Origin of the sequence: Hymenobacter metallilatus (genome assembly GCF_003944705.1) — a bacterium.
Lineage (GTDB): Bacteria > Bacteroidota > Bacteroidia > Cytophagales > Hymenobacteraceae > Hymenobacter > Hymenobacter metallilatus.
This window is the reverse complement of the sequence record NZ_RWIS01000005.1, coordinates 115011-172681: the sequence shown is the minus strand read 5'-3', so window position 1 is coordinate 172681 and position 57671 is coordinate 115011. Positions and strand designations below refer to the sequence as shown.

Genomic DNA, 57671 nt, shown 5'->3' with positions numbered 1-57671 from the left:
GGGCCGTTCAGCAGGGTTCATGTCATGCCAGCACCTGTATGAACCCAACTTATTCTTCCGATTCGCGGCGGCACTTCTTGCGGCAAACGGGCCTGGGCGTTGCCCTGGCCGCCGTGGCTGGTCCGGCCGCCGCACTACCTTTCACCGAAACCACTGCCGCTATGCAATACGACGACCAGAAGAAGCTGGGCTTTGCCATCGTGGGCCTCGGCAAATTTGCCCAGGAGCAGATGATGCCCGCCTTCAAAGACTGCAAATATGCCCGCATTACGGCTCTGGTGAGCGGCTCGCCCGATAAGGCCAAAAAGCTGGCCGCCGAGTACGGCGTGGACGCCAAAAACATCTATAACTACCGGAATTTCGACTCCATTAAGGACAATCCGGCTGTGGACGTGGTGTACATCGTGCTACCAGTGGGTCTGCACGCCGAGTACACCATCCGAGCGGCTAAGGCGGGCAAGCATGTGCTGTGCGAGAAGCCCATGGCCAACACCGAAAAAGATTGTCAGCAGATGATTGACGCCTGCCAGAAAGCCGGCAAAAAGCTGATGATTGCCTACCGGGCGCAGTACGAGCCCTTCAACCTAGAGGCCATTGCCCGCATCCGGAAGGGTGAGCTGGGCAAGGTGATGCAGATTACCGCCGACCACGGCCGCATTGTGGACCCCACCGGCGACCAGGCCGATACCTGGCGGGTGCAGAAGAAACTGGCCGGCGGCGGCTCCCTGATGGACTTGGGCATTTACTCGCTCAACGCCGCCCGCTACCTCACCGGCGAGGAGCCCGTGGAAGTAACCGCCCTGGAAATGAGCGACCAGGCCGACCCACGCTTTAAGGAAGTAGAGGACCGGATTCATTTCACGTTGCGTTTCCCGAGCGGCATTCTGGCTACTTGCACCAGCTCCTACAGCACCGAAGGCGTGAAGCGCTACCGCGTGTTCGGCCAGAAAGCCTGGCTCGACCTCGACCCCGCCACCGACTACTACGAGCACAAAATGGTCATCGGGGACAAGGACGGCCAGCAGCAGCCCAAGATCAAGGAAGGCAACCAGTTCGCCGCCGAGCTGGACCACATGGCCGAGTGCGTGCTCCAGAACAAGACGCCCAAAACGCCCGGCGAAGAAGGCCTCAAGGATATTCGCCTGATTATGGCCATCTACGAAGCCGCCCGCACCGGGAAAAAGGTGAAGGTGTGAGTTGAAATTGAAGAGAAAAGCTGTTTCGTCATTCTGAGCGCAGCGAAGAACCTTATCACGTCAGCACGAGTCGTTCCTACGACAATCGTTCTGCTATCATGAGGTCCTTCGCTCCGCTCAGGATGACGAAATAGCATTTACTTTTTCCTTTTCCCCTGCCGCAAGCTCAGCCCCGCGTACCAGTTGCGGGCCGGGGCGGGCTGGAAGTAACGGCCTCCGAAGGCGTTGAGGTCGTTGCCCAGGGAGTAGCGGCGGTCGGTAAGGTTTTCGCCGCCCCCGAACACGTCCACCAAGAAGCCGCCGATGCTGCGGCGCCAGCCGCAGCGCGTGCCGAAGGTCCAGTAGCCGGGCGCGGCCTCCGTGTTGGCGTCATTCACGAAGATGCGGGCCTGGTGGTTGATGGTGGGGCTCAGGTAAAAGCCCAGCGGGGCCACCACATCGAGACCAGCGGTGAGGGTGTGGGGGGCGGTGCCAGTGAGGCGGTTGCCGCTGAAATTCTGCCCGCCGCTTTCGTAGCTCCCGAAGCGGTAGTGGTTGTAAGCGTAGCTGACGAAGGCGCGGAGGCCCGTGGGCAACACGTCACCCTCAGCGCTAGCCGCTTGTGGCTGGAAGCTTGTAGCTTCCCCTCGCCACAGCCAGCCACTTAACGCCACCTCCACCCCGCGCTGGCGGGTGGTGCCGGCGTTGGCGAAGAGTTGGGTGCCTAGGTCGGTGGTGCGGGTGGTGATGGTCTGACGTTGGCGCTGGTCGTAGAGGGCCACGTCGTAGCGCAGGCGCTGCCGGAGTAGCGTGCCGCGCGCGCCCACTTCGTAGCTGGTGCCGCGCTCAGCCTGCAAGGCGCGGTTGATGGAGCCGTCGGAGGGCCGGATTTCTTCCTCGGTGGGTGGTGAGAAGCCGGTGCTTACGCTGCCGTATACCGCCAGGGCCGGGCCAAACTCGCGCAGCAACGCCACCCTCGGCGACACTTCCGGGCGGAAGTTTCGCTCCAGTGCGTAGCCGGTGGGGTTGGTGGCGGCATCGGAAAGGCGGCTGATGCGGTAGCGGAGGCGGTTGTAGCTGGCTCCGGCCGTGAGCAGCAGCCCGGCCGGCAGCTCGTAATCGGCCTGGGCGAAAGCAAAGCCGGTGAGCGTCCGGATTTCGTCGTCGTAGCGCAACGCGCCGGGCTGGCCGGCGCGGTTCTGGTAGTTGCGGGAGCTTTCGAAACCGGTCTGCCCCTCGGCCCCGACTTGCAGGCGCAGGATGCGGCCGGCCAGGGCGGTGCGGTAGCTGGCCACCGTGCGCCCGCCCCCACCCAGCAGCGTGTTACGCTCGAAGTCTATCAAATACGGTGTATTGATGCGGCTGCCGCTCAGGTAGAGCGTGGTACGCAGGCTGAACCGGTCAGTGAAGAGGGCCTCGTGGGTGGCCCCGAGCAGGGCGGTGCGGGAGGCGTAGTAGGTACGCTGCTGCACAGTGCCGGGCGCGGTAGCTGTGCCGGGGCGGGCCTGGCGGGGGTCAGCCAGAAACTGGGCGCGGGTGAGGCCGCCGGGCAGTTGGTAGTTGATATCTGAGTACAGCGCGTGCAGGCCCACAGTCTGCTTTTCCGTGGCCTGCCACTCCCCATCCAGGGCCAGCACGTCGCGGCGCAGGGCGCTTTGCTGGCGGTAGCCGTCGAGGCTCTGGCGGGCGTAGGTGGCGCGCAGGTAGCCCGTGGCCGAGCCAGTTTCAACGGATGCGGTGTAGCGCCGCAGTCCGAAGCTGCCCGCCGTGAAACCCACCTGGGCAGCGCTGGTACCGGGTTCCGGCCTGCGCCCCCGGAGTAGCACCGCCCCGCCGGTACCGGCCCCATACACGCTGGCGGCGGGACCCTTTACCACTTCCAGCCCACCCAGCAGCGCGGGGTCAAGCAGGTTGAGGGGAGTACTGCCGCTGGCTTCGGTAAACGGAATCCCCTGGTAGTACACTTTCGTGTTGCGCACCCCGAAAGGGGAACGGAGCGTGCTGCCCCGCACGCTAAGGCGGTAGCTGCCACTGGCCCGCTCCTCCAGCCGCACACCGGGCAGCGTGTTCACGGCCTGCGTGAGGGCCGTTTGCGGAAACCGCTCGAAGTCACGGGCCTGGAGTACGCCCACGGCGGCAGCGGTGCGGCGTAGCGGCAGCTGCTGCCCGTAGCCGGTTACAGTGGCTTCGGGCAGAGTTACGGCGCGGGTGGTATCGGGCGGGGCAATTTGGGCGAGGGCAGTAACGGGTAGCAGCAACAGCGGCGCGGCGTAGCGGTAGGGCATTGAGTAAGTAGGCGTGAGAAGTCAGCGCGAAAGGCCACGAAGCCTCGGCGGTTCAGACTTGCTAACCTGTAACTAGCGGCCAGGGTTGGGCACAGACGAATTTTCGGTGCAAAATCGTTTATCTTCCTACTCTATTCTTTACCCCTATTCAACCACTTATGCACTACCTCCCTTTTCCTCGTCGTCGGTATCGGGAACTGTTTTTCCCACCGGGCCTACTAGCGCTGGCGGGCCTGCTGTGGCTGGGGTGCGTGACGGTAGTTGATATAAAGAAATCAACTACCCAGTATAGTGTAGTGGAAAACGCTCAGATTAAATCTATTGACTGGTGTCAACAACCTATGGATAAATCACAGCCAATTATTCCACCCTGTCTTCCATCAGCGGTATTAGCACAGTTTAGACAATGGTATAGCTTCTCACTTATCGGCAACACTTTGCCCGATTATTTTACACTACAGCATATCCAGATAATTGTCCAGCAATTTCAACAAGAGCCCAACCTCGACAGGGGTATGCAGGTACATTTTGCAGCAGGTGCTAATTACGCCAACCTAGTGCACCTACTGGATCTGCTTGACCAAGCAAAAGCTCAAAAACATTGGCTTGACCTAAGCCATGAGCCAGCAATGTTATACTGCATTACCGAGAAGCCCAAACCCATAGACCCCAACCAACCTTTAGCTACCGACAATTTTATTTGCGGTACTAAGTCAGGTATTGTAATCCTTAACACGCCTACCCATCAAGTTGCTTTATTAGATAGGTTACAAGAGCAGCTTCGTTTCTTCCGCAGACTCCTCTTCTCTGAGTGGCGCAACACTGCACTTATATGGTTACTTATTACTGCCCTTTCCACTTGGAAGCTGCGGCAGCAGTGGCGCACCGCCAGTTAAGCCGTAACCTCGACCGGAAAAACGCAGTTAAGCCAGGCGCAACTATTCAACTGCGCGATGCTTCCGAAACTGACAATACCTCTGGCTGCCTCTTTACTGGCCGGCTTTACAACATTGGCCCAAAACGTGCCCCCGGCCGCCACACCGTTCCAGATGACAGGCAACATTTACCTGCCCAACAAGCTCCCGGCCACGCCTGAGCGGGTGGCCAGTCTGCAAGTACCCGCCGGCTTCACCATCAGCAAGTACGCCGAGGGTCTGGATATGCCCCGCATGCTGGCCGTGGCCCCCAACGGCGACGCTTACGTGAGCAACCGCGTAAAAGGAACCATCACGCTGCTCCGCGACGCCAATAAAGATGGCAAAGTGGAAACCATGCAGCAGGTGGCTCAGAAGCCGCACCTGCACGGACTGGCCCTCAAGGATGGGAAGCTGTACCTAGCCGCCATACGGGAGGTGTATGTGGCCGACGTGAAGGCCGATGGCACCCTGGGCGAGCTGAAAACTCTGTACAAAGACCTGCCCGACGCCGGCCAGCACGCCAACCGCACCCTGCAGTTCGGGCCCGATGGGATGCTCTACCTCTCGGTGGGCAGCACCTGCAACGCCTGCGACGAGGACAACCCCGAAAGCGCCACCCTGCTCCAACTGAAACCCGACGGCTCGGGCAGGCGCGTGTACGCCCAGGGCCTGCGCAATACCATCGGTTTCGATTGGCACCCGGTTACCAAACAGCTCTATGGCCTCGACCACGGCATCGACTGGCTGGGCGACGAGGACCAGATGGAGGAGTTCAACCAGATCAAGGACGGCGGCCACTACGGCTGGCCATCCATCATTGCCGACGGTAAGCCTTACCCCGCCAACAAACCCAAAACAGGGGAAAGCTACGCAGAGTTTGATGCCCGCACGGTACGGCCGCTGCTCACTTATAAAGCCCATTCCGCGCCGCTGGGCATGGTGTTCTACCGGGGCCAGCAGTTTCCGCAGCCCTTCCGCCAGGATGCCTTCGTGACCATGCACGGCTCCTGGAATCGGGCCCAACCCTCGGGCTACAAAATTGTGCGGGTGCACTTCAACGAGCAGGGTCAGCCCCAGCAGTTTGAGGACTTCATTACGGGCTGGTTGGTAGAAAACGACAAGTCGGAATTCGGCCGCCCCTGTAGCATCGTGGAAGCCCCGGATGGCTCCCTACTGGTTTCTGACGACGACAACGGTGTGGTGTACCGCGTAGCCTACGGCACGCCCGGTAAGGAAAGCAAGAAGACGAAGAAGCGTGGATAACAGTAGCGCGCAGCTCCGCTTCGCGCACGAGCCGGAGGCGAGTTCGCACGCGCCCGCAGCTTACGACTGGTACTCGCTTCGCTCGTGCGCGAAGCGGAGCTGCGCGCTACTGGCTTATCTTGCCGGTATATGCCAACATATTTTCGCAACCTTACCGTGCAGGTGCTCCTGGCCATTGGCCTGGGCGTGCTGGTGGGCAGCCGGTTTCCGGCGTTCGGGGCCAGCCTCAAGCCCATCGGCGACACGTTTATCGGGCTGATTAAGATGCTCATTGCCCCCATCATCTTCCTGACGGTGGTGCTGGGCATGGGCAGTATTGGGGACATGAAGAAAGTGGGGCGCCTGGGTGGCAAGGCCCTGCTCTACTTTGAAGTGGTAACCACCCTGGCCCTGGTAATTGGGGTGGCGGCTGCCAACCTTATCCGGCCCGGGGCCGGCGTGGATACCAGCCGTGTGGCTGCCGAAGCCGACAAAACCCGGCAATACACCGAGCAGGCCGCCCACATGGATTGGGTAGCTTTCTTCACCCACATTATCCCCGACAATTTTCTGGGAGCCTTTACGGGCGGCGACGTGCTGCAGGTGCTGTTGGTGGCGGTGCTGTTCGGGGCGGCGTTGTCGCGGGTACCGGCGGCCGTGAGCCAGCCGCTGCTAAGTACGCTGGAGCGGCTGAGCCACGTATTTTTCAGTATTCTGAGCTTGGTGATGAAGCTGGCTCCGTTGGGAGCCTTCGGGGGCATGGCCTTTACCATTGGCAAGTACGGGCTGGATACGCTGCGGCCGTTGGCGTTGCTGATGGGCTCGGTGTACCTGACCATGGCGTTATTCATTTTTGGGGTGCTGGGCGGCATTGCGCGCTGGTACGGCTTCAGCCTGTGGCGGCTGCTGGGCTTTATCCGGGAGGAACTGCTGCTTGTGCTGGGCACCTCGTCATCGGAGTCGGCGCTGCCGCGGCTGATGGACAAGCTCACGGCCTTCGGGTGCGCCCGACCGGTGGTGGGGCTGGTAGTGCCCACGGGCTACTCCTTCAACCTCGATGGCACCACCATTTACCTGAGCATGTGCAGTATTTTTCTGGCCCAGGCGTTCAATGTGCCGCTTACGCTGGGTCAGCAGCTCACCATTATTGGCATTCTGATGCTCACTAGCAAGGGCGCGGCCGGCGTTACGGGTTCGGGCTTTATTGTGCTGGCTTCCACGCTGGCCGCCACCAAGGTGATACCCGTGGAGGGTATGGCCCTGCTGCTGGGCGTGGATCGGTTTATGTCGGAAGCCCGGGCCATTACCAACATCATCGGCAACGCGGTGGCCACGGTGGTCATTGCCAAAAGTGAGGGCGCGTTTGACGAAGAGAAAAGCCAGGCTGCCCTGGCCGGGCTGGTGCAGCCGGAATCAGAAGCGGCCTGACGTTGTTACAGTTTCTATGCCTGCCCTCTCTCCTGACCTCCGCAAAGCGCTATTCAACCTTCCCGCCAAAGAAAAAGACCAGCTGCTGGCCCGCCTGGTGGCCCAGGACGCCACGCTGGTGGAGCAGCTCACGTTCCGGCTGCTGGAAGGCGACGAGGCCCTGGAAAACCGCCGCCACCGCCTGCGCCAGCAGGTAGACGACCCGGTGCGCGGCTTCCACCAAACCCCCAACGACCTGCTGCACATTACCCGGCAGTTGCAGCAGCGGCTGGCCTACCACGCCAAAGTAACCGGTGATACGCTGGGCGAAACCGAGCTGACGCTGCGCCTGCTCATCAACGTGCTGCGCCACCAGCCGGAAGCCACCGGTCGCCTGCACGGCCCCACCCAGCCCCTGCTCCAGCACCTGGCCCGCCGCACCCACGACGTCCTCAAGGCCATCGACAAGCTCCACGAAGACTACCGCGTGGAGTTTGCCCCAGCCGTGCAGGAGCTGCTGCCGCTGCTCTACGCTTCTGCCGCCGCTCCCCTGGCCCGGGAGTTGGGCGTGGCGCGAGACTTTAGGGTTTGAGGGTAAGAGTGTAGGAATTGGTTGAGGCATTTTAGGCTTACGGATGCGCTTCTCAGAACAGCTCCGCGCCCTCTGCGCTAAACTCTGCGCCCTCTGTGGGCTAAAGACGCTTGCACAACATCGGCCCCTTCATCCTCTCCTACCCCCACACCCGCTTACCCTCCTACCCTATTCCAAAGCCCGGAAGATGATTGGCAGCGTGTAGGACATCCAGACGGGTTGCCCACCTACCCGCCCGGGCGTCCACCAGGGCATAATGCGCACCAGGCGCAGCGCCTCCTCGTCGAGGCCACTGCCCAGGCCCTTTACCACTTCTGCGTCGCGGATGCGGCCTTCGTCGGTGATGACAAACCGGACAAATACCCGTCCCGATACGCCCCGCCGCAGCGCTTCGTCGGGGTAGCGCAGCTCCTTGCGCAGAAACTTCTGGAAGGCCTCGGAGCCACCGGGGAAAGCCGGCATTTCATCGGCAGTATGATAGAGCGTGGGTGAGGATGCCGCGGCCTGCGGGGCGGCCACGGCAGTGGAAGCCGTATTGTCGGCCAATGAAATGGCGCGGGTTTGGGCGAAGGCCGGCAGCAGGGGTAATACCAACAGCGGCAGTAACAGAAGTAGTTGTACGCGCATTGCTTTCCAGCTGAATACTTGATCCGGTACCGGCAAAGCTAGGGACCTGTTTTCTGGTTGGGATGAGCGGAGTGTTATGAGTATATTGTTGAATTGTTGGCTACCCGGGCCACATTTCATGCCGGCCCGGCCGGCACCCCTGCCTGGCCTCCGGCCCAACCGTTTGGCTACTTCTATCCTCCCACTTACATGGCTACCACTCCCACCCCCGACCACATGCGCGTTCCGGCTACCTTGTCCGCCGAAGCCCTGCGGCACGCCCTCACGGAACTGGACACCAAGATTCAGACCCTGCACAACCGGGCCAATGCCACTACTGCCGGCTCGCAGGCCACTTACCAGCAGCACGCCGAGGCACTGGAAGCCAAACGAGCCCGCCTGGTAGAGCGCCTGCACCAAACGCCTGCCCCGACTGCCTCCGATTCGGGCGCGCCGGAGCAGGGTACCTGGAGTGAAATCTGGCGGGGTATTGAAAACCTACGGCAAGATCTGCGCAACCTTATTTAGCCACCAATGCCGATGCATGTTGCGAATTTCAGGCACTGAGTACCTCTGATGAAGGGGGCGGGCTGATGAATAGAGGGCTGCCGGGTGGTGGTCCTCTTCTGTTTGGTAAGCTGATGAGCGGTGGAGGGCTGCCATTCGGGGGCAGCCCAGCGCAGTTCGGGCGGCAGAATTACCGTTCCCGGGAAAGTAGTTTCGGATGGTGGAGGCGGAGGGTAGGTTTACTGCATCAACCACCACTTCCCTAACCACTTTCCGCTATGAACCTGACCGCCTCCCTCCGCCCTGTTTGCGCCGCCTTGCTGCTGGCGGGTGCTGCCTTACTCCCCGCTGCGGCCGGCGCCAACCCAGTCCCAGCCTTGGTTACAGCCTCCGATACCCCCGCTCGGCACCCCAACTTTACGGTGCGGGTGGTGGGCAAAGGCCGGCCCGTGCTGCTGATTCCGGGCCTGACCTGCCCCGGCGCGGTGTGGGACGAAACCGTGGCCCATTACCGGAAGCAGTACCAGTGCCACATCATCAGCCTGGCTGGGTTTGGGGGTGTAGCGGCGCCGGCCAGCAACGACAAGCTGCTCCAGCAAGTGCGCGACCAGCTCCTGACGTACATCCGCACCGAAAAGCTGGCGAAACCGGCCGTTATCGGCCATAGCCTGGGTGGTTTTCTGGCGCTGTGGATGAGCAGCACCCAGCCCGAAGCAGTTGGCCCACTGGTTATTGTGGATTCGTTGCCGTTTATGGGGGCCATCCAGAACCCAGCTACCACGGTAGAGCAGCTGCGCCCCATGGCCGAAAACCTGCGTCGGCAGATGAGCCAGGGTAGTGCAAACCCCGCCCAGCAGCGCCAGATGACGGCCTCCATGGTAACCGATACGGCCCGCATTACGCAGGTAACGCGCTGGGCCCTGGCCTCGGCCCCAGCCACGGTGGCCCAGGCCATGTATGATATGTACACCACCGACCTGCGCCCGGAGGTAGCCCGCATTCAGCAGCCGGTGCTGGTGCTGGGTGCCTGGGCTGCTTACAAGCCTTTCGGGGCTACCAAGGAAAGCACCCAGGCCATTTTCGACCGGCAGTATGCCCAGCTGCCCCACTACCGCCTGGAAATGTCGGAAGCTGGTAAACACTTCCTGATGTACGATGATACGCAGTGGTTTTTTCAGCTTTCCGATGCTTTTTTGAAGCAGCATACGGTAGCCGTTAAATAACCCGCCGGATAGCCTGTATTTTGCCCCGATTCCCGGTACCCGCTGCCCAAAACAGTTACCTCTCCCTATACTCCCATTACCCTCATGGTTTCCGCCCAACAGTTTGATCTGCTTCGCCTGGAGCTTGCCACCAAAGCCAAAAACGGCCTCGATTTTATAGCCGCTGCCAGCCTGGTCTGGGCGGGCATTACGCTGGTGTGGCTGTCGGCGCTGCCGGTGCCAACCAAGGGCTTCATTACCTTTTTCGTGGGGGCACTTACGCTGCCTCTGGCCTGGCTGCTCTCCAAGGTGTTTCGCACCACCTGGACCCTGCCCCACAATCCGCTGCAACCCCTGGGGCTCCTGCTAAACCTGGCCCAGCTGTTTTATTTCCCTTTTCTGATATTCATGTTCATGCGCTACCCCCAGCACTTCGTTATGACGTATGGCATCATTACCGGGGCACATTTCTTTCCCTATGCCTGGCTGTACCGCGCCACTCCTTATGCCGTAGCAGCCGGCCTGATTAGTGCAGGCTGCCTAGTGCTGGGCCTGCGCCTGGCCCCGGAGCAACTGTACCTCGTTCCGGCTTTCATAACGGGCTGTTTGCTCTTACTGGCCGGCTCGCTGCTGGCGGTGTACCGTCGGCATGTACATACCTATGAGCATGAGCACCCCTATGCTACCGCTCCCAGCCGCTAACTCGGAGTTGCTCCCAGCCAGTAAGGCGGGCCCGGTGTTGGGGCAGGTACCCGCCCCCAGCCGCCTGTACTGGTACTGCCAGCTGGTAGGCTGGCTATTGTATGCAGCGTTCAACCTGCTGGTTTTTACGGTTTTCGGCAATGCGTCCGTCGACTCCTACCTGATTACGGCTGCCATTGTATGTACCCTGCTGGTCCTTTCCCACGGCCTGCGGTACTACATCCGGGCCAACCGCTGGGAGCAGTTGCCACCCCTACCCCTGCTGGGCCGGCTCCTGTTTACCAACCTGCTGCTGTCGGTGCTGAGCCAGTTCATTATCTGGGCCATTATCATCGGCCTGATCCGGCCGGCCAGCACTGGCAGCCCGTACGGGCTGGCGCAGTTTATCGGTTACTCGTTCAACGTCAACTTTGTGCTGTGGCTATGGGCCGGCTTTTACTTCGGCTGGCACTACCTGCGCCGCTCCCGCGAGGCCGAGGTGAATACCTGGAAACTGGCGGCCGCCGTTCGGGAAGCCGAGATGCGCACCCTCAAAGCCCAGATCAACCCGCACTTCATGTTCAATGGGCTCAACAACATTCGGGCGCTGGTGATGGAAGACCCCGCCCGGGCCCGCGACATGATTACGCACCTCTCCGATTTGCTGCGCTATTCTATTCAGCTGAACTCGGCCGAGCAGGTGCCCTTGCACCGGGAGCTGGAAATTGTGGAGCACTACCTGGAGCTGGAGGCAATGCAGCTGGAAGAGCGCCTGCGCTATACGCTGGACGTAGACCCGGCGGCCCTGCACGTACCTATTCCGCCCATGACGCTGCAGCTGCTGGTGGAAAATGCCATTAAGCACGGGCTGGCGCCGCGCCCCGTCGGGGGCTTTATTCACCTGGCCGCGCAGCTGAACGATGGAGGCGCCTTGCACATAACCGTGCGCAACACCGGCCGCTACGAGCCCCGGCCCGGCCACCACGGCGTGGGGGTGCAAAACGCCCGGGAGCGGCTGGCGCTGCTGTTCGGCTCGGCCGCGCATCTGCACCTGGCCAACGACCCGCACGCCCCCGATACCGTGGTAGCCCACCTACAGTTGCCGGTGCGGTAGCGCATGTACTCCGGAGCATGCACCCCGGCTGTCGTCGCCCTTATATCCCGGAGTCGGGCTCCGGCTCGGGCCTGGTAGTCGTTACCTTCTCGTGCGGGCCGAAGCCCGGCTCCGGGATGCGCGTTCTGTCGGCGTATCGTATTCTTACTCTTTCGTTAGTTGCCTCTCTGCTGTATGAATGCACTGCTAGTTGATGATTCCCGCCTGGCCCGGACGGAGCTGCGCCACCTGCTGCGGGCTTTTCCGGAAGTAACGGTAGTGGGCGAGGCCCGCCATGCGGAGGAAGCCCGCACGCTCCTGCTGGAGCTGCAGCCCGACCTCTTATTCCTGGATATTCATATGCCCGGCGAAACCGGGTTTGAGCTGTTGGCTTCCCTGGATACGGCTCCGCACGTTATTTTCACCACGGCCTACGATGAGTATGCCCTGCAGGCTTTTGAGGTAAATGCCTTGGATTATCTGCTGAAACCGATTCAGGAAAACCGCTTAAGCGCTGCGCTTGCCAAAGCCCGGGCCAAGCTGGCGGCTCCGGTTCCGGCTGCCACCAGCCCCGAGCAGGAAGAGGCTCCGGCCGCCCCCCTTACCGAGCAGGATCAGGTGTTCGTGAAAGATGGGGAAAGATGCTGGTTTGTGCGCCTCTCCGACATCCGGCTGTTTGAAATCAGCGGCAGCTACACCCAGATTTACTTCGACCAGCACCGGCCCCTCATTCCCCGGACCCTGCAGCACCTGGAGCAGCGCCTCGACCCCCGGGTATTTTTCCGGGCCAACCGCCAGCAGATTATCAATCTGAAATGGGTGGAAAGCATTGAGCCCTGGTTCAGCAACACACTTAAAATCCGGCTGCGCGGGGGTGGTCCCGAGGTAGAAGTTTCGCGGCAGCAGTCGGCGCGGTTTCGTGAAATGCTGAGCCTGTAGTCTGGTACAGGCATCAGGGTAGGACCCGGATATTCCGTACCTCGCCTGGCGGATTACTTCAACCTGCATCAGCACCCGGTTCCCTCCTTGCCAAGAAGGGAACGGGTGCTTGCTCGCAACCAGGGTCAGGTAGGCGTGCTCCCGCCATGATTGTTCGTGCTCCGCCGGCCGTCAGGTGTAGTTGGCTGCTGTTTTACATAGTTCCGGGGCCGCACAAAAAACGCAGTATTATTCCGTAACGGGTGTATCCTTTTGGGTTTCATTGGAGTACACAGGCGTAGTTGATGCGGCTGCATTTCCGGCCGCCGCTGCTCCTTCACCCGCCACCGTTTCCCGATGAAAACTTTTCTACTCCTTTCGGCCTGCGCCTTACTGCTGGCCGGCACTTCGTGCTCCAGCGAAGATAAAATGATGGAGCGCCCCAGCCGCTACGGCAGCGTATCCATGGACCGCACCAAGCGCAGCAACAACAAAGCCCGTTTCCGCAAGGAGCGCAAGCCCATCGGCCTGGGCCTCAACATCGACCCCAATGCCGGTAACCCTTACAAGTACCGCACGGTTGATGCCCCCAAAAAATACAAGTACGCCAAGCCCCGGTAAGCGTGGTAGCCTGCTAAGTATCTTTTACCAGGATAGTGGTACTTCAAAAAGTCCGGTTTCTGTGCGTGCAGCAGAGGCCGGACTTTTTCGGTTGCCGACTGTTGGCAGTGGCCAGTTGATGCCGGGCCTCCGGAAGCCGGTTAGGCCGGGTGGTCGGGCCCGGACGGCAGTTGGTCGAAAGCAGGAAGAAAAGCAGGCAAACGGCTGGTTTGCAGCGCGTATCTTTACCAGTAGCTCCGCCCGGACCTATTGGCCGGCACTACTTGTTTGGGGCTGGTTCCCCGAGGCTCCTACCCTGCCTTTCTCTGTTCTGCATGCTGCCACTTCTACTTCGGTTTTCTTTCTGCTGCCTGCTGCTCTGGAATCTGCTGCCGGGTAGCAGCAGCCGGGCCCGGGCTCAGGCTACTACCAGTGCTCCGTATGCCAAAACCATACAGCCGGGCCGCCTGGTAGTGAAGCTGCGGCCCGGCCTGCCGGTTCCCTCCCAGATTCCGGCACTGGAGGTAGCTCTGCGGCAACTGCAGGCCCGGCGGGTGCAGGCCAAATTTCCGTACAGCCGCCTCCCGGCCCCCGATCAGCCCGTGGCCGTCGACCTTTCGCGGGTGTATGAGGTGCAGCTGCCGGCGGCGGCTCCTGTTGAGGCGGCCTGCCAGGTGCTGCGCAAAACCGGGGCGGTGGTCTACGCCGAGCCGCTGTACTCGTATCCGCCCCTCTATCAGCCCAACGACCCCCTGGCCGACTCTACCCGCGCCGGCGGGCAGTATCATCTGAAAAATATCCGGGCGTACCGGGCCTGGGATGTAACCAGGGGCGACACCAGCCTGACCATTGCCATTATCGACGGCGGCACCCGCCTCACCCACGAGGACCTGGCCCGGCAGATTCAGGTGAACCGCCGCGACCCGCCCGATGGCCTCGACAACGACCAGGATGGCTACGTGGATAACTACTACGGCTGGGACTTTGCTGATAACGACAACGACCCCACCCGCGAAGCCAACAGTGTACACGGCATTCTGGTGGCCGGCTGTGCTGCTGCTGCCCCCGATAATGGTAAGGGCATTGCTGGCGTGGGGTTCCGGTGCCGGTTTTTACCCCTGAAAATTTACCCAAGCAGCCCCGGTACCGGCGCTTTTGCCGGCTACGAAGCCATTGTGTATGCCGCCGACCACGGCTGCCAGGTTATTAACCTGTCCTGGGGCGGAGCGGGTGGCCGCTCCCAGTTTGAGCAGGACGTTATTACCTACGCGGCCATCAACCACGATGCCGTGGTAATAGCCGCCGCCGGCAATACCCCCGCCGACCTCGACTTCTACCCTGCCAGCTACGACCACGTGGTATCGGTAGCCACCCTTACCCCCACCGATGAGCGGAGCACCAATGCCACCTTCAGCCGCCGCGTGGACCTGTCGGCCCCCGGCACCCAGATTCTGACCACCCTGGGCAACACCGATTCCGACTATTTTGCGGTGGGCGGCTCCTCTTTTGCGGCTCCGCTGGTGGCCGGGGCCGCGGGGCTGGTCCGGACCCGCTTTCCGCGCTACACTGCCGCGCAGGTGGCGGCCCAGCTTCGCCGCACCACCGACAACGTGGATGCTCTGCCGGGCAACGTGGCCTACGCGGGCCGCATCGGCTCGGGGCGGCTGAATGTGCTGCGGGCCGTAACGGAAGCGGGGCAGCACTCGGCCCGGGTGGTTGCGCGCACGTTTGCGCCCCAGCGCCGGGCCTATGCCCCCGGCGACACGCTGCGCCTGGCAGTGCAGGTGCAAAACCTGCTGCAGCCGCTTACCAACCTGACAGTTACTCTTACATCGTTGTCGCCGCACTTGCTGGTGCGGCAGGGCACGTTTGCGGCTGGCCCGCTGGCCACGCTGGAACGGCGCACGAATACGGCCGCACCCTTCCGGCTGGCGGTGGCAGCCGGGGTACCGCTCAACACCCGGGCCGTTATCCGATACCGGATGCAGGATGCCGCCACCGGGTATCAGGAAGACCAGTATGAAACCATCCTGCTCAACCCCGACTATGTGGTACTGGATGCCAACAACCTAACTCTTACGCTCACCAGCCGGGGCAACCTTGGGTACGACGGGTTAGGCTCCGATATTGGAGAGGGTGTAAGCTACCAGCAGGGCGCGCCCCTACTCGCGGAGGGCGGCCTGCTGGTAGCCACCTCGGCCACGCGCGTTTCCGACAACATCCGCAACGACCGACGCGGCGCCGATACCGACTTCCAGACCCAGCTCCGCGCCTTCCTGCGCACCCAGCCGCTCCGGGCCGACCAGGAGGCCCTAGGCCTACTTCGTGACTCTTTGCCCACCCTCACCCGGGGGCGCACCGTGGGGGTGCGGATACGCCAGCAGGCATACGCCTGGGCTACTGCCCCGCACCGCGACTATGTGCTGCTGGAGTACCGCGTTACCAACCTCACGCCTGATACCCTGCGCCCTTTGCACCTGGGGCTGTTCCTGGATTGGGACCTGCCCGGCGAGGGGGGGCGTAACGTGGTGGAATGGGATGCCGCCCGCCGGCTGCACTACCTCTACGACCCGGCCGCGCCCCGCCAGTATGCTGGGGTACGCCACCTGGGGGGCGGTCAGGTTACGGCTTATGCGCTCAACAACCAAGCCCCCACCGGCTCCCCCGTCCGACTGGCCGATGGGTTTAGCACCGCCGAGAAATTCCTGACCCTTAGCAACGGCACTCAGTCGGCGCGGCTGCTTACGGCTACCGATGCGTCCCAGGTAACCGGAGCTGTACTCGCGGGGCTGGCTCCCGCCGATTCAGTGGTCGTCACGTTTGCGGTGCTGGCGGCTCCTTCCCTGGCGCAGCTTCAGCAGGCCGCCGATGCCGCCGCCAGCCGCTACCAGCAGCTGCTTCCCACCCGCAGCCCCCGGGCAGCGGGGTTGGCTCTGTATCCTAATCCCACAACTGGCTTAGCGCAGCTTACACTACCGGCTGGCACTGTAGCCGTGCAGGTGCTATCGGCGGTAGGGCAGGTGGTAGCTACTTATGCGGCCCCTGCTGCCCGGCTGCAGCTGGATGTGCGCGGGTATGCGGCCGGCGTATATATCGTGCATATTCAAACGCCGGAAGCCAACTATCGGCTCCGCCTGGAAAAGCGGTGAGGTGGCTGTCGAACTCATCTACCCTGGGCCGGAAGTAACACTAATATAATTAGCAATAAAAGCAACTCAGCAACCTGCTTTCTGGAACCAGGAGTTCTGAACCAGAAAAATTAAACCCGTATAAATCATAATTTAGAATAACCTAAAAGGTACTTATCGGCATCATCAAGCCTATATTTTCAACTCCAATTTTTTTAGTTTATTGGATAAATATGCGTATCTTTGGATATGTCGAAAACGAAGCTTCCCGTTCCTCTTCCCCTGCAGCAATATGCCCGGTGTGTGGATGCCAGCCGCCGCCCGACGGACCACGTAGGCGACTGGCCGGCGTCCGGTCAGGTGTACCCCATTCAGATGCGCCGCAACGTGCGCACTGGGCAACTGCAGGTACACGTGCTGGGGTTTTATGCCGAGCAGCCCTACGGCGCATTTGCCCAGCACCGCTTTGAGCCAGTTGCTCAGATCTGGCTTAACTAAGCAACTTTCATTTTTCGCAACTCCTTTATTCCGGCTGCTTTCGGTGCGCTACCCGAAAGCAGCCGGATTTTTTTTAGGCATACACTTTACGCAGGGCGTTACCGCTGTACTTCCGTTTTGGCCGAGCTGATTTCCTCCGCCGGGGAGCTTTGCTTGTTCAGCCCGAAAAATGGCTCGTTGCTCAGGTTATAGATTTCCTGAATATTGTGCAGAATCTCCACAAAATTCAGCTTCAGGTCTTTCAGTAGGCCCGTTTTCAGGTCGAAAACCCAGCCATGTACCGTGGGGTAGCCGTTTTTAAGGTAGCTCTGTTGCACCACCGCCGTTTTAATAACATTTACGCACTGCTCCTGCACGTTCAGCTCCACCAGCCGGTCGTAGCGGGCATCCACGTCTGCAATGGCATCCAGCTCCGCCTGGTGCAAGCGGTACACGTCCCGGATGTTACGCAGCCAGGGGTTCATAATGCCCAGATCCTTGGACTGCATGGCGGCCTTTACACCGCCGCAGCCGTAGTGCCCGCACACTACAATGTGCTTTACTCCCAGGTGGCCCACCGCATACTCAATCACCGACATTGCATTGAGGTCGATGTTGATAACCAGGTTGGCCACGTTGCGATGTACAAACACCTCGCCGGGAGCTACGCCCATCAGGTCCTCTGCCGTCACGCGGGAATCACTGCACCCAATGTACAGGTAGTCCGGCTTCTGGTCAGCGGCCAGATGGCGCAGGAAGTCGGCGTTGGTACCGGTGCTGGTGGCTACCCACTGGCGGTTGTTCTCGAAGATTTCGTCGTAAGTCGTCATAGGGTCAAAGTACGGTTGAATGGGCGTATGGGGTGTTAAAACGAGCTTAAAAATGCGGTGGGGCACCTACCGGTACTGCCAGAGGATGCCAAAATCGAAAGGAGTCCAGAGAGCCGCCTTCTGGCCAGCGGCTTTCAGTCCGTTGTTGGCCCAGGTGTTGCAAGTGTAAAAGAGGTTGTAGGTTCTTTTGGCCTCATAGAAAGCATCATGCTGGCCGTAGCCGTGGCCGGCAATATGCCGGGGGCGGCCTTGGGCATCGTAGTCGAAGCTGGTCTTGATAAAAACAATGAGCCGGGCATATTCTGCCGGGCTCAGGCGCAGTCGTACGCAGTCGGCCCCCACAGTGGGCCGGTGATGGAAGGTGGTGTGCATAGCCGTGGTACTCAGCCAGAACATAGCCTTCAGGGCCGTACTGGGTTTGAGCTCGGCCCAGGTAGGTGTATCGAGGTAAAAGCCTTTGTCGCCCCAGCCAAACCCGATAAACTGCATGGTTGTGTCGGCAGCCGGGGTATCGGTGTAGGGCACCAGCTGGGTCCAGTCCATCTGGACCGAACGGACCGGCACTACCAAGTCGGTATGCACGCCGTTGGACAGGATATAGGCTTCTATCTCTTCCTGTGGGTTGGGTACGGGGCCGGAGGCCGCTACCGGTACTGCCGACAAGGCGGCTGAAGCGGCCAGATACAGGGCTACTGCCCCCAGCACGCCGCCTCCGGTCCAGAGAATTCCTTTGCCTACTTTTCTGGCAACGCTTCGGGTGGTTTCAGTCATGAGCGGGCAAGCTACAACAAGAATAGGTTGGCCCTCATACGCAAGGGCTCAGAAAAAGCCGAACCAGTGCCCCCGGCGGCGCATTGCACCTCCGGAACCGGGAGGCGTATCTTTGGCTTTTCGCCCGCCCTATGTCCCAACCCGACGACCAACTCTACACCATCCCGGCCCCCTATCGCCGCCTGGAAAACCTGCACATCCTGTTCTGGCTGCTCAAGGATATCGGCTGGTGTATGATCTGGAAGCCGCTGGGCATCAGCATGATTTTCCCCACGCTCACCATCGCCTTGCTCATTACCTGGCGCACCCGCAGCATTGCCGCCGAGCTGGCTCACAATTTGGCCATCGTGTTCTGGATTTCGGCCAACTCCTACTGGATGATCAGCGAGTTTCTGGGCTTCGACGCCGTGCGGGTATGGGGCGGCATCACCGGCAAGCACCTGGCGCTGCTGCCGTTTCTTTCGGGCCTCATGATTTTGCTGTACTACTATCTGGTGCAGAAGCCGCGCGAAAACCGGCCTGCGCAGATGGCTACGCAATAGCGCCGGCTAGCCGGCGCCGACGCTGCCACTGCCACCCCAGCCACGCGGCCAGCATCCCGAGCGCCACCACCCAGTCGCGCGGCTCCGACATCTGCCGCAGGTCGTCTTCGCCGGCGTCGAGGGCAGCGTGGCCGGCCAGCAGCTGCGCCTGCTTGCGGCGTAGGGCGGCTTTTTGCGCTTCGTTTTCGAGGGCCAGATAAGAAGTCAGCGGAGTGAGGATGCCCGACTGAATGCTGCCCTGCACCGACTGCGGGCCGGCCGTTTCGGTGGTTTCGGGGTGATGGGTTTGGGCGCGCCACTGCCCCCACAGCTGCAAGCCGGCCCGCCAGCTGCCGGGCGGCAGGGGCCCGGCCGGGGCGCGGGGCAGAGGCCGGGTAAGCACCAAGTCGGGCTGGTTGGTAGCGGGCAGGTAGGCTGCGGGGCGCGTATCGTTGGGCCAGGCCACCACAGGGTTGGGGGCCCCGGGCTGGGCCCCGGCCGCGCCCCGGGCGGCCGGGTTCTGCCACAACAAATGCGACACTAGCTCGCCCTGCTCCGTCAGCTCGTAAAACACGTCGGTATCGGGTAGGGCGTGGCGTAGGTCGGCGAAGTCAGTAGGCAGCACGGCCCGGTCGAAATCAGCGGATACCACCACGATGACGGGGTAGCGCGGCGCGGGCGTGGCGGCGGCCTGCACCAGCACCTGCCGGATGGCCCGGTCAAGGTAGAAGCCCCCTTCGTAGCGGAGCGCGGCAGTGTCGGCTTGCAGCAGGCCCGGGGGGGTGAGCGTGCGCACATAGGCGTTGGTGAGGCTGTAGCGCGGCTCTTCGGCCCCGGCGGCTTGCTGCTTTAGCAGCGTGGCAATTCGCTGGCGGTAGCGGGGCCATTGCGCCCGGTTGCCGGCCGACATATCGAGCACGAAATGATAGTAAGGCCGGCGGCGCACCGCGGGCAGCGCGGCTTTGGCAGCAGCCGGCACGTATGCAACGCCCCCGGCCGTATCAGGGGCCACTGTCGGGCGGGCAGTGCTGGGGCGCGCGGGGCCCAGGGCCACCGAGTGCTGGTCGAGGGTGAAGGTGAGCGGCTCTTTGTGCAGCAGCCGGAAGCCAGTGCGCCGCTCCTCCCCCGCCCCGAACGGAAACACTCGCAGCGCCAGACGGTTGCCGCTCAGGTAGCTCAGCAGGCCCGGGTCGCGCTGCTCATTGCGAATATGGGCGTACACCCAGGCGGCGGCCCGCTTTTCGGCCAGAATGCCCGGCTCGCGCCGCCCGGCAATATCCAGGTAATAATCGGCCACGAAACAGCCCGCCGGCAGCTCGAACGTGGTGGCGTACTCAGCCGCACCGCTGCCAGAATCAGGGTTAGTTACCGTCACGTCCACCCAGCTCACCCAGGCCTGCTGGACGGCATCGTAGCGGCTACGGGCGGCCAGACGGGTGAGGCGCGGCGCGGCAATATTAGGCGCGTCCATTAGGTCCAGCGGCCTAGGCGGGCGCGGGGCCAGGCGGTTGAAAAACACCTGCTCCAACGTCGCCAGCTTGCTTTCCGACAGCGTAAGGTTGTCGAGCACCAACCAGTTGAAGTAGGCCGACAAATACGGCAGCTGAGCGCCGGTGAACGAGGAGCTACGCCCGTCTTTGTGGCCGCGTACCACCGTCAGCGTATTATCGAGCGAGGCCGCGTCGAGCGGGCGGTAGCGGCGGGCGTAGTCGGGGGCGTATACGTAATCGAGGGCCTGGTGCAGCACGGTGCGGTAGTGCAGGTAGCGCAGCGTAACGGCCAGCGGCAGCACGCAGCCGGCCACCACGAGGCCGAGCACCAGCCAGCGGCTCGCAAAAAACGGCCGTAGCGCGGCGTAGTCGTGGGCTAGCTCGCGCCCGTGCACCACCAGCAACGCCAGGGGCGTGAGCATGAGGAAGCCCACGCCTATTGCCGCCACGGCCACCACCGACAGCGGCAGAAACGGCAGAAACACCAGGAAGAAGTAGAGCGTGTAGGCCAGCGTGAGGCCCCGGCCTAGGTACAGCGCCAGCCGCACCTTGGGTCCGGCGGGTGTCGGCACGCACAGCAGCCCGGCATTCAGCACGGCCAGCCCGTACCACCACGGCCCGTTAAAATTCCCGAAAACCCCGCCGCCCCGGCCGTCCGACCAGAAGAACCGCTCCGGAAACAACAAACCGTTGTTAACAGCCAGCCCCAGCAGCGGCAGCACCCCGGCAATCAGCAGCTTCCACAGCCACTGGTAGCGCGCCCACCCCTCTGCCCGCCGCGCGGCCACGATGTAGATGCCGCGGGCCAGGGCCAGCAGAAATACCAGCGTGCTGGCAATGAGCACGACCACCAGCGCGTGCTGCCCCACTTTGCCGCCGGGGCCCTGCCACAGCGGGAGCACCAGCTGCGCAAACATGTACCAGCCCACCGGTACGGCCAGGGCCACCCCGAAGCTGGGCAGGGCGCGGGGGGGGGGCTCGTCGGGGGTGAGGCGCAGCACCAGCACCGCGGCGGCATGGGCCAGCGTGGGCATCAGAAACGTGCCCGCGTACAGGGGCAAGTCGCCGGGCACCATCCAGCGCGGAATTTCCCGCGGAAACAGGGTATCGAGGTGGTAGCCGTAGGCGTATAGAAACCCGATATACGCCCCCAGGGCCACCAAAGCGTAGCCCAGCGGCAAACTGGCTCCACGCCGCCCCTGCCAGGCGGTGTAGGCGGCGTGCAGCGTGCCCAGGGCCACCAGCGCACCGCCAAACCAACGCCATTGCAGTAGGCTTTCGGGTGGCAATAGGGTGCGAATGACGCGGTATTCGCCGCCCAGCACGGCCAGCAGCACCAGCAGCGGCAGGGTGTTCAGCAGCCACAGCCACCGGGGGTTAAGCAGAGTGCGCACGGAAAACGGGTAAGTGAGTGAGCAGATACAGGAGCCCGCCGTAGCTGGCCACCAGGAAAAACAAATACACCAGGGCCCCCTGCGCCTCGTGCAGCCAGGCAGGCGGCTCCGGCACCACCCCCTGCACCGCCACCGCCCCCACTATGCGGGCCGTATTGACGAGCAAGGTAAGCCCGAAACTGACCGCCACTAACGCCGGCAGCGCCCTCCCCGGGTGCGGCCCACCGCGGTGCAGCCATGTGAGGGCCAGCAGCAGCCAGCTCAGCAGCCAGAATGCGCCCCCCGCGCACGATTTGTCGATGACAAGGTGGCGACCGGCGTGCACGTAGCCCCGGGTAGCGTCAAACTCGGATGGGGAGTTCAGCACCAGGCTCACCAAAGCGTTGGTGGGCGCCAGCAGAAACCGTACTTCGGCAGTAGTAGCGTGGGCATATAGCAGCTTGGCCGCCAGGAAAACGGCTAAAGCAGCTGCGTAGTAGGGCCAGCGGGCAGGCATCGACATCAGCAAGTGGGAGCGTATCTTACCATCGGGCAAACATAAATAAAAGAACTTTGTATTTCAAAGTCTACACAACTACGTTTCAGCAGGTGTGCTTCTTACACAGCAAAAAGAACCATACTCCGCCTGTAAAGTCCGTATTTCCTCCCAACCGGCCCGACAATCTTACCTGGTGCACAAGGCCACTGGAAAACCAGGCGGCACAAGTAGCGCAGCGGCGGGCCCGCCGGACTGCTCAGGAGGCCATTGAGGCTAGGGTGTGTGGACAGTCAGATAAAAGGCCGTTATGCTCATCTGGCATCCGCTTGTCGAAGCATCTCTCCCGCTTCGTTGCGGTGATAATAATTAGTCGGAGGTAGAGATGCTTCGATTCCACTCAGCATGACGGCCTTTTTGACACTTTTTTACTGACTGTCTACACACCTTAGTGAAACAGGCGGCGCGTGAACCGGCGGAGCTTCCGTTTCCAGGTGCCGGCGGGCGAGTGGCGGCGGAAGCTGTTTTTCTGCACGAAGGAAATGGGGGCGGTATCCTTGCCCAGTAGCTCCTGGCGGCGTAGGTACCAGCGCCACGCCCGCGCCCGGTGCACCACGGAGGGGGAGCCCGACATGCGCCAGTCGCCGAAAGCGGGACCGAACCTTAGGTCGGTGCGGAAGTGGGCCTCCAGCAGGCGGATGAGGGGCTGCAAAGTGGTAGTGCGGCATGAGAGGCCGCCCACGAACCCAATCGGGGCGTCGTATTTCAGGGCGGTATCCACGCGCGCCACATCAAGCTGCCCGGCCGGATACACGTCCAGCCCCAGCCCTTGCAGCACCTGCCGCAGACTATCGGCGTTGTAGAGCTTGGCCGGCACGGAGGTGGGCCGGACCCGGCTGAACGTTCGCCGGGCGCGGTAGGACCAGTGGGGCCGCAATGCCTGGCGGGCGGTTTGGCGCACCGCCGCGTCGGGGGCCGTGGCCCGCAGGTGGCGCACTATCCGGCGCGGTTGCCCGCGCAGGGTATTCAGCTTATAGATGAAGTTGTTGCTGATGCCCACGATGCCTAGGTCATCATACACCCGTATTTTTTTCAGATACAGGCCCAGTGCCCGCTCAGTGCCCGTTACTTCCGGCCAGTGCCGGGAATACCACACATCCAGAATGCGCCCCACCGACTCCTGCGCCGCCTCGTTTCGCTGGTAGTCCAGCATCGTCAACTCAAAAGCGGTAATAGTTTCCAGGCTCAGCTGGCGCATCAGCTGGTTTTCCAGCTGGTAGCGTTGCCCGAAAGGCAGTGGCTGCAGCAGCTGTTGGCTTTGCTGGAGCAGCAGCGGGGGCAGCGTGAGCGGCAGGTTGCCTGGGCGCAGGTAGGCGCGCAGGGCCTGCTTGCCGTGCACAAACTGCTCCCAGCGACTTGGTAAAGCTCGGTTAGGGAAAAAGCTAAATAGTTCAGGTCCTTTTTTCCAGGGCACCCGAATATTCTGCTCGATGAAGGCAGTGTAGGCCCGAAAAGCCGTGGCCGAATCGGGGCTGACAATCTGGTCGAGCAGCAGTTGAACGGTGGAGCGCGGCCGGATGGGCAGGGCCGGTGCTTCAAAACGACCTAGCTGCGGATTCCAGCGGAACTGCTGATAGTGCCGAGCCCAGAAAACCGTGTAGTTGCGCAACGCTACATCGTGGTAGTCATATCCCAGGGCGTACACGGTGTCGGCAGTGTAATTCAGCACGCCGACCTGTAGGCCGGTGGCCTGCTCCATAAAAGCAACCAGGTCATCCGAGAGGAAACCGTGTTGCCGGTGCCAATAGGCGTAGCGAGGTAGCTCTCGCAGCAGCAACGGGCTACGAATTTGCCATAACGAATCCAGCCGCCGTCCCTCTCCCGCTGCGTAGGCCAAAGCCGCTGGTGGCTTTACTTTAGAAACCCACTGGCCAGCGGGTAGTAGGCGCAGATGATAGATGCTGCTGGAGTCATCTTCCAGCCGGCTCAGTCCCCACTGCTGGTACTCCAGGAAGTAGCGCAAATCCGGCAGGCGGCGGCGCACCAGGGCCAGATGATTGCGCGAAAAATCCAGCGGCCAGCCCGGCAGCTCGGGGGCAGAAAACACCACCAGACTTTGCAGATTACCGGCGGCCAAATTTCCCAGCCGCCCTTTCCGCTGGTGCCGGCCAATGTAGTAGTGCACCCGCTGATAGCTGCGGGTGAGGCGCACCAGCCGCGTCAGCGCCGGGCGGCTGCCGGCCAGGGCCCGCTCGTACAGGGTATCCAGCTGGGTGGTTTGCGCCCGGGCGGAAAAGGTCGTCAGCACCAGCCCCAACACCCAGATAAGCCATCCTTTCATCTATCAAAGCTAGTCAGGAAATCAACAGAACGCCCTACCGGGCGGAGCCGAGGAGCCGAAGGAAGGCGCTGCCAATTACGCGGGCGGTTTGCCAGAAAAGACCGTTATCAGATTATGAAGCTGTTTAGGAAGTCTGGCAGAACCAATCAGACCGTCATGCTCTATCTGGCGTCCGCTTGTCGAAGCATCTCTACCGCTTCGGCCACATGTCAGAGGTTAGTCAGAGGTAGAGATGCTTCGACAAGCGGACGCCAGATAGAGCATGACGGTCTTTTAACTTTCTAAACGGCTTCACTGCTTGCGCACGTTTTCCAGCGGCAGGGTGCGCAGGGGCTGCAAAAACGCCCGGGTCGAGTCAGGAGTGTAGAGAACCCGCTTAGCTGGCCCATTCTGCACTTCCAGCGCCACGGGCGTTGCCGCCGTTTCCCGGAACCGGTACACGGCCCCGTGGTTGCGGAACTTCAGCGTCGTAACGGCCAAGCCACAGGTAAGCTCAAACGGGGCCTCGTCGGTACCGGGGCCCGGGTAGCGGAACTCCACGGTGCCATCGGGGCGGAGCAGGGCGTAGTGCAGGGTGGTGCCGTCGGTGGTGAACAGCACGATGCGCCGGTGGGTTTCGGGTAGCGGCGCGCTGCCGAGCACTTGCACGTTGTTGGCGGCCAGGTCCACCGTCTGGCGTGTGTGCGTCACGGTGCGCTGGCCGTTCCAGGTTTCCTCGGTGATGGTCCCGAATGGGTACTGCATCATATCCTCCTCAACCCGGTGCACCTGAAACGGGGCATTGTTCTTCACTACGTACTCCGCAACCTCGTGCCAGCAACAGCCGCTTTTAGTCATGGTACTCAGCCGCCTGGCCCTGGCATCCGTCCGGAACATGCCACAGTACTCCTGGGCCAGCCGGGTGAAGGCCGCGCTGTGCGCAAAGCCGGTGGGCGTGGCCAGGTACACCTGAAACGAAGGACCGTGGTAGCAGCTGTTCTGCCCGTCTTCCAGGGCCAGGTCCTGACGCCCGTCGAAGTTGAAATCCTCACTGATAATCAGGCTTTGCTCGCCGTAGGGCAGCTCCTGCACATTGGCCAGGGCCCGGCCGTGGTGCAGGCTCAGCGCCAGCTCCTCCGAGGCTACTTTCAGCACCTGCCGGCGGGTTTTCCGGTCGTACACCGCCACCCAGCCGGGGTTGAATACTGCGGCCGTATCAGCCAGGTAGATTTTGCCAAAGTAAGCCGGTGAGAAGTCGTCGACCAGATAGGTGCGCTGGGCCCGGGCAGTGCCGCACACAAGCAGAAGAAGCAGCAAACAACCGGCGAAACGCGGCATCGGGGCGGAAGAAACGGGTGCGTAAAGCAACAAAAAAACGGCTACCTCTCCCACTTCGGAAGGGCAGCCATTTTTCTGGTATTTGATATTCAACCAACTAATTGGTTTTCATTTCTACTTTCACCTCCACCGTTTCGGCCGGGGCCAGCTTGGGCACCAGCGCATGATAGGTCAGGATGGGCGCGTCGTTGGTAAGACCCGCGCGGAAGGTTACCAGCAATATCAGCTTATCGGTTTCGCACTGGCGCAGGTAGGTGTAGCTGATGGTGGAGCTGCCACTCATCGAGCCTTTGTTGCCAATCACCAGGTCGTACTTCGTAAAGTCAATCTGGGGGTGGCAGCTGCCGGTTACCAGCCGGTCGAAGTCGGCCTGATTCCGGATGACGGTGTACGTCTGGTTCAGACTGGTACTGAGCTGCCGGGGCGTGTTGGTACAGCCGTAAGTTGCCTCGAGGCTGGTGATGGGTATATCAGTGTCCAGACATGGTTCTGTGTCGCCTGCACAGGTAACGCAACCGCTCAGGGCCAACGCGGCCAGGGCACTTCCTACTAGCGTAACTATCTGTTTCATAGAGTTTCGAATGGTTGTCGTTTCTATGCAGAGCCTGCCGCGTGGAGAATCGTTGCATGCTGCTTTGCTTTACCTCTGCTTCTAATTCGCTCCGTGTTTATGGTGAGGCGGCGTGAGCTGTATTCCCAGCCGCACACTGATTTCCTGGTAGCTGGCTCCAATCCGCTGATAAGTCGCTGCGGCTATGTACTTATAGCTTACCCAAGACACAGTACTCTGCCACTGCCAGACAGTCTGCCACCACCCTACCCGCCCGGCTACCTCTACCGCGCGTTTTTGACTAATTCTTACTTCCCTTTCAGTTCCCAGTTCCAGCCCGGTACGCCAACCCCTAATTTCCTCTCCCCTGCCCCGAGCCTGGCCGACCGCCACCCACACGGGAAAGGGCCTGAAACCAGCATCGTGCTGAAAGTTGATTCCTGCGCTTCGCCGCTCAAACTGGTTGTCGGGTTGCGGCCCTTTCAGCTGCTCTAGCTGCAACGCCACATCTATATTCACCTGGCAAGTGGCTACCAACTCATCAATTGCTACCGTAGCGGCCCGGTACGTGGTGCGCGGCCCGCGCCGGTATAGTAATTCCAGCCGACCCGCCGGCTGCATGTGCTCGGCGGCCCACAGGTTGGGACGAAACAAGGTCAGTTGTCCACCCAGTGGAGTATACCGAAGGCCGCTGTTGACAGATATACCGACGTACGGGCGGTAGAAATAGTCTACGGTACAACTGGTAGCAAGCCGGATGGATACGCTCGTGTCACCTGCCACCACACGCACGCGCCTCGCAACGAAGCCGAAACCGCCCACCCACAGAGTTGCCGTGTCTCCGGATATTCTAATGCTAAATGTGCCATTGGAGTTGGTAGTGGTGCCAATATCCGTCCTAGCGAGTACAGTTATTCCCGGTATTCCCTGCCCGGTACTTTTGTCCACTACAGTACCTCGCAGTACCCGTTGGGCTACGGCCTGTGCTACGAGAAACAGCAGTAAAAAGCTCAGCATATAAAAGGTGCGCATGGTGATAAAAGATGATTTTCACTCTGATGCCACTACACAGTAAATTCCACAAAAACGGCCGCCTCCCCTATCCGGGAAGGCGGCCGTTTCTATTGTAGCGTACCGGCAGCTTAAGCTACCTGGCCCGACTCTTTCAGGCGAATCAGGTTCAGGGCCGAGCCGGCTTTGAACCACTCAATCTGACCCTCGTTGTAGGTGTGGTTCACCGTAATCAGGTCGGTGTCGCCGTCGGCGTGGTGCAGGCGCACCTGCAGGGGCTGGCCGGGGGCGAAGGTGGTCAGGCCGAGGATGTCGATGGTGTCGTCTTCCTCAATCAGGTCGTAGTCGGCCTTGTTGGCGAAGGTCAGGGCCAGCATCCCCTGCTTCTTCAGGTTGGTTTCGTGGATGCGGGCGAAGCTTTTTACCAGCACGGCGCGCACGCCCAGGTGGCGGGGCTCCATGGCGGCGTGCTCCCGCGAGGAGCCTTCCCCGTAGTTTTCGTCGCCTACTACCACCGAGCCAATGCCCTGGGCTTTGTAGTTGCGGGCTACCTGCGGCACCGGCGAGTAAGGCGTGCCCTGGGTCAGCTCATCTTTCACCGAGTTGGCTTCGCCATTAAAGGCGTTGATGGCCCCGATGAGCATGTTGTTGCTGATGTTGTCCAGGTGGCCGCGGTATTTCAGCCAGGGACCAGCCATGCTGATGTGGTCGGTGGTGCACTTGCCCTGGGCCTTGATGAGCAGACGCAAGCCTTTCAGGTCAGTGCCTTCCCAGGGTTTGAAGGGGTCGAGCAGCTGCAAACGGTCGGAAGCGGGGTCTACGAGTACCTGCACACCCGAGCCATCGGCGGCGGGCGCCTGGAAGCCGGCATCCTCCACGGCGAAACCACGGGGCGGCATTTCAATGCCCTGGGGCTCGTCGAACTTCACCTGCTGGCCGTCTTTGGTGGTCAGCGTATCGGTGAGGGGGTTAAAGGTCAGGTCACCGGCAATGGCAAAAGCCGTCACGATTTCGGGGGAGGCCACGAAGGCGTGGGTGTTGGGGTTGCCGTCGTTGCGCTTGGCGAAGTTGCGGTTGAAGGAGGTGATGATGGAGTTGGGCCGCTTCATGTCGTCCATGTGGCGGGCCCACTGCCCGATGCACGGCCCGCAGGCGTTGGCCAGCACCACCCCGCCCATCTGGGCGAAGGTATCGAGCAGGCCGTCGCGCTCCACGGTGTAGCGCACCAGCTCCGAGCCGGGCGTTACGGTGTACTCGGCCTGCACGGTCAGGCCCTTGTCGGCGGCCTGCTTGGCAATGCTGGCGGCGCGGGTAATGTCTTCGTAGCTGGAGTTGGTGCAAGAGCCGATGAGGCCTACTTCCAGCTTGGCGGGCCAGTTGTGCTCTTTTACGGCGGCGGCAAACTCCGAAATCGGCCAGGCGGCGTCCGGGGTGAACGGGCCGTTCACGTAGGGCTCCAGGGTGCTCAGGTCGATTTCGATGAGCTGGTCGTAATACGATTTCGGATCAGCGTACACCTCATCGTCGGCGCGCAGGTGGGCGGCTACGGCCGCAGCGGCGTCGGCAATTTCGGCGCGGCCGGTGCCGCGCAGGTAGTCGCCCATTTTCTCATCGTAGCTGAACACCGAGGTGGTAGCCCCGATTTCGGCGCCCATGTTGCAGATGGTGCCTTTGCCGGTGGCCGACAGGGCGTTGGCGCCCTCGCCGAAGTATTCCACAATGGCTCCCGTGCCGCCTTTTACGGTCAGGATGCCAGCTACGCGCAGAATCACGTCCTTGGCCGACGTCCAGCCCGAGAGCTTACCGGTCAGCTTCACACCAATTACTTTGGGGAATTTCAACTCCCAGGCCATACCCGACATCACGTCCACGGCATCGGCCCCGCCCACGCCAATAGCAATCATGCCGAGGCCGCCGGCGTTGGGCGTGTGCGAGTCGGTGCCAATCATCATACCGCCGGGGAAGGCGTAGTTCTCGAGCACCACCTGGTGAATGATGCCGGCGCCGGGCTTCCAGAAGCCAATACCGTACTTATTGGAAACCGAGGCCAGGAAGTCGTACACCTCCTTATTTTCGGAGTTGGCCACGGCCAAATCCTGGTCGGCGCCGCGCTCCGCCTGAATGAGGTGGTCACAATGCACGGTGCTGGGCACGGCCACTTTGGGTTTGCCGGCCTGCATGAACTGCAACAGCGCCATCTGGGCCGTAGCGTCCTGCATGGCTACGCGGTCCGGAGCGAAATCGACGTAGGAAACGCCCCGCTCATACGCCTGCGAAACAGAGCCGCCGTACAGGTGAGCGTACAGGATTTTTTCAGTCAGGGTAAGCGGGCGGCCAACGGCGGTACGGGCGGCTTCAATGCGGGAGCCCATGCCATCGTACACGGCCTTGATCATTTCTAAGTCAAACGCCATAATGCGAAATGGAAAAAGTGGAGAGAACGAACCTGCTGGTAGCAGGTACGCAAATATAGGTACCGGCTGTTGCGCAGCCCAACTTTTCGGGCCTTTGCCACCGTCCCGGCACCTCATTTAGAATCATTCTAACGGATAGTGGCGGAATTGTTGCAGCTTGGGCAAACGTAACGATACTGTCATCCTGAGCAGAGCGAAGGACCTTATCACGTCTGATTTAATATCGAACGACTTATTCATGGGTGATAAGGTCCTTCGCTCTGCTCAGGATGACACGTAAAATCATTTGCTGGCCGGCCGCAACGGCCTTGAGTTGTAAACAACCAGGGGCCGGCCGTAGTTTAGCCCCGAACTCACGTAACTTTTTCACCATGCCCGTAGCCATTGCAGTACGCAAGGCCGTAGCCGGGGCCGGACTCGCGCTGGCCGCGGTGGCCTGTCAGTCCAATTCCACCACTTCTGAAAACACGGCAGCTACCGATGCCGCTGCTACCAATGCGGCTCCGGCCCTTACGGCCGGCACCTGGCGGGGCGTGCTTTCGGCCCAGGGCCAGGAAATTCCGTTTCTGTTTGAGGTAGCCCAGGACGGCGGCAAGCCCACCGTCACGCTGCGCAACGGCGAGGAACGCCTGAAGCTCGACGAAATCAGCACGGCCGGCGACTCCACCACCATCCGCCTGGGCGTATTCGACGCCGCCTTGGTGGTGCGCCCTGATGGCACCGATAAGCTGAAAGGCACCTGGGTGAAGTACGACGGCAAGGAGCCCTACCGCGTGCCGTTTGCGGCAACGAAGGGTGAGAAACAATATCCTACGCCAACGGCACAGCCTCAATCTTTCGCTGGTACCTGGAAAGTCGACTTTAAAGGGACTGAAGGCGACGTGACGCCAGCTATAGGCGTGTTTGAGCAGAAAGGCTCCACTGTTACGGGCACTTTCCTCACCACTACCGGCGACTACCGCTACCTAGTAGGCCAAACCGAAGGTGACCAGCTAAAGCTCACAACCTTTGATGGTAGCCACGGCTTTTTGTTTACCGCGAAGAAGTCGGGCAACACCCTGCAAGGCCACTTCTACAGCGGCAAAAAAGGCCACTCCACCTGGACCGCCGTGCTGGACCCCAACGCCAAACTGCCCGACGCCAACGCCTTGACCGGTATGAAGCCCGGCCAGAAAAAGCTCGACTTCAAGTTCCCCAGCATCTACGAAGGTGGCAGCATCTCCCCTTCCGACCCCAAATACAAGGGCAAAGTGGTAGTGGTGCAGATTCTGGGCTCCTGGTGCCCCAACTGCATGGACGAAACCAACTTCCTGGCCCCCTGGTACGAGAAGAACAAGCAGCGCGGGGTGGAAATCATCGGGCTGGGCTATGAGCGCACCACCGACCAGAAAGTAGCCGCCCAGAAGCTGCTGAAAATGAAAGAGCGCATGAATGTGGGCTATGATATTGCCATTGCCGGCGAGGCTTCTTCGGAGGCGGCCAGCCAGTCGTTGCCACAAGTGCAGAAGGTCTTGGCTTTCCCCACTACCATCTTCCTGGATAAAAAAGGCGAGGTGCGCAAGATTCACACCGGCTACTCCGGTCCCGGCACCGGCAAGTACTACGAGCAGGAAGTGGCCGAATTCAACCAAACCATCGACCAACTGCTGGCTGAGTAAACAAGCCAGCATTCTGGCATTGGAACGGGCCTGCTTTCCACCGGGAGGCAGGCCCGTTGCAGTAGTACGCCGGAAATTGCGCAGGTGAAACCGTCCCCTCATGTCCAGATTTCGACTCTCCTTACCTGCCATACCGGTGGTGTTGCTTGCTATTCTCAGCGTGCAGGGCGGAGCCGCCATTGCCAAGGGCTTGTTTCCGGTGCTTGGAGCCGCCGGCACCACCAGCCTGCGCATTGGCCTCTCGGCGCTGGTATTGCTGCTGCTGGTACGGCCAAACCTGCGGGAGCTGCGGCCGGCGCAGTGGCGGGCCGTGGTGCCCTACGGGCTGGCGCTGGGCACCATGAACTTTCTGTTTTACTGTGCCCTGGCGCGCATTCCGCTGGGGCTGGCCGTTACCCTGGAGTTTGTGGGTCCGCTGGGCTTGGCGCTGCTGGGCTCCCGGCGCTGGGTTGATGTGGTATGGGTGGCGCTGGCCGGTGCTGGCATTGTGCTGATTACCCCACCGGGCGGCCACGGCATTGATCTGCCGGGCATGGGCCTGGCGCTGGCGGCCGGACTGTGCTGGGCGGTGTACATTGTGCTGGGCCGGCGCACGGCGGCCGTACTGCCGGGGCCCCGGGCCGTGGCAGTGGGTATGTTGTTTGCCGCGTTGCCGGTGCTGCCGTTTGGCATAGCCAGCGGCAGCCTGCTGCACCTGACGCCCCATTTGCTCCTGCTGGCCGGGTTGCTGGCGCTATTCTCCAGCGTACTGCCCTTCTCCCTGGAAATCCAGGCGCTCCAGTCCTTGTCAACCCGCACCTTCAGCATTCTGATGAGCCTGGAGCCGGTGGCGGCGGCCTTATCGGGGTGGCTGCTGCTGAATGAGCGGCTGACGCTTAGCCAATGGGTGGCCGTGGGGTGCATTGTGGTGGCCAGCGCCGGGGCTACCCTAAATGCGCCGGCCGAAAAACCGGTAATAAGCGGCGAGGAATAGCCGCATCAGCACAGATGCCAATGCGCACCGTACAGGTCCTGCTGATCCGGCCACAGTACTTCCCTGGCACATTCTACACCACAGCATGGCGGCCAACATGCTTCGACCGGGGCAGGAAGCGCCAATAAATAGGACCTGCCAGAAGCACGCCGGGCCCCAGCTGGTACTGGCTGGGGCCCGGCGTGCTTCTGATAGAGTTGACTAGTGAGCTGTAGCCTGGGCTGACTGCAGGCGCAGGATAGCCGTTGGCAGCCCCGGCGTGGTAGCTTTTACCTGCACCGCTCCTCCCGCCTGGGTAGCCTGCACAATGGCCACCAACTGGCCGTGGAAGGCGTGCATACGGGGCTGCTGAAACGGTTCCAGGCTGGTGGCGTCGCCGTTGGCCACGGCCCGGAACTGACCTTGCCCGCTTACCGTGAACTGCAACTCGTTGGTGGCATCGGGGCAAAGGGTGCCCTGTGCGTCTTCCACGCGGGCCGTAACGTAGACCAAATCCTGGCCGTCGGCCGTGAGCGTAGGATGGTCGGCTACCAGCCGGAGGTGATGGGGCTGGCCGGCGGTACGTACTTCCTCTTCCATCATAGCCTTGCCCTGGGCATCGTAGGCTACTACTTTCAGGCGGCCGGGTGCGTATTTCACATCCTTCCACATCAGCCGGTAGCGGGTCTGGGGCTGGTCGGATGGCCCCTTGGTCTGGCGGCCCTGGCTTACTCCATTCACAAACAGCTCCGCCGCCGGGTAGCTGGTATAGCAGAACACGGGCGTGGTTTGTCCTTCCCGACCGGGCCAGGTCCAGTGCGGCAGCAGGTGCAGGGTGGGGCTGGCCGTGTTCCAGCGGGAGCGGTAGAGGTAGTACCGGTCTTTGGGCAAGCCAGCCAGGTCAAAAATACCAAAATACGAGCTGTGCGAGGGCCAGGCTTCATCGTAGGGCGTAGGCTCACCTAAGTAATCGAAGCCGGTCCACACAAATTCGCCCATCAGGTACGATAAAGCATCCTGCTGCACAAATTCCTCATCGGGCGTCTGCGACCAGACGCAGGCCTCCAGGTCATAGGAAGACGACTGGTTGTCGGGGTATTTTTTCTGCTTAGCCAGCTCCACCGGAAACTTGTACACCCCCCGGCTGCTCACCGTGGAGGCCGTTTCGGAGCCCAGCATAAAGCCCTGGGGCAATTTGGCCCGGGCTTCGGGGTAACGGCTGGGCTTGTAGTTGAAGCCCGGCACATCGAGCAGGGCCGCGAAGCCGTTGTTTACAGCCGCATCAAACTGGTCCATGCCGGCCGTAACGGGGCGGGTGGGATCTTCGCGGTGTACAATATCCTGCAGGCGCCGGGCAATGGCTACACCACCCGGTGCCCACTGGTCGGGCACCTCGTTGCCAATACTCCACATAAGCACCGATGGATTGTTGCGGTAATGGTGCACCATGTTCACCAAATCCTTTTCCGACCACTCGTCGAAATACTGGCTGTAGCCATTCTTCACTTTAGGTTTTTTCCACTCGTCAAACGACTCCACAATCAGCATAAACCCCAGCTCGTCGGCGAGCTGCACCAGCTCCGGGGCAGGCATATTGTGGGTGGTCCGGATGGCATCACAGCCCAAGTCTTTGAGCAACGTCAGCTGACGGCGCAGGGCCGCCGTGTTGATGGCAGCCCCCAATGGCCCCAGGTCGTGGTGGTTGCATACTCCCTTGAATTTGCGCGGCTGCCCATTCAACGAAAAGCCTTTATTCGCTTCAAACTGAAAGGAGCGGATGCCGAAGGAGGTAACGTACTCGTCTTTCAGGGTGTTGCCCGCGTACAGCCTGGAGGCCGCAGAGTACAGCACCGGCGTTTCCGGCGACCAAAGCCGGGGCTGAGGCACCACCAGCTGCTGCTCGAACTGCTGTCCGTCGGCAGCGGCCAGGGTAGTGCTGACAGTGGTAATTACCTTGCCGGCTGCGTCCCGGATATCGGTTTCCAGCCGCAGTGGCTGAAAAGCATTGCCGGGGGTCTGCACCTTCGTGCGCAGCTTTACGGTAGCCGAACCGGCACTTATTTCGGGTGTAGTGAGGTAAGTGCCCCACACAGGAATATGCACGTCCTGGGTAAGGAGTAGGTGCACGTTGCGGTAGAGTCCCGCACCTGGGTACCAGCGCGAAGCTTCCGGCTGGTTGCGCAGGCGTACGGCCAGCACATTACGGCCGGTAGGACGCAGGGCATCGGTTATGTCCACGCTGAACGAGTTATAGCCATAAGGCCACGCCCCTACTTCCCGGCCGTTTACAAAGACGTGGGCGTCGCTCATGGCCCCGTCGAACAGCAGTACCGCCCGCTTTCCGGGCCCGAAGCCCGATATGTTCAGCTCGCGCCGGTACCAGCCCGTACCAATAAACGGCAGCCCGCCGGTGCGGCCGGCTTTCTGAGTGGCTTTCTGCTCTTGGTTCTGCTCAATTCTTACCGTTTGCAGGTCATTGTTGCCATCGAAAGGCCCGGTAATGGCCCAGTCGTGAGGCACACGTACTTGCTGCCACCGGGCATCATTGAAATCCGGACGGGCCGCCTCAGGCTGGTCGCCCTTGCTGAACTTCCAGCCCGTGGTTAGCAACAGTTCCTGCCGGGTCTGGGCGGAAGCGCCCACTACTGGTGCCAGCAAGGCAGCGGCCAGTACTCCCGGCAGAGTCAGTCGTGCAATACTCATACTCATATCACCCAGAAAATAAAAGGTACATCGGTTACCGCAACGCCGTGCCGTAAGCCGGGGCAAGATACACCGTAAACGATTGTGTAAAAATTCCGCACCTATTCAACCAAAATGTAATGCATTGCCCACCGGCACCACTGGCCAGCGCAGAGCAATGATACGTTAGGCTGGCAAAATACAGCCATGCAAGCACGTATTGCTATAATTTACTCCCAACACTCTGGCTATCTACGCAGACAACAATAAGTGACCAAAGGAATGCAAACGTTTGCTTATATTTGGCTAACGAAACCCTGGCAATTCGGTTTCTGATATTGTGTCTCACCGCTTAGCTACCGCCCTATGCTCCTACCGATACTCCCGCCCGGTCTGCGCCGGACCTTGCTGCTCCTGACGCTACTCGGCGGTGGTTTGCTGCGCCCCTCGACAGCTGATGCGCAAACCTTCGCCAAGGGCGGCGATACCAGCTGGCTGCAGCAGATGGAAGCCAACAACTACCTGTTCTATAACGACCAGGGCGTGCAACAGGACTGCTTTCAGATTCTGAAGGATAAGGGCATCAACTCCATCCGGCTGCGGGTGTGGGTGAACCCCTCCATGGTGGATTGGGTGAACGGGCACTGCAGCCCCGCCGAGGTAGTGACCATGGCCACGCGGGCTAAAAACCTGGGGTTTCGCATTATGATTGACTTTCACTACAGTGACAGTTGGGCCGACCCGGGGCAGCAAACCAAACCGGCTGCCTGGGCCAACCATAGCTTTGCCCAACTGCTGACGGATGTGTACGACCATACGTACACCGTGCTCAGCTCACTGAGGGCCAATGGGGTAACTCCGGAATGGGTGCAGGTAGGCAATGAAATACCCGGCGGAATGCTCTGGCCTGAAGGCAGCACTGCTAACTTCGGACAGCTCACTCAGCTCATCAACAAAGGCTACGACGCGGTGAAGGCGGCCAGCCCTACCTCCAAAGTGGTAGTGCATCTTGACAAAGGCAACGACAACGCCCGGTTTCGGTGGTTTTTCGACCAGCTTACGGCCAATGGGGGCCGCTACGACGTGATTGGCATGTCGTACTACCCCTACTGGCTCAACCAGGACTATACCGTATCCATCGGCAGCCTGCAGGCCAACCTGCGGGATATGGCCAGCCGCTACGGCAAGGAGGTGGTAGTGGCCGAGGTGGGTGGCGACTGTGCCAACGCTCCGCAGAACGTGTACGATATGCTGGTGGCTGTGCAGAACGCCGTATTCAGTGTGCCGAACGGCAAGGGCCTGGGCGTATTTTACTGGGAGCCGCAGGGCTACCGCAGCTTCAGCGGCTACCAGCTCAGCGCCTGGAACAGCAACGGCCGCCCCACTTCAGCCCTGAACGCTTTTCTGGTGACGCCGACCTCGCCTCCTCCCGTTACCAATTTCGTCGTTAACCCCGGCTTTGAGGCCGATGGGGCCGCTACTCAAACTCCTGCCGGCTGGACCAGCTGGGCCAGTACTGCTGCCAACTACGCCGCCGACTACACCGAAACCAACGGCCAGGCCAGTACTTACCGCCTCACGCACTGGCTGGCTGGGGCCTACCAAGTGAGCACCTACCAGCTGATTACCGGCCTGCCCAGTGGCACGTATACGCTTCGGGCCTGGGTGATGAACGGCGGCGGCCAGACGGCCTGCCAGCTTTACGCCAAGAATTTCGGGGGCACGGAAAAGAACCTGTCCTTGCCCGTGGCCGCCACCTGGACCCAGGTGCAGATACCCGGCATTCAGGTAACGAACGGACAGTGCGAAATTGGCCTGTGGTCGAATGCCAATGCAGGCAATTGGTGCAGCCTGGATAACGTGGAGCTGTTGCCGGCCGCCGTAACAGGGATAAGCAAGGCAACGGCTGCCAGCCGCTTTGAGGTGTACCCGAACCCGGCTACGCAGGAGCTGCGGTTTGCCCACTTTACCGGTCCGGCCACGGCCCGCATCTATTCGCCCACCGGCCAGCTGTTACTAACCCAGCAACTAACCGCCGCACACCCGCTGGTGAATGTGTCGGGGCTGGCCGCGGGCTTGTATGAGGTGCGGCTAGAAGAAGCAGGCCGCGCCTCGACCCGGAAGTTCGTGAAGCAGTAGCCGGACCACCTATTTTTCCGCGAGCCACCAAGCTGCGTAGCCCTTCCCAAGCGGCCCTGCTCCTGTACTACAGGAGCAGGGCCGCGGCCGTTTCAGCGGGCCCGCTCCAGCACTACAATAGGCTCGTTGTGGTAGGTGGTGCGGGCCAGCGCGTGGAAGCCGAACTTGCGGGCAACGGCCAGGGAGGCCACGTTACCGGGGTCGATGATGCAGGTGATACGCTCGGCCGGGAAGCGCGGCGTAATCCAGGCCAGGGCCGCCTGCACGGCCTGGGTGGCGTAGCCGCGGCCGTGCAGGCGAGGAGCCAGAGTCCAACCGGCTTCCAGGGTGCCTTTAAGGGAAGGACTCAGGTCGCGCTGAAAATCGAAGAACCCAACTGAGCCACAGTAGCGGCCAGTAGCTTTTTCCTCGATGGACCAGGCCCCGTACCCAAAAAAGGCCCAGTGACCCAGCTGCCCCAGCATCCGCCGCCACACCTCCTCTTCATTCTGCGGCTTGTTGCCCAGAAACCGGTAAAACGAGGGGTCGTTGGACAGAGCCGTAAACTCCGGCAGATCGGACACCTGCGGCCCGCGCAGCAATAGGTCGGGGGTTTCGAGCGGGGGCACCAGCGCGGGTGGAGCAGCAAGCAAACTCAGAGGATGCGTCATAGCGGGCAAGTATAGGGAAATGCCCCGGACCTCACGTGGCGTCTTCGGGAGCCGGACCATTGAACGGATGTAGAGACGCGACACTTCGCGTCTCCCGCCAGAACGATCCGCCAGTAGTGTCATTCCGAGCGGAACGAGGAATCTGGGTAAACAACATCAGCACGCGCCGGGACGCGAAGTGTCGCGTCTCTACACCCGTTCATCAGCCTAGCCGCTCGAACCGTAGGTGCAGGCCAGTTTGGGGGCGCAGGGTGATGAGCGGGACGGGGGCCACCGGAGTGGCCGCAACCGGCGCTACGCTGAACTGCCGCAGGGTTTCCAGCAGCACCACCTGAATTTCGGTGAGGGCAAAATGATTGCCGATGCACAGGCGCGGGCCACCCCCAAACGGCAGGTAGGCATAGGCCGGTACGGGCGGCTGGGCGCCGACCGCAAACCGCTCGGGCCGGAAGGCATCGGGCTCCGGCCAGAGCGTGGGGTGGCGGTGCAACCCGTAGAGGTAGAGCGAAAACAGCGTTCCTTTGGGAATCGGGCGGCCCTGAAACTCGTCGTCTTCCAGCGCCACCCGGTCCAGAATCCAGGCCGGCGGGTAAAGGCGCATGGTTTCCTGAATTACCTGCATAGCATACGGCAGGCGGGCCAGCTCCTCGAACCCGGCCGGCCGGTGCAGCAAACCAGCTGCCTCCAGCTCCGTGCGTACCTGCGTGGCCACGGCCGGGTGCTCCGCCAGTAGGTAAAACAGCCAGCTTAGGGCATTGGCCGAGGTTTCGTGACCGGCCAGCAAGAGGATATTTGCCTCATCCACCAGCTGCTCCTCCGTCATGGGTTCCCCTGTGTCCTCGTAGCGCGCATCCAGCAGCATTTGCAGCAGGTCGTCGGGCGGGGTGGTGCCGGGGCCGGCTTGCTGACGCTGGCGGATGTAGCCGCGCACCAGTTCCTGCAGCTCCTGGCTGAGCACCTGGTGGCGCTGGTAGCTGCCAATGCCCTGCAGCCAGGGCCGCAGGTAGGGCTGCCGGATGGTGCGCACGTAGAAGGCCTGAATCTGGGTGAGCACCTCCGACAGCCGGTCCCGTGCGGCGTCGCTCATGCTGGCCCCAAACGTGGCCTGCGAAATAACCCGGAAGGCTACCCGCGTCATGGCCTCGTGAATATCTACCACGGCTGGCCCGGCGGCCGTGCGGGTTTGCAGCTCATGCACCCAGCCGGCCGCGGCGGCCTGCATCAGGTGGGTAAGCCCGGTCAGGCGCTGCCGGTGAAAGCCCGGCTGAATCAGGCGGCGCTGCCGCAGCCAATCGGGGCCCTCGTTGGTGAGCAGCCCCCGCCCGATGTAGCGGATCAACCCATGGGTAAGGTCGGATTTGAGGTAGCGACGGTGATTTTTCTGCAGGATGTGCTGCACCAGGGTCGGGTCGCGGGTGCTGTAGCACGGCCGGATGCCGCCCAGGTGCAGGCCCACCGTGTCGCCGTAATTGGCATGGACCCGGTTGAGGTTGGCAATGGGCTGGCGGGCCATAGCCAGCGACGAAAGCAGCGTCTGCCAGCGCGGCACCCACGGAAAAGGCAGGGCGGCCAGCGGTGCTGAGGCCGGAGATACGCTGTCGGGCATGAGGTTGTGTGTGTCACCAGATTTCATTTCCAAGATACTGCAAAACCGGGCTTGCGTGGCTTGGGGGCACAGCTGGCCGGCTCATCACAACCCCAGCTACCCCTCCCAGCGTAGAGCCCACTAGCCTATACGGCTCCCGAACTTTCTCTAACAACCAAACTTTCGGCGTACTATGTGGATTCAGCAGAAAAACACCCCCGCCCCGCTCGATGAGCTGCAAGGCCGTACCGTAGGCCTCAAATTTCAGTGCAACAAATGCCACACGGAGGTATTCACCGAGCTTATCGGCGTGCCCGCCGCCGACCACCTGGCCAACTCCCTGGACGACGACGGGCAGTTTGAGAAGGAAGAAATCAAATGCCCCGGTTGCGACATGACCCACGAAATTACCGTAACAAGCACTTTCGACGGCGTGCAGTTCGACGTATCAGAGGTAACCCCAAGCAGCGTAGCCTACCAAGTGCATCACTGATTGCACGAATTTTGTAGACGATTGGGTTGTGGCACACGCTTTAGCTTGTGCCGTATGCCACCTAACAACTCTGGATAACAACAAACAAGGCTTGCCGTATGGCAAGCCTTGTTTGTTGAGATTGGTTTTTGCGCTGACGTATCATGCGGCGCACGGCACAAGCTAAAGCTTATGCTACAATCGTCCGCAGAATCCACGCGAAATCAGTGGTTCCGTTCGATGGTGTAGTTGATGAGCTGCTCCAGGGAAGTGCGGGAGGCTGATTCGGGAAAGGTGCGCAGGATGGCCAGTGCCTCGTCGCGGTAGCGCTCCATCACCCGGATGGCGTACTCCAGACCGCCCGACTGCTTCACGAAGTCGATGACAGCCTGCACCCGGTCCTTGCGGCCATCGTTGTTTTTCACGTTGAAGATAACGCGGCGCTTAGTCAGCCAGTCGGCCTGCTGGAGGGCGTAGATGAGCGGCAGAGTCATCTTTTTCTCCTTGATATCAATGCCCACCGGCTTGCCTATTTCGGCCGTACCGAAGTCGAACAGGTCGTCCTTGATCTGAAAGGCCATACCCACTTTTTCCCCGAACAGGCGGGCCCGCTCCACGGTGGGGGCGTCGGCGCCGGCCGAGGCGGCCCCTACGGCGCAGCAGGAAGCAATGAGTGAGGCCGTTTTCTGGCGGATAATTTCAAAGTAGACTTCCTCGGTGATATCGAGGCGGCGGGCTTTTTCAATTTGCAGCAGCTCTCCTTCGCTCAGTTCCTTCACGGCATTGCTCACTATCTTGAGCAGCTCGTAGTCGTTGTTTTCCAGGCTGAGCAGCAGGCCCTTGCTGAGCAGGTAGTCGCCTACCAGCACGGCAATCTTGTTTTTCCAGAGGGCATTGATGCTGAAAAATCCGCGCCGGTAGTTGCTCTCATCTACCACATCATCATGCACCAGCGTGGCCGTGTGCAGCAGCTCGATGAGGGCCGCCCCCCGGAACGAAGCTTCCGGCAGCGGGTCGCCGCCGCTGATTTTGGCCGTGAAGAACACAAACATGGGCCGGATCTGCTTGCCCTTGCGCTTCACAATGTAGCCCATGATTTTATCCAGCAGCAGCTGCCGCGTTTGCATGGACTGGCGGAATTTCTTTTCGAATTCCTCCATTTCGGCGGCAATAGGAGCCTGTATCTGGTCCAGCGTAACGGTCATGCGGGTAATTTGGGCGCTGCAATGATACGGGTAAACCCTGAGATAGTGTGGAGGTTAAAACCGGGAGTTAGGCATTGGCCCCTGCTTGCTCCCTTAAACACGTCTGTTGCTACACGATATCCTGCGGATTTCGCGTAATTTCCTGTGGCTTCCTGCCTGTTCCTTACCTTCGTTCCTATGCCTTTCCAGCCTGTTTCCGTCGATTTTCTGCTGTCCAGCCCCCATCACTCCCGGCCTTTCGCCGCCGATGCCCGGTTTGTGGCCGATGGGCGCCCCAAGCCGGTGGTGGTGTTCGTGCATGGCTTTAAGGGCTTCAAAGACTGGGGCCACTTCAACGTGCTGGCTGAGTGGTTTGCCCGGCAGGGGTTCGTGTTCGTGAAGCTCAACCTCTCGCACAACGGGCTGGTGGTGGGTGGCACCGGCGACCTGGAAGACCTGGAAGCCTTCGGCCGCAACAACTTCAGCCTGGAGCTGGACGATATCGGGGTGCTGCTCGATGCGCTGTTTGCGCCCGGGCAAACGGCCCTGCCTGCCGCCGAGATGGACCTGTCGGATCTGGCACTGCTGGGGCACAGCCGGGGCGGCGGGCTGGTGCTGCTGAAAACCGCCGAAGACCCGCGGGTGAAGGCCGTGGTTACCTGGGCCGCCATCAGCGACGTAAACCCCGGCTGGCCCGAGCCGCTGATGCAGCAGTGGCAGCAGCAGGGCGTGTTTCACGTCGAAAACAGCCGGACCGGCCAGCAGCTGCCGCTATACTTCCAGATTGTGGAAGACTACCACCAGAATCGCCTACGCTTGGATATCCGGCACGGGCTGCGCCGCAAGCTGAAAGGTCGGCCCCTGCTGGTGCTGCACGGCGACCAGGACGAAACCGTGCCATTGGCGCGGGCCCACCAGCTGAAAGAGTGGCAGCCCGCCGCCGAGCTGGTTGTGCTGCCGGGCGTTACGCACAACTTCGGCGGCGCGCACCCCTGGCAGCAGGAGCAACTGCCCACCGAAGCCCAACAGGCGGCTGAGGTTACGGTAGAGTTTTTGCGGCGGGCGTTTTCAATCAAGAATTGAGCATTAAAAATTGCGGCTGATTGGGCATTTTGCACCTAAAAGCGCGGCTTGGCCAACACAAAAATTTTTGGCTTACAGCGAGAAGCAACACTCTCCGTTCTCAATCCAAAGCACACACCAAAACCGCCAATAGCTTTGCCACAGCGCAATATTTAATCTTTAATTACCAATTTTTAATTGTCTACCGCCTACCTCCTACTCGGCTCCAACCTGGGCAACCGGCTGGCCATTCTCCAGCAAGCCATCCGGCGCCTGCACGAAACGGCTGGCCCCGTAGTGGCGGTATCCGGCCTCTACGAAACCGCCGCCTGGGGCCTGCAGGATCAGCCGCCGTTTCTCAACCAAGCCGCGCAGCTTCACACGGCGCTTTCGCCGGAGCAGCTATTGCAGGCTTGCCTGGCTGTTGAGCAGCTGGCCGGCCGGGAGCGGCTGGTGCGCTGGGGAGCCCGCACTCTGGACGTGGATATTTTACTGTACGACAAGCTGGTGCTGGATAGTGCGAGCCTGCAACTACCGCACCCGCGGCTGCCGGAGCGGCGGTTTGCCCTGGTGCCCCTGACCGATATTGCCGCTGCTATAATTCATCCGCAGCTCGGCCGCACCGTAGCCGAGTTGCTGGCGGAGTGCCCGGATGAACTGGAGGTAAAACCAATACCTGCCAATTTTTAACAGCTTATGTCTACAGCCTACAACAACAGGCTTTCTTTTGAAAACCTGAACAGCATTCATTGCATAGTTAGCCTTTATGATGAGCAAGGCGAAGTAGCAGACCGGTACATCGAATTTCCTGAGCAGCTTATGTTTCGGCTTTCATGCATTGGTAAAGCGTATGATTTACACGTAACATCGTTGATTAGTATTCACGACGATTTACTATTGAATTCAACTCAGTGCGAAGGCCTTATTGAAGAACTTGCATTCATTGAATACATCACAAATGACACTCTTCTACATAAATACACAGCGCGTATTCAAGAGTTGGCTTACACATGCTTAGGCAATAGAAAGCTAAAACTATACTTTGGCGGAAATTAGATACCGACGCAATTAAAGAGCCGGCTTTTCGAAAGAAGCCGGCTCTTTAATTGCGTCGGTATTTAGGCAAGCTACCAAGTAACTCTACACTGCCGCCGACGACACGGCAGCTTCCGGCGCAATCTTTTTCACCAAGCCTTGCAGCACTTTGCCGGGGCCGCACTCCACAAACTCCGTGGCTCCGTCCTGCACCATGCGCTGCACACTCTGCGTCCAGCGGACGGGGGCCGTGAGCTGCCGCACCAGGTTTTCCCGGATTTCGTCGGGGTTAGTGTGGGGGGCGGCGTCCACGTTCTGGTACACCGGGCAGATGCCGGCCGAGAAGGTAGTACGGGCAATGGCCTCGGCCAGTGCCGCTTCCGCCGACTGCATCAGGGGCGAATGGAAGGCCCCGCCCACCGGCAGCGGCAGGGCCCGCTTGGCGCCGGCGGCCTTCAGCTGCTCGCAGGCCAGCTCGATGCCACGCTGGGAGCCGGATACCACCAGCTGACCGGGGCAGTTGTAGTTGGCGGCCACTACCACGTTACCCCCGTCGGTGATTTCCTGGCAGATGCGGGCCGTGGTATCGTCGTCGAGGGCCAGAATGGCGGCCATGGTGCCGGGCTGCTCCAGGCAGGCGGCCTGCATGGCCTGGGCCCGCTTGGCCACCAGTTGCAGGGCATCCTCGAAGCGCAGCACCTTAGCCGCCACCAGCGCCGAAAACTCGCCGAGCGAGTGGCCGGCTACCATCTCGGGCCGTAGCTCGGGCAGCACGGCCGCCAGGGCCACCGAATGCAGGAAAATGGCCGGCTGGGTTACGTCGGTGCGGCGCAGGTCCTCCTCCGACCCCGTGAACATCACGTCGGTGAGAGAAAAACCTAGGATTTCGTTGGCCTGGTCCATCAGTTGCCGGGCCGCCGGGTGCTGCTCGTACAGGTCACGGCCCATACCACTGAACTGACTGCCCTGGCCGGGAAAAATAACTGCTTTCATCGTCGGGAAATTAGGCTGCTGAGCGGAGGTGAAACCGTCCGTCAGCAGGCGAAGCGAATGAGAAAATGAAGCTGCAAGCTGCATAAAACCGCTTGAATGCACAATGCAGCCCGAGCCACCGGTTTACTTCACCGGCACCGTGCTGATGCTGCCGCTTTGCTTATCCACTTCAATGGCACTCCCATCGGGCATCTGCCCTACCCGGTCGGTGCGCTTCACCAGCACCTGCCAGCGCGGGCCGGCATCCAGCACCTGCATAGTGGGCAGCAGATACACCGCCGAGTCGGGCAGGGAGCGGAAGTAGCGGGTCGCCAGCACGGCGGCCTGCTCCGGGGTGGTAGCTCCAACGCTGGTAGCAGCGGGCGTAGCGGCCGGAGCTTCGGTGGTAGTGGTTGATTGGGGGGTGGAGCAGGCCGTGCTGAGCAGCAGGGCGCCAATGGCCAGTTGATAGTTCGTCTTCATCGGGTGAATAAGGAAAAAGTCCGGGCACAAAAAACGGGCATATCCCGGTAGGATATGCCCGTTGTGGCAGGAAAATCTACGGCGTAGCGCCGTTAATGGTTGATCTGCACCCAGCCTTTGAAGGTGCGCTTGGTGCGGTTCAGGTCTTTGAATTCCACATCGGCCTGATAGAAGTACATACCATCGGCCATTTTGCCGCTGGAGCCGCCCTCTGCGCCGCCGCTGCCACCATTCCAGTTAATCAGCGGGTCTTTGTCACTTTCGTACACCTTCACGCCCCAGCGGTTGAATATCTTCACGGAAGTACGCTGTATGGGGCTGAATACTTTCGGCCGGAACGTGTCGTTTTTACCGTCGCCGTTCGGGGTGAAGATGTTGGGCAGCAGGAACAGCAGGCAATTATCCTTGCATTCCTTATTACTGAGGGCGCTCAGGGCTCCGTTGGCATCCACGGCCTGCACGGCGTAGCAGCCCTGCGCCGACGACAAGCCCTGGTGCAGGTAGGTAGTCTGGGAACCGGGCACCCGGGTCAGCTCCACCAGCGGGTCAGCATCCGTAGCCGCGTAGAAGATGATATACGACACAATGTTACGGCCACAGTCGGCCGTGGGCAGGTTGCTCAGCGTCCAGCTCAGGTAGTTGGAGTAGATCTGCCCGCTAAGTGGCGTTACCGGCAAATCGAACAGACGGCTAGCCAGACTGTCGCAGTTAGTAGGCTTGAGCGTGAGCACCGGCGTACACGGCACGGACCGCAAATCCACGCACTGCTCCTGGCTCAGATTGATCAGCGAGTCGGGCCGGGTGCTGTCGTAAGTGCCGTTAGTTTTCACGTAGTAGCAATACGTGCGGCCCTTTACCAGCGGAGCGGCCGCAGTACCGGCATCCGTAAAGGTACCCCCGGTAGCCGTACCGGTAACTTTGGCAATGGGCCGGAACGTTCCGGCCGGCTCGCGGCGGTATACCGTCGTCGGCCGCTTGGTATTATCCCAAGGCACCCGGTAGGTCCAGCTTACACTGATGGTGTTGGCAATAGGATTAGGCGTACCCGTTACCCGCACGCTGGAGGCCGGACCGGCAGTTTCCACTGTTTCGGCAGCTCCTGCCACGGCCGTACTGTAGAAATCCAGCCGGTACGAATACGTATTAGCCGCAGTGTTCAGCCCCGTATTCACGAAGGTGGTGTCGTCGAGGTTGGTAGTGGTGTACACCTGCGTGAAATCGGCAGCAGCCGGGTTCAGGGACGGGGCCCGGAACAACCGGTACCCCCGGGGCGTACCGAAGCCTGCCGACGACGTAGGCTTGGTCCAGCGAACCGTAATCTGGCCCGTGGCAGCATCGGTGCGGTCTACAGTTACATTGGTAAGGCGGGCTGAGCGGCCGGTAAGGGCCACGCAGGCCTCGTTGGAAGCTAGGCTGGCCCCACCCGCCGGCGCAGCAAACTGCACGTAGATGCGGTAGCAGTAGGTTTTACCCCGGTCCAGGCCCCGGCCGTTGTTGTCATCCAGGAAGGTGCGCGACCCAACGCTCACCGTGCCCACCTGCGTATAGCCGGCCGCGGCGGGCAGGCCAGTCTCGCAGGGACCGGGCGTGAAGGGGAAGGAGTTTTCGCGCCGGAAAATCAGAATCTGGGCCCCGGGGTTTTGGCAGCTGTAACTGTCCCAATCGAGGCGGGCGGTGCTGCCTTGCAGGGCGGTGCGCAGGTTTTGCGGGGCCGGCCCGATAACTGTGATGCGCCACACCCGCTGGTCGATGAGGGGCGGCTGCCCTGCCACGGGCCGGTCGGTGGCCTTAAATAGCACCTGGTGAGGCTCCGAGCGAATATCGGCACACGTTGGAGTCCACTGGAACAGCCCCCGGGCCGTGGGCGGACCGGTAGCCGTTTGCACGAAAGAGGCCGGCCGGGGCAGCATCCCCCCGAAGGCCTCCAGGGTGATAGGGTTGTTGTCGGGGTCGGTGGCCGTTACCACGCCGTTCGGCACCGGCGTATTGGCCACCACGCAGATGTCGGCCGGTACTACAATGGTAGGCCGGGCATTGTTGGTAGCTACTACCGTCACCTGCATATCCCGCACTACCTCTCCAATCAACCGGGCCCTTTCGCCCGGTGTGCGGCGGTACTCTTTAACTGAAAACGCAAAATTATAAACGCCAACTACCGCCGGGGCATTCCATACAATCTGGCCCGTGCGGCTATCCTGCTCAAAGATGGCCGGGTCACCGGGCCGCCCCACCGGCGGACCGGCGTAGGCTACCTGCACCGGCGTTCCGCCCAGGGCCGCATCGTTCGGGTACCGGAACCCGGCTACGTCCACGGGTACAGGCGAGCAGGCGGGCGGGGTAGGCGCCTGCTTGCTGGGCTGCAAAGTAAAAACCAGAGAGTCCCCATCCGCATCATACGCGGCCGGGTTGTGCAGGAACACTTGTTGTCTGCCTGCTTTATCGATGGCCGGGGCCGTCAGGACCGGGGAGGTATTCTGCAGGAAGGGGTCAATGGTAATGGTTGTAGATATCTGAAACGGCGTATTCACCGAATTGAGCATATTAATTACTCCCTCTACCCGAAAGTTACTTAAGTAAGTTATCGTGTATGTTCGGGGCGAATTATAGGTATGCTCGAAATAGTAGACGTTGCGGTAGGTATCAGCGGATATCAGCTGCTTGGAAAAGCGCGGAATGGCATTGGTGCCGGTGGCGCAAGTGTTGTCACCGAAGTAGATGTTGGCCGTTGGTTCGTCAGCCTTATTGGGCTCGGCCGAAGAGTACAGCACTAGTTTAAAGAAGATGCGGCGCGGGTTGCGGGCGGCAGTAGTATCGGTTTTTGCTTGGATGTCGCCGGCCCGCAGGTGGGTAGCCCGGGCAGCCGGCATGGTGCACAGATACACTACCCACAATAGCAACCCCGCCAGCCAAAGCCGAACCGGGCGGTTGTGTAGCGAAATACTCATACAATCAGCGTATTAGTAGGCGGGAGAACAGATGAAAGGGAAGGTCAGCAAAAACCGAGCAGCAACCTAACAAAAAACGAACACCAAGGTTACTACGTCGGGGCAATGTACTAACGGAGTTGGCTACGGATAGATTCACTATAACGCAGCTACCTTATTCAGATTGTTTCCTGTTAGGTTGGGGTATACCTTTGACCGTCATAACCGACCTACCCACACCCTTCATTAGCTCTCTATGAGTTGGATTTCCAAAACCTTTTCCAGTAGCATCGGCCGCAAAATAATTATGGCCGTAACGGGCCTGTTTCTCTGCTCCTTCCTGGTAGTACACTTGGTAGGTAACCTGCAGCTGTTTAAGGCCGACAATGGCGTGGCATTTAACGCCTATTCTGAGTTTATGGGCCACAACCCTCTGATCCGCGCGCTGGAAATCGTGCTGGTGCTGGGTTTTGGCTTTCATATTTATGAAGGACTGGCGTTGGCGGCTAAAAACCGCGCTGCCCGCGGTGGTCAGGGCTACGTTTCCGACCACATTGAGCAAAACAGCTCCTGGCACTCGCGCAGCATGGCTATGCTGGGCTCTATTGTGCTATTTTTCCTAGTTGTCCACCTCTACAACTTCTTCGGTTCTCTGCGGTTTACCGATGTACCACGCGACGCTAACGGCAACGAAGACGCCTATACCCTGGTACTAGAGGCTTTTAAGAATCCTTTGTATGTGGTGTTGTACGTAGTAGCTCAGTTTGCCCTGCTTTACCACCTGCTCCACGGCTTCAGCAGCGCCTTCCAAACGCTGGGCCTTACCCACCGCAAGTATACCCCGGCCATTAAGCTTGTGGGCTATGCTTTTTCGATCATCGTGTGCGCCGCGTTTGCCGCCATGCCGGTCTACTTCTACTTCTTCAAATAAGTCCTAAACTCGACAGCCGATGTTTCCGGATTCCAAAATTCCCGAAGGCCCTTTGGCCGAAAAGTGGGACAAGCACAAGTTCAACGTTAAGCTCGTAAACCCCGCTAACAAGCGGAAATACGATGTTATCGTAGTAGGCACTGGCCTAGCTGGTGCTTCGGCGGCGGCTTCCCTGGCCGAGCTGGGCTACAACGTGAAGGCGTTTACTTACCACGATTCGCCCCGCCGGGCGCACTCCATTGCGGCGCAGGGCGGTATCAACGCGGCTAAAAACTACCAGAACGACGGCGACTCTGTGCACCGTTTGTTTTACGATACTATCAAAGGCGGCGACTACCGGGCCCGCGAAGCCAACGTGTACCGACTGGCCCAGGTATCGGTAAACATCATTGATCAGTGCGTAGCCCAGGGCGTGCCTTTTGCCCGGGAATACGGTGGTCTGCTGGCTAACCGCTCCTTTGGGGGCGCGCAGGTAAGCCGCACGTTCTACGCCCGCGGCCAAACCGGGCAGCAGCTGCTGCTGGGTGCTTACTCGGCCCTGAGCCGGCAGGTGGCCTACGGCAAGGTAAAGCTGTACACCCGCTCCGAGATGCTGGACGTGGTAGTGGTGGACGGTCAGGCCCGGGGCATTATCACCCGTAATCTGATTACCGGCGAGATTGAGCAGCACGCGGCTCATGCCGTAGTGCTGGCTACGGGTGGTTACGGCAACGTGTTCTACCTGAGCACCAACGCCAAATATTGCAATGCCACCGCTGCATGGCGGGCCCACAAAAAGGGTGCGTACTTCGCCAACCCCTGCTTCACCCAGATTCACCCTACCTGTATTCCTGTATCGGGCGACTACCAGTCGAAGCTGACGCTGATGTCGGAGTCGCTACGCAACGACGGGCGCGTGTGGGTGCCGGCTTCAAAGGAAACCGCCGAGCGCCTGCGCGCCGGCCAGATTCGGGTGCAGGACATTCCCGAAGAAGAGCGGGACTACTTCCTGGAGCGCAAATATCCCGCTTTTGGTAACCTGGTGCCCCGCGACGTAGCCTCGCGCAATGCCAAGGAAGTGTGCGACGAAGGCCGGGGCGTTGGCTCCTCGGGCTTGGCCGTGTACCTGGATTTTGCCGACGCTATTAAGCGCAATGGGGAAACGTGGGTAAGCCAGAAGTACGGCAACCTGTTCGATATGTACGCCAAAATCACCGGCGAAAACCCCTACGAGCAGCCTATGCGCATCTACCCCGCCGTGCATTACACCATGGGCGGCCTCTGGGTAGATTACAACCTGCAAACCACCATTCCGGGCCTCTACGCCACCGGGGAGTGCAACTTCTCCGACCACGGTGCCAACCGCCTCGGGGCCTCGGCTCTGATGCAGGGCCTGGCCGACGGCTACTTCGTGATTCCCTACACCATTGGGGATTACCTGGCCCAGACGCCGCCCAAGCCGGTTACCACCGACCACCCGGCCTTCAAGGAAGCCGAAGCCGAAGTGCGCGCCCGCGTGCAGAAGCTAATGAGCATCAATGGCACCCGCACCCCCGACGACTTCCACAAGGCCCTGGGCCACATTATGTGGGAGTACTGCGGCATGGCCCGCAACGCCGAAGGGCTGCGGCACGCCAAAGCCGAAATTCAGAAGCTGCGCCGAGAATTCTGGAGCGACCTGAAGCTGGTGGGCACCGAATCGGAAATGAACCAGGCCCTGGAAAAGGCCGGCCGCGTGGCTGACTTCCTGGAGCTGGGTGAGCTGATGATTGACGACGCCTATAACCGCAACGAAAGCTGCGGCGGCCACTTCCGCGAGGAATATGCCACCGAAGAAGGCGAAGCCAAGCGCGACGACGAGAACTACGCCTACGTAGCTGCCTGGCAGTATGTAGGCGACAATCAGCCCGAAATCCTGAACAAGGAAGAGCTGAAGTTCGAAAACGTGAAGCTTACTCAGCGCAGCTACAAATAGAGCTGAGTTATGAGTTAGAAATTATGAATTGTGGGGGGCGTTACCGTACCAAGCGGGCCCTTCACAACTCATGATTTCGATTCATAATTTTTAATTCATAATTCATAATTCAGAAATAAAAATGGCTGGAAGTAACCCCAATGCCAAACCGATGAACCTGACGCTGAAAGTGTGGCGGCAGAAGAATCGAAACACCCAAGGTGGCATCGTTGACTATCAGGTGAAGGACATTTCCCCGGATATGTCGTTTCTGGAGATGCTGGATGTGCTGAACGAGGACCTGTTGCGCAAAGGCGAAGAGCCGGTGGCCTTCGACCACGACTGCCGCGAAGGTATCTGTGGCTCGTGTAACCTGTTCATCAACGGCCGCGCCCACGGCCCCGAGGCTGGCACCACCACCTGCCAGCTGCACATGCGCAAGTTTTCCGACGGCGACACCATTACCATTGAGCCCTGGCGTGCCGCCGCCTTCCCCGTAAACAAGGATCTGAGTGTGGACCGCTCGGCCTTCGACCGGATTATTCAGGCCGGCGGCTACGTATCGGTAAACACCGGTGGCACCCCCGACGCCAACGAAATTCCGATTCCGAAGGAAATTGCCGACCGGGCGTTTGAGGCGGCTACCTGCATCGGATGCGGGGCCTGCGTAGCATCCTGCAAAAATGCTTCGGCCATGCTGTTCGTGTCGGCTAAAGTAAGCCAGTTGGCTTTGTTGCCCCAGGGCCACGTAGAGCGCAAAACCCGCGTGGAAAATATGGTGGCCCAGATGGACAAGGAAGGCTTCGGGGCCTGCACCAACATTGGTAGCTGCGCCGCCGAGTGCCCGGTGGGCATCTCGCTCGAGAACATTGCCATCCTGAACCACGAATTCCTGGCCGCCAAAGCCACGTCGAATAACCTGGCTTAAGCTTTACGGTTATTCTGCTGGAATCAGAAAAAGCGAGACGGTATTCCGTTTCGCTTTTTTGTTGGCTTTACCCACCGAATTAAGAGTTAAGAACTTCAACAGCTTTCCTGGCCCTACGTTCCCATGTGATACTGGCGGCAAGCAACCAGCCTAGTTGGAAGCGGGCTAGCCGGAGAAACGTTTTGGCAGCCCAATTCTTAATTTTTAATTCTTACTTTTTATTTGACCTGATGATAACCATCGTTGCCGGTACTAACCGCCCCAACTCCCGGGCCCGCCGCATTGCCGACTTGTATCTGAACCTGCTGGCGGAGCAGGGAGCCGAAGCCCAGGTGCTGGATTTGCTGGAGCTGCCCCTTGATTTCACGGCTACGGCCCTCTACCACAACACCGGTCAGCACCAGGATTTCAACCGGCTGGTGGCTATGGCCGAGCAGGCTGACAAGCTGGTGTTTGTGGTGCCGGAGTACAACTGCTCGTTTCCGGGCGTATTGAAGGCGTTTATCGATGGCCTACCCTACCCCGGCGGTATCCGGGGCAAGAAGGCCGCCCTGGTGGGCCTGAGCAGCGGCGGCCAGGGCGGGGTGCTGCCCCTCAACCACCTCACCGATGTGCTGATGTATCTGGGCACGGCCGTACTACCCCAGCGCGTGCGCCTGCCATTTATTGATAAGCACCTGACCGTAACGGGAGAGTTGACCGAGCCCCTGTACCAGCAGCTGCTACAGGAACAGGTCGGCGAGCTAGTGCGCTTCTAAGCAGACCATCCAGCACGTCATGTAACACGTCATTCCGAGCGGAGCCGAGGAATCTCGCGTGCTGACGTTGCAACGCTATTCATACGTCAGCACGCAAGATTCCTCGGCTTCGCTCGGAATGACGGTCCAGGGTTTGAATTACCCTTGCAACCTCAGCAGGCGAGATTCCTCGGCTCCGCTCGGAATGACGGTCTTTGCTAACGTTCTTTACTAGCGTCCTTTTAGGTACCTTGTGGCCGCATTTACCTGGTAGTGTTGGTGGCATGACCCGTTTTGTTGCTCTGTTCCTGGCCATGCTCGTTTTGCTCCAGACGTTTAGTCGGGAGTTGCTGGTTCTGGATTATCAGGCCCGAAAGGCGGAAATCACGCGGCTGTTCTGCGTAAACAAAGCCAAGCCCCAGCTGAAGTGCAATGGGAAGTGCCATTTGCGCCAGCAGCTTGGCAAAGCAGCCGACGCTGAAAGCAAAGCACCGGCCAGTGGCTTCGCCAAAGTAAAATACGAGGTGCTGCCGCCGCTGGCTTTTGTGGTGCCGCTGCCGTTGGCGGTTTTCGCTCCGGCCCGGGCGCACTTCGCCCCCCGCGTAGCCTCCTGCTACGCCTTCTCGCCGGTATACGGCATTTTTCATCCTCCCTCGGCATAGGCCTGAACTTCGGATGGTGCCCGGCCTGCCAGAGCCGGGCCACCGCAGCCCCGATATCCGCGCAGGATATCCGGCGGCTGCCTGTTTTTCAGTTTCCTGTTTTGCCGTTTTCCTGATGAAGTTTCGCTCGTTTACCCTACTGTGCTTTTCTTTTCTAACCATAGCCCTCGCTGCCTGTAAGGAGGACGCGGACGTATTAGCTCCCGCTGGTACCCTGGATATTGAGTTGGACCACGTCGTAGGCACTACTCCCCTGACTCTGACCACGGGCACCTATACCACGCCTTTGGGGCAGCAGTTCACGGTTTCGACCTTCAACTACTACCTCTCCAACATTCGGCTCAAGAAGGCCGACGGCACCGAGTACGCCGAGCCGGAAAGCTACCATCTGGTGAAGGAATCGGACGCCACGACCAAGGCCTTCACGCTGAAAGACGTGCCGGCCGGCGACTATACCTCTCTGTCCTTCACGATTGGCGTGGATAGTGCCCGTAATGTATCCGGGGCCCAGACCGGGGCCCTCGACCCCAGCAACGGTATGTTCTGGACCTGGAACTCAGGCTATATCTACACAAAGCTGGAAGGCAGCTCACCTCAGGCTGGTGGCAACAAGCAGCTGCTGTTTCACATTGGCGGGTTCAAGAAGCCCAACAACACCATCCGCACGGTGTCGCCAAGCCTGAACGGGGCCACCATTCAGATTCGGAAGGACCGGACGCCGGCCGTACACCTGGCAGCCGATGTGCTGAAGATGTTTACCGGCCCCAACCCCATCAACTTCGCCACGCTTTCCAACACCATGGGCGGCAGCAGCTCGGTACTGGTGGCGGACAACCAGGCAGCCGGCATGTTCCGCGTCGACCACGTGCACGCTAACTAGCCGGCCCCGTGCTAGGCAATACGATGCGCCGGCTGGTCCTGTTGGGGCTGGCCGGCCTGCTGCTTCCGGCGTGCACCACCGAGGCCGACGTGGCGCCGGCCTGGGAGGTGCCGGGGACGGAGGTACCCGCCAACTTTCCGGCCCCGGTATACGCCACCAGCCAGAACCCGCCCTCCCGGGAGGCGTTTGAGCTGGGCCGCAGCCTGTTCTACGACCCGCGCCTGTCGCGCACGGGGGATATTTCCTGCGGCAGCTGCCACCAGCAGTTTGTGGCCTTCGCCCACCAGGACCACCGCCTGAGCCACGGGGTTGACAACCTGCTGGGTACGCGCAATGCCCCGGCCCTGCAAAACCTGCGGTGGCGGAGTGAGCTGTTGTGGGACGGCGGGGCCAAACACCTCGAAACCATGCCCCTGGCCCCCATCACCAACCCGGTGGAAATGGATGAGACGCTGGAAAACGTGCTGCGCAAGCTCAATGCCGACGCTGGCTATCAGCAGCGCTTCGAGCGGGTGTACGGCCGCCGCCCCATCGATTCGCAGCAGCTGCTGAAAGCTCTGGCCCAGTTTACGGCTGCCCTTACCAGCAGCAACTCCCGCTACGACCACTACCGCCGCCACGAGGCCGGCGGGGAGCTGTCGGCGCCGGAGCTGCGGGGCTTGCAGGTGCTGCGCCAGAAGTGCGGCGCCTGCCACGCCGGCGAGCTGTTCACGGACGAAACCTACCGCAACAACGGCCTGGACCGCACGTTTGCGGCCGATTCGGGGCGGGCCCACATTACGGGCCGCCCCCAGGATGCTGGCCGTTTCAAGGTACCCAGCCTGCGCAACGTGGCCCTCACCCCGCCCTATATGCACGACGGCCGTTTCCGGACGTTGCGCGAGGTGTTGGACCACTACAGCGGCGGCATGGTGGAATCAGGCACACTGGATGCCCAGTTCCGCCGCTCAACCGGCGGCCCGGGCATTGCGCTGACCGACGATGAGAAGACAGATTTGCTGGCCTTCCTGCAAACCCTCACCGACACGGAATTTACCCACGACCAGCGGCTGGCGGAGCACCGCTAGCAGCCGCGCAGACCCATCTGCCCTGCCGCGCAGCGGGCGGAGTCTGAGTTAGTAGGTCCAACGACTTCACCCAGATTCCTCGCGCTGCGCGCCAGGACAGTTACCCCTTACCTAGTGAATAAGAACCTACTGCTACTGCTGCCGGCACTGCTGCTGGCTACTGCCACCCGCGCCTGCGACATTTGCGGGTGTTTCATGGGCATCACCCCCTACGACAACCAGAGCGGCTTTTCGCTGATGCACCGCTACCGGGTGTTCAATGGTTACCAGAGCTACGGACAGTACCCCAAGTTTTTCCCCGTCGGGGCGCACCCGCTGGTTTCCCGGCCGCTCAACCAGGTGGACGCAGGTTTTCGGCACTCGCACAAAGGCGACCCCAACGACTACGAAATATTCCGGGTGGTGGAACTGCGGGGCAAATACTTTCTGAGCAAACGCCTGGAACTAAACGCCTTTGTGCCCTACGTAATGAACTCGGCCCGGGCCAACGGCGCCACGCTGAACCTGGCCGGCGTGGGCGACGCGACAGTATTTGCCGGCTACCACCTCATCCGCAACATCGAAACGGCCGGGGTGCAGAGCCGGCTGATTGTGGGCGGCGGGGCCAAGCTGCCCACCGGCAGCTACCAGCGCCGCAGCCCCGACGGCCGCCGCTACCCCGCCCTCAACCAGCCCGGCACCGGCACCACCGACGGGTTCATCTATGCCAACTACATCGGCAGCTTCCGTAACCTGGGGCTGAGCCTGAACAGCAGCTACCGGCGCGCCACCCGCAACTCGGTGCAGGAGAGCCTGGCCCCCAGCACAACCACGTTTGCCAACCTGTTCTACCGCGTGGCGCTGGGCACCAACTGGCAGGTGTATCCTTCGGCGCAGTTTTTCTACGAGAAAACCCGGGGCGAAACTTTCGAGGGCCGGTTTACCGGGGAGCACGCCATGAACAACGCCCTGCTGGGTCCCGGCCTGGATGTGTACTACAAGAATTTCTCCCTGAACACCAGCTTCCAGCTGCCCGTGTACACCGCCCCCACCGACCACCCCGCCAGCGCCGGCCGCATGGTAGTAGCTCTGGGCTACAGCTTTAACCAGAGCAAGTACCTGTTGAAGTGATGAAGGAGTGAATGGGTGGAGTGTTGAATTGTTAAATGGATAGATGGCCTGTCATCCTTTATCTGGCGTCCGCAGCGCGAAGGACCTTACTACGTTTGAACAAGTCGTTATTACGATAGTCGTTCTGATGTCATAAGGTTCTTTGCGCTGCGGACGCCAGATAAAGGATGACAATTCAACCATCCAATACTCTATCCTACAACTCCCGCAGCCGTTTGCCCTGCTGCCGGAGCCAGCGGCGGTGCTTGGGCTCCCCGATTACCTGGGCCCCGTAGATGCCGCGGTGGCCAGAAAACAGGTAGCTCACCACGCAGGCCAGCCCGGCGTATAGTCCGCACCCGGCCCCAAACAGCTCCATGGCCATGAGCGTGCAGGCCAGGGGCGTGTTGGCGGCCCCCGCAAATACCGCCACGAACCCCATACCCGCCAGCAACGGTAGCGGCAGCGGCACCACCAAGGCCAGCGCGTTGCCCAGCGTAGCGCCAATAAAGAACAGCGGCGTCACCTCGCCCCCTTTGAAGCCGGCCCCTAGCGTGAGGGCGGTGAGCAGTAGCTTCAAAGCAAACGCATACGGCTCCAGCGGCCCCCTAAACGAAGCCATGATGGTCGGAATACCTAGCCCAATGTAGTCGGTGGTGCCCAACGCCCAGACCAGCGCTGTCACCCCGGCCCCACCCAGCACCGGCCGCAGCGGCGGCCACGCCACCCAAGCGGCAAAAAACCGGCTGACCGCGTGCGTAGTGCCCGCAAACAGCCGGGCCACCAATCCGAACACCACCCCTACCCCGGCGGCCAGCACCAAGTGCTGCGCCGACAGTGCCGGAACCATTAGTGTTGGGTATGGCGTGTGCCCTACCCCCCAGGCCCGCGTCACGAGGTCGGCCCCGGCAGCAGCCAGGAAAGCCGGCAGAATAGCCTCGTAGCGCAGCCGGCCCAAAAAAAACACCTCCAGGCCGAACACCGACCCCGCCAGGGGCGTGCCGAACACGGCCGCAAGACCCGCACTGATGCCGGCAATGAGCAGCGTAGGTCGCTCCCGGGGCCGCAGCAGCGGCAGGCGCGCCAGTTGGTCAGCCAGCGTGCCGCCAAGCTGCACGGCAGTGCCCTCGCGCCCGGCCGAGCCCCCGAATAAGTGGGTCAGCAGCGTACCTACCAACACCAGCGGAGCCATACGCAGCGGTACAATAGCAGTAGGCCGGTGAACCTCGTCCAGCAGCAGGTTATTACCGGCTTCCACCCCCCGGCCCAGATAGTAATACAGCAGCCCCACCAGCAGCCCGCCCAGCGGTAGCAGCAGCAGCACCCAGGGGTGGGCTTCCCGCCAACTGGTTACCCAGTCCAGGGCCACCAGAAACCCCGCTGCGGCCGTACCAGCCAGCAGGGCCACACCTGCGGTCAGCAGCAACCAACGCCCCAGGTATAACAGCACCACCCAATACTCGTGCAGGAAAGCGTAGAGGCGTATTTTCATGAAGCGTAAATCCGAACAGGGCCGGTAAAAATACGACCGTTCCCCGCAATCCGCCGCGGCCGGAATTATCCGGCAGGTTTCTCTGGTTCACCCAAAACCGCTATATTGAATCGGCTCATTCCGAAGCTTTTTATGTCCCAGCTGCTTGTCCGTCTTCGCTTCCTGTTGTTGCTCGCCGCTTTGGCTTCCGGAGCCGCCAGCTGCCAGGAT

General features: G+C 60.8%; 49 protein-coding genes (1 of these 49 only partly in view). 30 read left to right on the top strand and 19 right to left on the bottom strand.

Annotated elements, in window-relative coordinates; all coding sequences use genetic code 11:
• Positions 1 to 38: 38 nt before the first annotated feature.
• The gene (locus EI290_RS09410; RefSeq protein ID WP_125429028.1) at positions 39 to 1196 is read left to right on the top strand and encodes a Gfo/Idh/MocA family protein; all 1158 of its coding nucleotides are present in this window, start codon (positions 39 to 41) and stop codon (positions 1194 to 1196) included.
• A gap of 137 nt (positions 1197 to 1333) precedes the next feature.
• On the opposite strand, the gene EI290_RS09405 is transcribed toward EI290_RS09410, so the two are convergent.
• On the bottom strand, positions 1334 to 3460 hold the full coding sequence (locus EI290_RS09405; RefSeq protein WP_125429026.1) for a TonB-dependent receptor family protein: 2127 nt from the start codon (positions 3458 to 3460) through the stop codon (positions 1334 to 1336).
• 158 nt (positions 3461 to 3618) lie between these two features.
• Here EI290_RS09405 and EI290_RS09400 point away from each other — a divergent pair, with 158 nt between their 5' ends.
• The 4 genes from EI290_RS09400 to EI290_RS09385 all read left to right on the top strand — a co-directional run bounded on the left by EI290_RS09400 (position 3619) and on the right by EI290_RS09385 (position 7618).
• On the top strand, positions 3619 to 4356 hold the full coding sequence (locus tag EI290_RS09400) for a hypothetical protein (protein ID WP_125429024.1): 738 nt from the start codon (positions 3619 to 3621) through the stop codon (positions 4354 to 4356).
• Positions 4357 to 4413: 57 nt separating this feature from the next.
• Positions 4414 to 5640 (top strand): PQQ-dependent sugar dehydrogenase, encoded by a 1227-nt coding sequence (locus EI290_RS09395; protein WP_125429022.1) that lies wholly within the window; start codon positions 4414 to 4416, stop codon positions 5638 to 5640.
• Positions 5641 to 5769: 129 nt separating this feature from the next.
• Positions 5770 to 7047, top strand: coding sequence for a C4-dicarboxylate transporter DctA (dctA, locus tag EI290_RS09390; RefSeq protein WP_125429020.1), 1278 nt, complete (start codon positions 5770 to 5772; stop codon positions 7045 to 7047).
• 16 nt (positions 7048 to 7063) lie between these two features.
• Positions 7064 to 7618, top strand: a complete 555-nt coding sequence (locus EI290_RS09385) for a hypothetical protein (RefSeq protein ID WP_125429019.1) — start codon at positions 7064 to 7066, stop codon at positions 7616 to 7618.
• A 168-nt stretch (positions 7619 to 7786) separates the two neighbouring features.
• Here EI290_RS09385 and EI290_RS09380 read toward each other — a convergent pair whose 3' ends face one another.
• Positions 7787 to 8245, bottom strand: coding sequence for an energy transducer TonB (locus EI290_RS09380; protein WP_185816923.1), 459 nt, complete (start codon positions 8243 to 8245; stop codon positions 7787 to 7789).
• A gap of 189 nt (positions 8246 to 8434) precedes the next feature.
• Here EI290_RS09380 and EI290_RS09375 point away from each other — a divergent pair, with 189 nt between their 5' ends.
• The 8 genes from EI290_RS09375 to EI290_RS09340 all read left to right on the top strand — a co-directional run bounded on the left by EI290_RS09375 (position 8435) and on the right by EI290_RS09340 (position 16851).
• A complete protein-coding gene (locus EI290_RS09375; protein ID WP_125429015.1) occupies positions 8435 to 8752 on the top strand; it encodes a hypothetical protein in 318 nt (105 codons plus the stop codon).
• Between the two features lie 257 nt (positions 8753 to 9009).
• Positions 9010 to 9954 carry an alpha/beta fold hydrolase gene (locus tag EI290_RS09370; protein ID WP_125429013.1) on the top strand — a complete coding sequence of 315 codons (945 nt, stop codon included), beginning with the start codon at positions 9010 to 9012 and terminating at the stop codon, positions 9952 to 9954.
• Positions 9955 to 10038: 84 nt separating this feature from the next.
• Entirely contained in the window at positions 10039 to 10635 is a 597-nt protein-coding gene (locus EI290_RS09365; RefSeq protein ID WP_185816922.1) for a DUF7010 family protein, read from the top strand.
• Positions 10613 to 11728 (top strand): sensor histidine kinase, encoded by a 1116-nt coding sequence (locus EI290_RS09360; protein ID WP_221766248.1) that lies wholly within the window; start codon positions 10613 to 10615, stop codon positions 11726 to 11728. The genes EI290_RS09365 and EI290_RS09360 overlap by 23 nt, the downstream gene beginning before the upstream one ends.
• Positions 11729 to 11902: 174 nt before the next feature.
• Complete coding sequence (locus EI290_RS09355) at positions 11903 to 12646, top strand: LytR/AlgR family response regulator transcription factor (protein WP_125429009.1); 744 nt, start codon at positions 11903 to 11905, stop codon at positions 12644 to 12646.
• A gap of 336 nt (positions 12647 to 12982) precedes the next feature.
• Positions 12983 to 13246 (top strand): hypothetical protein, encoded by a 264-nt coding sequence (locus tag EI290_RS09350; RefSeq protein ID WP_125429007.1) that lies wholly within the window; start codon positions 12983 to 12985, stop codon positions 13244 to 13246.
• Positions 13247 to 13560: 314 nt separating this feature from the next.
• Positions 13561 to 16374, top strand: coding sequence for a S8 family peptidase (locus EI290_RS09345; RefSeq protein WP_125429005.1), 2814 nt, complete (start codon positions 13561 to 13563; stop codon positions 16372 to 16374).
• Between the two features lie 228 nt (positions 16375 to 16602).
• Complete coding sequence (locus EI290_RS09340) at positions 16603 to 16851, top strand: hypothetical protein (RefSeq protein ID WP_125429003.1); 249 nt, start codon at positions 16603 to 16605, stop codon at positions 16849 to 16851.
• A 98-nt stretch (positions 16852 to 16949) separates the two neighbouring features.
• Here the strand turns inward: EI290_RS09340 and EI290_RS09335 are convergent, their stop codons facing one another.
• A complete protein-coding gene (locus tag EI290_RS09335; protein ID WP_125429001.1) occupies positions 16950 to 17660 on the bottom strand; it encodes a carbonic anhydrase in 711 nt (236 codons plus the stop codon).
• Positions 17661 to 17726: 66 nt separating this feature from the next.
• A complete protein-coding gene (locus EI290_RS09330) occupies positions 17727 to 18431 on the bottom strand; it encodes a TIGR02117 family protein (protein WP_125428999.1) in 705 nt (234 codons plus the stop codon).
• 131 nt (positions 18432 to 18562) lie between these two features.
• Between EI290_RS09330 and EI290_RS09325 the strand changes: the two genes are divergently transcribed.
• The gene (locus EI290_RS09325; protein ID WP_221766247.1) at positions 18563 to 18973 is read left to right on the top strand and encodes a hypothetical protein; all 411 of its coding nucleotides are present in this window, start codon (positions 18563 to 18565) and stop codon (positions 18971 to 18973) included.
• Here EI290_RS09325 and EI290_RS09320 read toward each other — a convergent pair.
• From EI290_RS09320 to EI290_RS09290, 7 genes are all read right to left on the bottom strand, one after another.
• Complete coding sequence (locus tag EI290_RS09320; protein ID WP_185816920.1) at positions 18963 to 21836, bottom strand: MSEP-CTERM sorting domain-containing protein; 2874 nt, start codon at positions 21834 to 21836, stop codon at positions 18963 to 18965. The genes EI290_RS09325 and EI290_RS09320 overlap by 11 nt on opposite strands.
• Complete coding sequence (gene xrtK / locus EI290_RS09315; protein ID WP_125428996.1) at positions 21820 to 22338, bottom strand: exosortase K; 519 nt, start codon at positions 22336 to 22338, stop codon at positions 21820 to 21822. The genes EI290_RS09320 and xrtK overlap by 17 nt, the downstream gene beginning before the upstream one ends.
• A gap of 421 nt (positions 22339 to 22759) precedes the next feature.
• Complete coding sequence (locus EI290_RS09310) at positions 22760 to 24652, bottom strand: hypothetical protein (RefSeq protein ID WP_125428994.1); 1893 nt, start codon at positions 24650 to 24652, stop codon at positions 22760 to 22762.
• 291 nt (positions 24653 to 24943) lie between these two features.
• Complete coding sequence (locus tag EI290_RS09305; protein WP_125428992.1) at positions 24944 to 25969, bottom strand: XAC2610-related protein; 1026 nt, start codon at positions 25967 to 25969, stop codon at positions 24944 to 24946.
• Between the two features lie 97 nt (positions 25970 to 26066).
• Positions 26067 to 26540 carry a hypothetical protein gene (locus tag EI290_RS09300; protein WP_125428990.1) on the bottom strand — a complete coding sequence of 158 codons (474 nt, stop codon included), beginning with the start codon at positions 26538 to 26540 and terminating at the stop codon, positions 26067 to 26069.
• An 81-nt stretch (positions 26541 to 26621) separates the two neighbouring features.
• Positions 26622 to 27536 (bottom strand): carboxypeptidase-like regulatory domain-containing protein, encoded by a 915-nt coding sequence (locus EI290_RS23000; RefSeq protein ID WP_394343528.1) that lies wholly within the window; start codon positions 27534 to 27536, stop codon positions 26622 to 26624.
• Positions 27537 to 27661: 125 nt separating this feature from the next.
• The gene (locus EI290_RS09290; RefSeq protein WP_125428986.1) at positions 27662 to 29944 is read right to left on the bottom strand and encodes an aconitate hydratase; all 2283 of its coding nucleotides are present in this window, start codon (positions 29942 to 29944) and stop codon (positions 27662 to 27664) included.
• A gap of 371 nt (positions 29945 to 30315) precedes the next feature.
• On the opposite strand from EI290_RS09290, the gene EI290_RS09285 reads away from it, so the two are divergent.
• Complete coding sequence (locus EI290_RS09285) at positions 30316 to 31602, top strand: TlpA disulfide reductase family protein (protein WP_125428984.1); 1287 nt, start codon at positions 30316 to 30318, stop codon at positions 31600 to 31602.
• A 100-nt stretch (positions 31603 to 31702) separates the two neighbouring features.
• Entirely contained in the window at positions 31703 to 32575 is an 873-nt protein-coding gene (locus EI290_RS09280; RefSeq protein ID WP_125428982.1) for an EamA family transporter, read from the top strand.
• Positions 32576 to 32776: 201 nt separating this feature from the next.
• On the opposite strand, the gene galB is transcribed toward EI290_RS09280, so the two are convergent.
• On the bottom strand, positions 32777 to 35257 hold the full coding sequence (gene galB / locus EI290_RS09275; RefSeq protein ID WP_125428980.1) for a beta-galactosidase GalB: 2481 nt from the start codon (positions 35255 to 35257) through the stop codon (positions 32777 to 32779).
• Between the two features lie 345 nt (positions 35258 to 35602).
• On the opposite strand from galB, the gene EI290_RS09270 reads away from it, so the two are divergent.
• Positions 35603 to 37375, top strand: a complete 1773-nt coding sequence (locus EI290_RS09270; protein WP_125428979.1) for a glycosyl hydrolase 53 family protein — start codon at positions 35603 to 35605, stop codon at positions 37373 to 37375.
• A 92-nt stretch (positions 37376 to 37467) separates the two neighbouring features.
• Here EI290_RS09270 and EI290_RS09265 read toward each other — a convergent pair whose 3' ends face one another.
• Both EI290_RS09265 and EI290_RS09260 read right to left on the bottom strand, forming a co-directional pair.
• Positions 37468 to 38025, bottom strand: coding sequence for a GNAT family N-acetyltransferase (locus tag EI290_RS09265; RefSeq protein WP_125428977.1), 558 nt, complete (start codon positions 38023 to 38025; stop codon positions 37468 to 37470).
• Positions 38026 to 38227: 202 nt separating this feature from the next.
• Positions 38228 to 39658 carry a cytochrome P450 gene (locus EI290_RS09260; protein WP_125428975.1) on the bottom strand — a complete coding sequence of 477 codons (1431 nt, stop codon included), beginning with the start codon at positions 39656 to 39658 and terminating at the stop codon, positions 38228 to 38230.
• 145 nt (positions 39659 to 39803) lie between these two features.
• Between EI290_RS09260 and EI290_RS09255 the strand changes: the two genes are divergently transcribed.
• Entirely contained in the window at positions 39804 to 40103 is a 300-nt protein-coding gene (locus EI290_RS09255) for a hypothetical protein (protein WP_125428973.1), read from the top strand.
• 203 nt (positions 40104 to 40306) lie between these two features.
• On the opposite strand, the gene EI290_RS09250 is transcribed toward EI290_RS09255, so the two are convergent.
• A complete protein-coding gene (locus EI290_RS09250; RefSeq protein ID WP_125428971.1) occupies positions 40307 to 41287 on the bottom strand; it encodes a polyprenyl synthetase family protein in 981 nt (326 codons plus the stop codon).
• Positions 41288 to 41464: 177 nt separating this feature from the next.
• Here EI290_RS09250 and EI290_RS09245 point away from each other — a divergent pair, with 177 nt between their 5' ends.
• The 3 genes from EI290_RS09245 (at position 41465) to EI290_RS09235 (ending at position 43384) form a co-directional block, all read left to right on the top strand.
• Positions 41465 to 42349 carry an alpha/beta hydrolase family protein gene (locus EI290_RS09245; protein ID WP_125428969.1) on the top strand — a complete coding sequence of 295 codons (885 nt, stop codon included), beginning with the start codon at positions 41465 to 41467 and terminating at the stop codon, positions 42347 to 42349.
• Positions 42350 to 42526: 177 nt separating this feature from the next.
• A complete protein-coding gene (gene folK, locus EI290_RS09240) occupies positions 42527 to 43018 on the top strand; it encodes a 2-amino-4-hydroxy-6-hydroxymethyldihydropteridine diphosphokinase (protein WP_125428967.1) in 492 nt (163 codons plus the stop codon).
• 6 nt (positions 43019 to 43024) lie between these two features.
• Positions 43025 to 43384: a hypothetical protein gene (locus EI290_RS09235; RefSeq protein ID WP_125428965.1), complete on the top strand. Its 360-nt coding sequence runs from the start codon at positions 43025 to 43027 to the stop codon at positions 43382 to 43384.
• Between the two features lie 84 nt (positions 43385 to 43468).
• Here the strand turns inward: EI290_RS09235 and fabD are convergent, their stop codons facing one another.
• From fabD to EI290_RS09220, 3 genes are all read right to left on the bottom strand, one after another.
• On the bottom strand, positions 43469 to 44356 hold the full coding sequence (gene fabD / locus EI290_RS09230) for an ACP S-malonyltransferase (RefSeq protein ID WP_125428963.1): 888 nt from the start codon (positions 44354 to 44356) through the stop codon (positions 43469 to 43471).
• A gap of 123 nt (positions 44357 to 44479) precedes the next feature.
• Positions 44480 to 44818 (bottom strand): hypothetical protein, encoded by a 339-nt coding sequence (locus tag EI290_RS09225; RefSeq protein ID WP_125428961.1) that lies wholly within the window; start codon positions 44816 to 44818, stop codon positions 44480 to 44482.
• Between the two features lie 92 nt (positions 44819 to 44910).
• Positions 44911 to 47763, bottom strand: coding sequence for a T9SS type B sorting domain-containing protein (locus tag EI290_RS09220; RefSeq protein ID WP_125428959.1), 2853 nt, complete (start codon positions 47761 to 47763; stop codon positions 44911 to 44913).
• Positions 47764 to 47998: 235 nt separating this feature from the next.
• On the opposite strand from EI290_RS09220, the gene EI290_RS09215 reads away from it, so the two are divergent.
• The 8 genes from EI290_RS09215 (at position 47999) to EI290_RS09180 (ending at position 55990) form a co-directional block, all read left to right on the top strand.
• Positions 47999 to 48673 (top strand): succinate dehydrogenase cytochrome b subunit, encoded by a 675-nt coding sequence (locus tag EI290_RS09215; RefSeq protein ID WP_125428957.1) that lies wholly within the window; start codon positions 47999 to 48001, stop codon positions 48671 to 48673.
• A gap of 19 nt (positions 48674 to 48692) precedes the next feature.
• Positions 48693 to 50627 carry a fumarate reductase/succinate dehydrogenase flavoprotein subunit gene (locus EI290_RS09210; protein WP_125428955.1) on the top strand — a complete coding sequence of 645 codons (1935 nt, stop codon included), beginning with the start codon at positions 48693 to 48695 and terminating at the stop codon, positions 50625 to 50627.
• A gap of 151 nt (positions 50628 to 50778) precedes the next feature.
• Positions 50779 to 51534: a succinate dehydrogenase/fumarate reductase iron-sulfur subunit gene (locus EI290_RS09205; protein ID WP_125428953.1), complete on the top strand. Its 756-nt coding sequence runs from the start codon at positions 50779 to 50781 to the stop codon at positions 51532 to 51534.
• Between the two features lie 230 nt (positions 51535 to 51764).
• Positions 51765 to 52292, top strand: coding sequence for an NADPH-dependent FMN reductase (locus EI290_RS09200; protein ID WP_125428951.1), 528 nt, complete (start codon positions 51765 to 51767; stop codon positions 52290 to 52292).
• Between the two features lie 263 nt (positions 52293 to 52555).
• Positions 52556 to 52933, top strand: coding sequence for a hypothetical protein (locus EI290_RS09195; RefSeq protein ID WP_125428949.1), 378 nt, complete (start codon positions 52556 to 52558; stop codon positions 52931 to 52933).
• A 115-nt stretch (positions 52934 to 53048) separates the two neighbouring features.
• A complete protein-coding gene (locus EI290_RS09190) occupies positions 53049 to 53813 on the top strand; it encodes an MbnP family protein (RefSeq protein ID WP_125428947.1) in 765 nt (254 codons plus the stop codon).
• Positions 53814 to 53821: 8 nt separating this feature from the next.
• The gene (locus tag EI290_RS09185; protein WP_246008907.1) at positions 53822 to 54880 is read left to right on the top strand and encodes a cytochrome-c peroxidase; all 1059 of its coding nucleotides are present in this window, start codon (positions 53822 to 53824) and stop codon (positions 54878 to 54880) included.
• 114 nt (positions 54881 to 54994) lie between these two features.
• Entirely contained in the window at positions 54995 to 55990 is a 996-nt protein-coding gene (locus EI290_RS09180; protein ID WP_125428945.1) for a hypothetical protein, read from the top strand.
• 196 nt (positions 55991 to 56186) lie between these two features.
• On the opposite strand, the gene EI290_RS09175 is transcribed toward EI290_RS09180, so the two are convergent.
• Positions 56187 to 57461, bottom strand: a complete 1275-nt coding sequence (locus tag EI290_RS09175) for a chloride channel protein (protein WP_185816917.1) — start codon at positions 57459 to 57461, stop codon at positions 56187 to 56189.
• Between the two features lie 132 nt (positions 57462 to 57593).
• Here EI290_RS09175 and EI290_RS09170 point away from each other — a divergent pair, with 132 nt between their 5' ends.
• Positions 57594 to 57671: the 5' end (the start) of a cytochrome-c peroxidase gene (locus tag EI290_RS09170; protein WP_125428943.1), read on the top strand. The gene runs 1044 nt beyond the window's last position; the window shows 78 of its 1122 coding nt (coding positions 1-78); the start codon lies at positions 57594 to 57596; the stop codon falls past the right edge of the window.

Coding starts and splice junctions, on each gene's coding strand:
- EI290_RS09400 (WP_125429024.1), top strand. CDS start 3,619: ATGCACTACCTCCCTTTTCCTCGTCGTCGGTATCGGGAACTGTTTTTC.
- EI290_RS09355 (WP_125429009.1), top strand. CDS start 11,903: ATGAATGCACTGCTAGTTGATGATTCCCGCCTGGCCCGGACGGAGCTG.
- EI290_RS09385 (WP_125429019.1), top strand. CDS start 7,064: ATGCCTGCCCTCTCTCCTGACCTCCGCAAAGCGCTATTCAACCTTCCC.
- EI290_RS09325 (WP_221766247.1), top strand. CDS start 18,563: ATGTCCCAACCCGACGACCAACTCTACACCATCCCGGCCCCCTATCGC.
- EI290_RS09280 (WP_125428982.1), top strand. CDS start 31,703: ATGTCCAGATTTCGACTCTCCTTACCTGCCATACCGGTGGTGTTGCTT.
- dctA (WP_125429020.1), top strand. CDS start 5,770: ATGCCAACATATTTTCGCAACCTTACCGTGCAGGTGCTCCTGGCCATT.
- EI290_RS09360 (WP_221766248.1), top strand. CDS start 10,613: ATGCTACCGCTCCCAGCCGCTAACTCGGAGTTGCTCCCAGCCAGTAAG.
- EI290_RS09330 (WP_125428999.1), bottom strand. CDS start 18,431: ATGACTGAAACCACCCGAAGCGTTGCCAGAAAAGTAGGCAAAGGAATT.
- EI290_RS09350 (WP_125429007.1), top strand. CDS start 12,983: ATGAAAACTTTTCTACTCCTTTCGGCCTGCGCCTTACTGCTGGCCGGC.
- EI290_RS09215 (WP_125428957.1), top strand. CDS start 47,999: ATGAGTTGGATTTCCAAAACCTTTTCCAGTAGCATCGGCCGCAAAATA.
- fabD (WP_125428963.1), bottom strand. CDS start 44,356: ATGAAAGCAGTTATTTTTCCCGGCCAGGGCAGTCAGTTCAGTGGTATG.
- EI290_RS09345 (WP_125429005.1), top strand. CDS start 13,561: ATGCTGCCACTTCTACTTCGGTTTTCTTTCTGCTGCCTGCTGCTCTGG.
- EI290_RS09370 (WP_125429013.1), top strand. CDS start 9,010: ATGAACCTGACCGCCTCCCTCCGCCCTGTTTGCGCCGCCTTGCTGCTG.
- EI290_RS09220 (WP_125428959.1), bottom strand. CDS start 47,763: ATGAGTATTTCGCTACACAACCGCCCGGTTCGGCTTTGGCTGGCGGGG.
- EI290_RS09305 (WP_125428992.1), bottom strand. CDS start 25,969: ATGCCGCGTTTCGCCGGTTGTTTGCTGCTTCTTCTGCTTGTGTGCGGC.
- EI290_RS09245 (WP_125428969.1), top strand. CDS start 41,465: ATGCCTTTCCAGCCTGTTTCCGTCGATTTTCTGCTGTCCAGCCCCCAT.
- EI290_RS09380 (WP_185816923.1), bottom strand. CDS start 8,245: ATGCGCGTACAACTACTTCTGTTACTGCCGCTGTTGGTATTACCCCTG.
- EI290_RS09375 (WP_125429015.1), top strand. CDS start 8,435: ATGGCTACCACTCCCACCCCCGACCACATGCGCGTTCCGGCTACCTTG.
- EI290_RS09265 (WP_125428977.1), bottom strand. CDS start 38,025: ATGACGCATCCTCTGAGTTTGCTTGCTGCTCCACCCGCGCTGGTGCCC.
- EI290_RS09200 (WP_125428951.1), top strand. CDS start 51,765: ATGATAACCATCGTTGCCGGTACTAACCGCCCCAACTCCCGGGCCCGC.
- EI290_RS09250 (WP_125428971.1), bottom strand. CDS start 41,287: ATGACCGTTACGCTGGACCAGATACAGGCTCCTATTGCCGCCGAAATG.
- EI290_RS09235 (WP_125428965.1), top strand. CDS start 43,025: ATGTCTACAGCCTACAACAACAGGCTTTCTTTTGAAAACCTGAACAGC.
- EI290_RS09175 (WP_185816917.1), bottom strand. CDS start 57,461: ATGAAAATACGCCTCTACGCTTTCCTGCACGAGTATTGGGTGGTGCTG.
- EI290_RS09290 (WP_125428986.1), bottom strand. CDS start 29,944: ATGGCGTTTGACTTAGAAATGATCAAGGCCGTGTACGATGGCATGGGC.
- EI290_RS09335 (WP_125429001.1), bottom strand. CDS start 17,660: ATGACGACTTACGACGAAATCTTCGAGAACAACCGCCAGTGGGTAGCC.
- EI290_RS09260 (WP_125428975.1), bottom strand. CDS start 39,658: ATGAAATCTGGTGACACACACAACCTCATGCCCGACAGCGTATCTCCG.
- EI290_RS09270 (WP_125428979.1), top strand. CDS start 35,603: ATGCTCCTACCGATACTCCCGCCCGGTCTGCGCCGGACCTTGCTGCTC.
- EI290_RS09310 (WP_125428994.1), bottom strand. CDS start 24,652: ATGAAAGGATGGCTTATCTGGGTGTTGGGGCTGGTGCTGACGACCTTT.
- EI290_RS09285 (WP_125428984.1), top strand. CDS start 30,316: ATGCCCGTAGCCATTGCAGTACGCAAGGCCGTAGCCGGGGCCGGACTC.
- EI290_RS09395 (WP_125429022.1), top strand. CDS start 4,414: ATGCTTCCGAAACTGACAATACCTCTGGCTGCCTCTTTACTGGCCGGC.
- EI290_RS09365 (WP_185816922.1), top strand. CDS start 10,039: ATGGTTTCCGCCCAACAGTTTGATCTGCTTCGCCTGGAGCTTGCCACC.
- EI290_RS09205 (WP_125428953.1), top strand. CDS start 50,779: ATGAACCTGACGCTGAAAGTGTGGCGGCAGAAGAATCGAAACACCCAA.
- galB (WP_125428980.1), bottom strand. CDS start 35,257: ATGAGTATTGCACGACTGACTCTGCCGGGAGTACTGGCCGCTGCCTTG.
- EI290_RS09300 (WP_125428990.1), bottom strand. CDS start 26,540: ATGAAACAGATAGTTACGCTAGTAGGAAGTGCCCTGGCCGCGTTGGCC.
- EI290_RS09190 (WP_125428947.1), top strand. CDS start 53,049: ATGAAGTTTCGCTCGTTTACCCTACTGTGCTTTTCTTTTCTAACCATA.
- EI290_RS09210 (WP_125428955.1), top strand. CDS start 48,693: ATGTTTCCGGATTCCAAAATTCCCGAAGGCCCTTTGGCCGAAAAGTGG.
- EI290_RS09340 (WP_125429003.1), top strand. CDS start 16,603: ATGTCGAAAACGAAGCTTCCCGTTCCTCTTCCCCTGCAGCAATATGCC.
- EI290_RS23000 (WP_394343528.1), bottom strand. CDS start 27,536: ATGCTGAGCTTTTTACTGCTGTTTCTCGTAGCACAGGCCGTAGCCCAA.
- EI290_RS09405 (WP_125429026.1), bottom strand. CDS start 3,460: ATGCCCTACCGCTACGCCGCGCCGCTGTTGCTGCTACCCGTTACTGCC.
- EI290_RS09225 (WP_125428961.1), bottom strand. CDS start 44,818: ATGAAGACGAACTATCAACTGGCCATTGGCGCCCTGCTGCTCAGCACG.
- EI290_RS09410 (WP_125429028.1), top strand. CDS start 39: ATGAACCCAACTTATTCTTCCGATTCGCGGCGGCACTTCTTGCGGCAA.
- EI290_RS09255 (WP_125428973.1), top strand. CDS start 39,804: ATGTGGATTCAGCAGAAAAACACCCCCGCCCCGCTCGATGAGCTGCAA.
- EI290_RS09195 (WP_125428949.1), top strand. CDS start 52,556: ATGACCCGTTTTGTTGCTCTGTTCCTGGCCATGCTCGTTTTGCTCCAG.
- xrtK (WP_125428996.1), bottom strand. CDS start 22,338: ATGTCGATGCCTGCCCGCTGGCCCTACTACGCAGCTGCTTTAGCCGTT.